This window comes from Acinetobacter sp. YH12249, from assembly GCF_013417475.1.
In the GTDB taxonomy this organism is placed as follows: domain Bacteria; phylum Pseudomonadota; class Gammaproteobacteria; order Pseudomonadales; family Moraxellaceae; genus Acinetobacter.
This window is the reverse complement of record NZ_VPDX01000001.1, coordinates 57,672-115,342: the sequence shown is the minus strand read 5'-3', so window position 1 is coordinate 115,342 and position 57,671 is coordinate 57,672. Positions and strand designations below refer to the sequence as shown.

The 57,671-nt window shown below is 44.1% G+C and carries 53 protein-coding genes and 1 riboswitch (2 of these 54 cut by a window edge); of the genes, 16 read left to right on the top strand and 37 right to left on the bottom strand.

The features are described 5' to 3' along the window. On the top strand, positions 1-817 hold the 3' portion of the coding sequence (locus FTV25_RS00560; RefSeq protein WP_180002604.1) for a deoxyribodipyrimidine photo-lyase. It extends 593 nt beyond the left edge of the window; only the last 817 of its 1,410 coding nucleotides appear in the window; the start codon falls outside the window, past its left edge; the stop codon is at positions 815-817. A 62-nt stretch (positions 818-879) separates the two neighbouring features. Here the strand turns inward: FTV25_RS00560 and FTV25_RS00555 are convergent, their stop codons facing one another. Further along, on the bottom strand, positions 880-2,061 hold the full coding sequence (locus tag FTV25_RS00555; protein ID WP_180002603.1) for an acyl-CoA dehydrogenase family protein: 1,182 nt from the start codon (positions 2,059-2,061) through the stop codon (positions 880-882). Positions 2,062-2,191: 130 nt separating this feature from the next. Further along, complete coding sequence (acs, locus tag FTV25_RS00550; protein WP_180002602.1) at positions 2,192-4,138, bottom strand: acetate--CoA ligase; 1,947 nt, start codon at positions 4,136-4,138, stop codon at positions 2,192-2,194. 261 nt (positions 4,139-4,399) lie between these two features. On the opposite strand from acs, the gene FTV25_RS00545 reads away from it, so the two are divergent. Further along, positions 4,400-4,975 carry a DUF805 domain-containing protein gene (locus tag FTV25_RS00545; protein ID WP_180002601.1) on the top strand — a complete coding sequence of 192 codons (576 nt, stop codon included), beginning with the start codon at positions 4,400-4,402 and terminating at the stop codon, positions 4,973-4,975. 107 nt (positions 4,976-5,082) lie between these two features. Then, the gene (locus FTV25_RS00540; protein ID WP_159123798.1) at positions 5,083-6,063 is read left to right on the top strand and encodes a mechanosensitive ion channel family protein; all 981 of its coding nucleotides are present in this window, start codon (positions 5,083-5,085) and stop codon (positions 6,061-6,063) included. On the opposite strand, the gene FTV25_RS00535 is transcribed toward FTV25_RS00540, so the two are convergent. The 5 genes from FTV25_RS00535 to prfB form a co-directional block, all read right to left on the bottom strand. Next, positions 6,037-6,750 (bottom strand): 16S rRNA (uracil(1498)-N(3))-methyltransferase, encoded by a 714-nt coding sequence (locus tag FTV25_RS00535; protein WP_180002600.1) that lies wholly within the window; start codon positions 6,748-6,750, stop codon positions 6,037-6,039. The genes FTV25_RS00540 and FTV25_RS00535 overlap by 27 nt on opposite strands. Positions 6,751-7,026: 276 nt before the next feature. Continuing rightward, positions 7,027-8,307, bottom strand: a complete 1,281-nt coding sequence (locus FTV25_RS00530) for a 3-deoxy-D-manno-octulosonic acid transferase (RefSeq protein WP_180002609.1) — start codon at positions 8,305-8,307, stop codon at positions 7,027-7,029. 81 nt (positions 8,308-8,388) lie between these two features. After that, on the bottom strand, positions 8,389-9,474 hold the full coding sequence (locus tag FTV25_RS00525; RefSeq protein ID WP_180002599.1) for an alkene reductase: 1,086 nt from the start codon (positions 9,472-9,474) through the stop codon (positions 8,389-8,391). Between the two features lie 15 nt (positions 9,475-9,489). Further along, a complete protein-coding gene (locus tag FTV25_RS00520; RefSeq protein ID WP_121979733.1) occupies positions 9,490-9,789 on the bottom strand; it encodes a helix-turn-helix transcriptional regulator in 300 nt (99 codons plus the stop codon). Between the two features lie 146 nt (positions 9,790-9,935). Continuing rightward, positions 9,936-11,031, bottom strand: a protein-coding gene (gene prfB, locus FTV25_RS00515) for a peptide chain release factor 2 (protein ID WP_104426741.1) whose coding sequence is annotated in 2 segments (ribosomal slippage) — positions 9,936-10,958 and positions 10,960-11,031 — 1,095 coding nt in all. Because the reading frame shifts where the segments join, the coding sequence is not laid out codon by codon here. Positions 11,032-11,535: 504 nt separating this feature from the next. On the opposite strand from prfB, the gene FTV25_RS00510 reads away from it, so the two are divergent. Further along, positions 11,536-12,321 (top strand): putative porin, encoded by a 786-nt coding sequence (locus FTV25_RS00510; RefSeq protein ID WP_034703585.1) that lies wholly within the window; start codon positions 11,536-11,538, stop codon positions 12,319-12,321. A gap of 172 nt (positions 12,322-12,493) precedes the next feature. Beyond that, a complete protein-coding gene (locus tag FTV25_RS00505) occupies positions 12,494-13,246 on the top strand; it encodes a putative porin (protein WP_180002598.1) in 753 nt (250 codons plus the stop codon). A gap of 61 nt (positions 13,247-13,307) precedes the next feature. Here FTV25_RS00505 and recJ read toward each other — a convergent pair whose 3' ends face one another. The 10 genes from recJ to FTV25_RS00455 form a co-directional block, all read right to left on the bottom strand. After that, positions 13,308-15,011: a single-stranded-DNA-specific exonuclease RecJ gene (gene recJ / locus FTV25_RS00500; RefSeq protein WP_166137452.1), complete on the bottom strand. Its 1,704-nt coding sequence runs from the start codon at positions 15,009-15,011 to the stop codon at positions 13,308-13,310. 2 nt (positions 15,012-15,013) lie between these two features. Beyond that, positions 15,014-15,670, bottom strand: a complete 657-nt coding sequence (gene pdxH, locus FTV25_RS00495) for a pyridoxamine 5'-phosphate oxidase (RefSeq protein ID WP_180002597.1) — start codon at positions 15,668-15,670, stop codon at positions 15,014-15,016. Between the two features lie 15 nt (positions 15,671-15,685). Next, positions 15,686-17,017 (bottom strand): phosphoglucosamine mutase, encoded by a 1,332-nt coding sequence (gene glmM, locus FTV25_RS00490; protein ID WP_180002596.1) that lies wholly within the window; start codon positions 17,015-17,017, stop codon positions 15,686-15,688. A 122-nt stretch (positions 17,018-17,139) separates the two neighbouring features. Next, entirely contained in the window at positions 17,140-18,606 is a 1,467-nt protein-coding gene (gene guaB / locus FTV25_RS00485; RefSeq protein ID WP_034170242.1) for an IMP dehydrogenase, read from the bottom strand. Between the two features lie 262 nt (positions 18,607-18,868). Further along, entirely contained in the window at positions 18,869-19,234 is a 366-nt protein-coding gene (locus tag FTV25_RS00480) for a YkgJ family cysteine cluster protein (RefSeq protein ID WP_180002595.1), read from the bottom strand. Positions 19,235-19,333: 99 nt separating this feature from the next. Beyond that, on the bottom strand, positions 19,334-20,131 hold the full coding sequence (locus FTV25_RS00475) for an MBL fold metallo-hydrolase (protein WP_159123793.1): 798 nt from the start codon (positions 20,129-20,131) through the stop codon (positions 19,334-19,336). Between the two features lie 186 nt (positions 20,132-20,317). Continuing rightward, on the bottom strand, positions 20,318-20,893 hold the full coding sequence (locus FTV25_RS00470; RefSeq protein ID WP_159123792.1) for a TMEM165/GDT1 family protein: 576 nt from the start codon (positions 20,891-20,893) through the stop codon (positions 20,318-20,320). Between the two features lie 73 nt (positions 20,894-20,966). Further along, positions 20,967-21,107: riboswitch (yybP-ykoY riboswitch) on the bottom strand. Positions 21,108-21,195: 88 nt separating this feature from the next. After that, complete coding sequence (locus tag FTV25_RS00465) at positions 21,196-23,223, bottom strand: 2-oxo acid dehydrogenase subunit E2 (protein WP_180002594.1); 2,028 nt, start codon at positions 23,221-23,223, stop codon at positions 21,196-21,198. 2 nt (positions 23,224-23,225) lie between these two features. Next, a complete protein-coding gene (gene aceE, locus FTV25_RS00460; protein ID WP_180002593.1) occupies positions 23,226-25,928 on the bottom strand; it encodes a pyruvate dehydrogenase (acetyl-transferring), homodimeric type in 2,703 nt (900 codons plus the stop codon). A 350-nt stretch (positions 25,929-26,278) separates the two neighbouring features. After that, entirely contained in the window at positions 26,279-26,968 is a 690-nt protein-coding gene (locus FTV25_RS00455) for a M23 family metallopeptidase (protein ID WP_180002608.1), read from the bottom strand. A 110-nt stretch (positions 26,969-27,078) separates the two neighbouring features. Between FTV25_RS00455 and FTV25_RS00450 the strand changes: the two genes are divergently transcribed. Further along, positions 27,079-27,519: a DciA family protein gene (locus FTV25_RS00450; protein ID WP_004781492.1), complete on the top strand. Its 441-nt coding sequence runs from the start codon at positions 27,079-27,081 to the stop codon at positions 27,517-27,519. Positions 27,520-27,618: 99 nt separating this feature from the next. On the opposite strand, the gene lpxC is transcribed toward FTV25_RS00450, so the two are convergent. The 7 genes from lpxC to murG form a co-directional block, all read right to left on the bottom strand. After that, the gene (gene lpxC / locus FTV25_RS00445) at positions 27,619-28,521 is read right to left on the bottom strand and encodes a UDP-3-O-acyl-N-acetylglucosamine deacetylase (protein ID WP_034170289.1); all 903 of its coding nucleotides are present in this window, start codon (positions 28,519-28,521) and stop codon (positions 27,619-27,621) included. A 126-nt stretch (positions 28,522-28,647) separates the two neighbouring features. Further along, positions 28,648-29,835 carry a cell division protein FtsZ gene (ftsZ, locus tag FTV25_RS00440; protein ID WP_179991920.1) on the bottom strand — a complete coding sequence of 396 codons (1,188 nt, stop codon included), beginning with the start codon at positions 29,833-29,835 and terminating at the stop codon, positions 28,648-28,650. 159 nt (positions 29,836-29,994) lie between these two features. Beyond that, entirely contained in the window at positions 29,995-31,257 is a 1,263-nt protein-coding gene (gene ftsA, locus FTV25_RS00435) for a cell division protein FtsA (RefSeq protein ID WP_159123790.1), read from the bottom strand. Between the two features lie 71 nt (positions 31,258-31,328). Beyond that, the gene (locus FTV25_RS00430) at positions 31,329-32,183 is read right to left on the bottom strand and encodes a cell division protein FtsQ/DivIB (RefSeq protein WP_180002592.1); all 855 of its coding nucleotides are present in this window, start codon (positions 32,181-32,183) and stop codon (positions 31,329-31,331) included. 3 nt (positions 32,184-32,186) lie between these two features. After that, on the bottom strand, positions 32,187-33,116 hold the full coding sequence (locus tag FTV25_RS00425; protein WP_180002591.1) for a D-alanine--D-alanine ligase: 930 nt from the start codon (positions 33,114-33,116) through the stop codon (positions 32,187-32,189). Between the two features lie 53 nt (positions 33,117-33,169). Further along, positions 33,170-34,618 (bottom strand): UDP-N-acetylmuramate--L-alanine ligase, encoded by a 1,449-nt coding sequence (gene murC / locus FTV25_RS00420; RefSeq protein ID WP_005232692.1) that lies wholly within the window; start codon positions 34,616-34,618, stop codon positions 33,170-33,172. Positions 34,619-34,630: 12 nt separating this feature from the next. Continuing rightward, the gene (gene murG, locus FTV25_RS00415) at positions 34,631-35,728 is read right to left on the bottom strand and encodes an undecaprenyldiphospho-muramoylpentapeptide beta-N-acetylglucosaminyltransferase (protein WP_159123787.1); all 1,098 of its coding nucleotides are present in this window, start codon (positions 35,726-35,728) and stop codon (positions 34,631-34,633) included. A 408-nt stretch (positions 35,729-36,136) separates the two neighbouring features. Here murG and FTV25_RS00410 point away from each other — a divergent pair, with 408 nt between their 5' ends. Then, positions 36,137-37,339, top strand: coding sequence for a CynX/NimT family MFS transporter (locus tag FTV25_RS00410; protein WP_180002590.1), 1,203 nt, complete (start codon positions 36,137-36,139; stop codon positions 37,337-37,339). 39 nt (positions 37,340-37,378) lie between these two features. On the opposite strand, the gene gshB is transcribed toward FTV25_RS00410, so the two are convergent. Continuing rightward, positions 37,379-38,326, bottom strand: a complete 948-nt coding sequence (gshB, locus tag FTV25_RS00405) for a glutathione synthase (RefSeq protein WP_180002589.1) — start codon at positions 38,324-38,326, stop codon at positions 37,379-37,381. A gap of 130 nt (positions 38,327-38,456) precedes the next feature. Here gshB and FTV25_RS00400 point away from each other — a divergent pair, with 130 nt between their 5' ends. Next, complete coding sequence (locus FTV25_RS00400; protein ID WP_004781474.1) at positions 38,457-38,651, top strand: DUF3565 domain-containing protein; 195 nt, start codon at positions 38,457-38,459, stop codon at positions 38,649-38,651. A gap of 141 nt (positions 38,652-38,792) precedes the next feature. Here the strand turns inward: FTV25_RS00400 and FTV25_RS00395 are convergent, their stop codons facing one another. Both FTV25_RS00395 and pyrE read right to left on the bottom strand, forming a co-directional pair. Continuing rightward, entirely contained in the window at positions 38,793-39,104 is a 312-nt protein-coding gene (locus FTV25_RS00395) for a hypothetical protein (protein ID WP_180002588.1), read from the bottom strand. A gap of 427 nt (positions 39,105-39,531) precedes the next feature. Further along, on the bottom strand, positions 39,532-40,182 hold the full coding sequence (gene pyrE, locus FTV25_RS00390) for an orotate phosphoribosyltransferase (protein WP_180002587.1): 651 nt from the start codon (positions 40,180-40,182) through the stop codon (positions 39,532-39,534). A 41-nt stretch (positions 40,183-40,223) separates the two neighbouring features. On the opposite strand from pyrE, the gene FTV25_RS00385 reads away from it, so the two are divergent. Then, entirely contained in the window at positions 40,224-41,042 is an 819-nt protein-coding gene (locus FTV25_RS00385; RefSeq protein WP_159124217.1) for an exodeoxyribonuclease III, read from the top strand. 469 nt (positions 41,043-41,511) lie between these two features. Beyond that, on the top strand, positions 41,512-41,862 hold the full coding sequence (locus FTV25_RS00380; protein WP_180002586.1) for a Spx/MgsR family RNA polymerase-binding regulatory protein: 351 nt from the start codon (positions 41,512-41,514) through the stop codon (positions 41,860-41,862). Positions 41,863-41,948: 86 nt separating this feature from the next. Here the strand turns inward: FTV25_RS00380 and FTV25_RS00375 are convergent, their stop codons facing one another. After that, positions 41,949-42,386: a DUF2147 domain-containing protein gene (locus tag FTV25_RS00375; protein WP_004781465.1), complete on the bottom strand. Its 438-nt coding sequence runs from the start codon at positions 42,384-42,386 to the stop codon at positions 41,949-41,951. Positions 42,387-42,541: 155 nt separating this feature from the next. Here FTV25_RS00375 and FTV25_RS00370 point away from each other — a divergent pair, with 155 nt between their 5' ends. Further along, positions 42,542-43,453, top strand: coding sequence for an alpha/beta hydrolase (locus FTV25_RS00370; RefSeq protein WP_180002585.1), 912 nt, complete (start codon positions 42,542-42,544; stop codon positions 43,451-43,453). Positions 43,454-43,525: 72 nt separating this feature from the next. Here FTV25_RS00370 and FTV25_RS00365 read toward each other — a convergent pair whose 3' ends face one another. Next, on the bottom strand, positions 43,526-44,095 hold the full coding sequence (locus FTV25_RS00365; protein WP_159124195.1) for an FMN-dependent NADH-azoreductase: 570 nt from the start codon (positions 44,093-44,095) through the stop codon (positions 43,526-43,528). A 264-nt stretch (positions 44,096-44,359) separates the two neighbouring features. Here FTV25_RS00365 and FTV25_RS00360 point away from each other — a divergent pair, with 264 nt between their 5' ends. Continuing rightward, positions 44,360-45,550 (top strand): GGDEF domain-containing protein, encoded by a 1,191-nt coding sequence (locus FTV25_RS00360; protein WP_180002584.1) that lies wholly within the window; start codon positions 44,360-44,362, stop codon positions 45,548-45,550. Positions 45,551-45,608: 58 nt separating this feature from the next. On the opposite strand, the gene dsbD is transcribed toward FTV25_RS00360, so the two are convergent. From dsbD to FTV25_RS00340, 4 genes are all read right to left on the bottom strand, one after another. Then, a complete protein-coding gene (gene dsbD / locus FTV25_RS00355; protein ID WP_180002583.1) occupies positions 45,609-47,453 on the bottom strand; it encodes a protein-disulfide reductase DsbD in 1,845 nt (614 codons plus the stop codon). Between the two features lie 17 nt (positions 47,454-47,470). Continuing rightward, positions 47,471-48,238: a transporter gene (locus tag FTV25_RS00350; protein ID WP_166137494.1), complete on the bottom strand. Its 768-nt coding sequence runs from the start codon at positions 48,236-48,238 to the stop codon at positions 47,471-47,473. 24 nt (positions 48,239-48,262) lie between these two features. After that, positions 48,263-48,805: an ankyrin repeat domain-containing protein gene (locus FTV25_RS00345; protein ID WP_004781453.1), complete on the bottom strand. Its 543-nt coding sequence runs from the start codon at positions 48,803-48,805 to the stop codon at positions 48,263-48,265. 128 nt (positions 48,806-48,933) lie between these two features. After that, positions 48,934-49,302: an HPF/RaiA family ribosome-associated protein gene (locus tag FTV25_RS00340; RefSeq protein ID WP_005232722.1), complete on the bottom strand. Its 369-nt coding sequence runs from the start codon at positions 49,300-49,302 to the stop codon at positions 48,934-48,936. A gap of 576 nt (positions 49,303-49,878) precedes the next feature. Between FTV25_RS00340 and FTV25_RS00335 the strand changes: the two genes are divergently transcribed. The 3 genes from FTV25_RS00335 (at position 49,879) to FTV25_RS00325 (ending at position 52,067) form a co-directional block, all read left to right on the top strand. Next, entirely contained in the window at positions 49,879-50,619 is a 741-nt protein-coding gene (locus FTV25_RS00335) for an outer membrane protein OmpK (RefSeq protein ID WP_180002582.1), read from the top strand. A 96-nt stretch (positions 50,620-50,715) separates the two neighbouring features. Beyond that, positions 50,716-51,219 carry a GNAT family N-acetyltransferase gene (locus FTV25_RS00330; protein WP_180002581.1) on the top strand — a complete coding sequence of 168 codons (504 nt, stop codon included), beginning with the start codon at positions 50,716-50,718 and terminating at the stop codon, positions 51,217-51,219. Positions 51,220-51,338: 119 nt separating this feature from the next. After that, complete coding sequence (locus tag FTV25_RS00325; RefSeq protein WP_180002580.1) at positions 51,339-52,067, top strand: hypothetical protein; 729 nt, start codon at positions 51,339-51,341, stop codon at positions 52,065-52,067. 59 nt (positions 52,068-52,126) lie between these two features. Here the strand turns inward: FTV25_RS00325 and parE are convergent, their stop codons facing one another. Together parE and FTV25_RS00315 are read right to left on the bottom strand one after the other, a co-directional pair. Beyond that, positions 52,127-54,007, bottom strand: a complete 1,881-nt coding sequence (gene parE, locus FTV25_RS00320) for a DNA topoisomerase IV subunit B (protein WP_180002579.1) — start codon at positions 54,005-54,007, stop codon at positions 52,127-52,129. Position 54,008: 1 nt separating this feature from the next. Beyond that, positions 54,009-54,602 carry a YqiA/YcfP family alpha/beta fold hydrolase gene (locus FTV25_RS00315; protein ID WP_180002578.1) on the bottom strand — a complete coding sequence of 198 codons (594 nt, stop codon included), beginning with the start codon at positions 54,600-54,602 and terminating at the stop codon, positions 54,009-54,011. Positions 54,603-54,844: 242 nt separating this feature from the next. Here FTV25_RS00315 and FTV25_RS00310 point away from each other — a divergent pair, with 242 nt between their 5' ends. Further along, positions 54,845-56,176, top strand: a complete 1,332-nt coding sequence (locus tag FTV25_RS00310; protein WP_166137513.1) for an alpha/beta hydrolase — start codon at positions 54,845-54,847, stop codon at positions 56,174-56,176. 88 nt (positions 56,177-56,264) lie between these two features. Here the strand turns inward: FTV25_RS00310 and FTV25_RS00305 are convergent, their stop codons facing one another. Both FTV25_RS00305 and gshA read right to left on the bottom strand, forming a co-directional pair. Beyond that, positions 56,265-56,792: a disulfide bond formation protein B gene (locus tag FTV25_RS00305; protein WP_180002577.1), complete on the bottom strand. Its 528-nt coding sequence runs from the start codon at positions 56,790-56,792 to the stop codon at positions 56,265-56,267. An 18-nt stretch (positions 56,793-56,810) separates the two neighbouring features. Then, positions 56,811-57,671, bottom strand: partial view of a glutamate--cysteine ligase gene (gene gshA, locus FTV25_RS00300; RefSeq protein WP_159124207.1) — the 3' portion only. 717 nt of this gene lie beyond the right edge of the window; the window shows 861 of its 1,578 coding nt (coding positions 718-1,578); its start codon lies off the right edge, out of view — the gene reads right to left on this strand; the stop codon is at positions 56,811-56,813.

Below are 57,671 nucleotides of genomic sequence, written 5' to 3'. Positions count from 1 at the left end.
GCATGCTGCCCAACTTTGGCCTGCGGAGGATCGAACTGCCTTGGATCTGCTCGATGATTTTATCGAGGACAAAATGGCTCATTATAAAACCGACCGTGATCTGCCAGCAGTTGATGGTACCAGCCGCCTCTCCCCTTATCTGAATATCGGTGTTCTTTCAGTTCGCCAATGTATGCAAGCTCTTTTTCAGGATGGCTATTTCCAGATTGAGGATGTGGGTCAGCAGACCTGGTTAGATGAACTCTTGTGGCGGGAATTCTATCTACAGACCCTGTTTGATTTTCCACGTGTCTCCAAACACCAACCATTTAAGCAAAATACCAATAAGATCCAGTGGCGCAATGCCCCCGAAGATCTAGCTGCCTGGCAGCAAGGCCAGACCGGAATTCCGATTGTGGATGCTGGCATGCGGCAAATGCTGACAACAGGTTGGATGCATAACCGGGTCAGGATGATCACTGCGATGTTCCTGTGTAAGAACTTGCTGATCGACTGGCGACTGGGTGAAAGCTGGTTTATGCAGCACCTGATTGACGGCGATCTGGCTGCGAATAATGGTGGCTGGCAATGGTGTGCGTCAACCGGCATGGATGCTGTGCCCTACTTCCGGATTTTTAATCCGGTCAGCCAGTCCCTGAAGTTTGATCCCAATGGAGACTATATCCGCCAGTGGGTGCCTGAACTGGCGCATCTGGATGCCAAATCCATTCATGAACCTTATGCCAAAAATCCTGATCTGGAACTGGATTATCCAAAACCGATTGTCGATTTAAAAGCCTCTCGTGTACGAGCCATAGAAGCCTTTAAGCAGATTTAGAAGAAACTATCACTTCATCTAATATGAAAAGCCTCCAATATTGGAGGCTTTTTATTTTCATATTAAGAATAAAAACTTGGATCAGGCACTTTCCCGGTCAATATCCATTCCCCAACTTCCTGATATTTATAATCTACCGGATCATGCAAGGTCTGGGTGCGAACATTACGCCAGAAACGGTCCAGATTCAGTTTGGCTGTGGTCGCACGCGCGCCCATCACCTGAAAAATATTCTGGGTGATATAGAGAGATGTATTGGTGGCCGCGATTTTGGCTGTAGCAATCGCCACTGAAACTTCACCACGCTGCTCGGCAGTGAGATCATTGCCCAGATCCCAAGCAGCTTGTAAGGTTTGAATCGCTTTATCAGCCAGCAGACGGACGCTTTCCAGCTGCACATAAAAATCGGCAAAATGCTTCTGGGTAAAAGGGTCATTCACAGCCTCTTCTACCAGTGATTTAGACCAGGCTTTTTGAGTCTGTACGGTTTGTTTGGCCACTTCAAACGCACCTTCTGCTACACCGAGGAACATGTGTACAAAGATCAGCTGGGCAATTAAAGGACGTAAGCTTGAATACGGCGTACTCAGTGGACCCGGATTTAACAGCAATTCATCTTCATGAATTTTAACCTGTTCAAAATGGCTGGTGCCGCTATCGGTCTGGCGTTGACCCATATTATTCCAGTCACCGAGAAAACTTACGCCCTTACGTGCTGTTGGAATTACCCCAATGAGTAATTTTCCAGCATCGTTATAGCCTGAGCACAGTAAAATATCGGAGTCAATGGAGCCCGAACAGAAGCTTTTATGTCCATCAAAAATATATTCTTTTTCAGCAACTTTTGTTGCGGTAGTACGACGATCCAGTGGATTTAAGGTATTACCCCAGAACAGGTTTTCCCGAGCGGTCTGTTCAAACCAAGGACCATATTGTTCCGGTTGGGAAAATAATTGAACCGTTGCAATCAGCAAATGATGAAACCCATAAACATGTGCTAATGAACTATCGACTCGGGCAATAATTTGAATGGTTTTAAAAATTGTCTGCCAGTCTGCTTCCTGACCGCCGTACTGTTTCGGAATGGACAGGCCCAGTAAACCGCTCTGGCGAATCAGATCACGCTCGGCTTTAGGATTACCGCCCTGCTTGTCACGAACTGCGGCCGTTTGGGCAAAAGTTTCTGCCAGTTGCTGGGCAATTTGCAGTGGAGATTGATCTAGATATTGTTGTCGTACATTCATTCTTTTGACCTAAGTTCAGCATGGTTTTAGCTTAGCAGATTGCAGCTTGGCACTATATTCGAAAGCATGCAGAGCTTATTCCTGAGACAAAAATACCGGCAAATAATGCCGGTATTTGAACGTCCTAAACTTATGCCTGATTACGCTGCACTTCAGCAATTAACTGATCCACGACTTGTGGCTCAGCCAGAGTCGAGGTATCGCCCAGACTGTCCAGTTCATTGGCAGCAATCTTTCTTAAAATCCGGCGCATAATTTTTCCTGAACGGGTTTTAGGTAAAGCGGGTGCCCAGTGCAAGGCATCTGGCGTTGCCACTGGCCCTAAAATTTTACGTACCCAAGCTACCAGTTCACCGCGCAGCTGTTCAGTACTTTCAGTCCCTGCCTGCAAGGTGACAAAGGCACAAATCCCCTGACCTTTGATGTCATGCGGCATACCCACTACGGCAGCTTCGGCAACTGCCTCATGTGCAACCAATGCACTTTCAATTTCTGCCGTACCCAGACGATGGCCTGAGACATTGAGTACGTCATCGACACGACCGGTAATCCAGTAATAGCCATCTTCATCACGACGTGCACCATCACCGGTAAAATAGGTACCTGGATAGGTCGAGAAATAAGCTTCAATAAAGCGATCTGGGTCACCCCAGATGGTGCGCATCTGACCTGGCCAGGAATCCTTAATTACTAGATTCCCTTCTGCCACCCCTTCAATTTCCTTGCCTTCTGCATCGACAATGGCGGGTTGCACACCAAAGAATGGCCGGGTTGCAGAACCCGGTTTCAGGTCGGTCGCACCTGGTAAAGGCGTAATCATGAAGCCACCAGTTTCGGTTTGCCACCAGGTATCAATTACCGGACAACGGCTTTCACCAACCACCGAGTAATACCAGTTCCAGGCTTCCGGGTTAATCGGTTCACCGACCGAACCTAAAATTCTCAGGCTGCTACGATCACTTTCCCGTACATAGGCATCACCTTCTCGCATCATGGCGCGAATGGCTGTCGGTGCGGTATAGAGAATGGTGACATTATGCTTGTCAACGATATGTCCGGTACGCGCCCAGCTCGGATATTGCGGTACACCCTCAAACATGACCGTAGTCGTACCATTAGAGAGCGGACCATACAGTACATAGGAATGCCCGGTAATCCAGCCGACATCAGCAGTACACCAGAACACATCATCCTGTTTGATGTCAAAAACTTCGCGGAAGGTGCAATTCACATAAGTCAGATAACCGCCTGTGGTATGCAGTACGCCCTTAGGCTTTCCGGTTGAACCCGAGGTATACAGGATAAACAGCGGATCTTCCGCATTCATCGGTTCAGGGGGACAGATCTCATTGACGGTCATGATTTCCATGTGATACCAGAGATCACGTCCCTGTTGCATTTCTACCGGATTGCCGGTGCGATGTACAACGATGACATGTTCAATCGATTCGGTACCGGCAATTTTCAGGGCTTCATCGACATTGGCTTTCAGTGGAATGGCTTTACCACCACGCATGCCCGAATCTGCGGTAATCACCATTTTGGCCTGACTGTCTTCGATCCGGCTGGCCAGAGAATCAGGTGAGAAACCACCAAACACCACACAATGCACTGCACCAATTCGGGCACAGGCCAGCATGGCAATTGCGGCTTCCGAGACCATTGGCATATACAGCACCACCCGGTCGCCCTTTTTAATTCCGTTCTTTTTCAGGACATTGGCGAAACGGCAGGTTTCATCATAAAGCTCATGAAAAGAAATAATCTTGTGACGGGATGGATGATCCCCTTCCCAGATAATCGCCGGTTTATAAGGATGTTCCTTAAGATGGCGATCCAGACAGTTGGCACTGACATTGAGCTGGCCATCTGCAAACCATTCAATTTTAAAATTGTCTTTATCAAAACTGGTATTTTTAACCTGGGTAAAAGGTTTGATCCAGTCCAGGCGCTGTGCCTGTTCAGCCCAGAACTGATCCGGTTGTTCAATGGATTGCTGATAACGCTCAAAATACTCTGTATCAGTGGTACGTGCGGTTTTCTTAAATTCTGCTGGTACTGGATAGATTTCTTTCATTGTTCGCTTCCTTGATCTTGTTCTATCTCATCACGAGAGCTTGATGGCATTTTGTTGATTGTTTTTTATGCATAATGGCAGTATGTACTGCATATTTCAAATCCGACAATCATGCTTTCGTCGTAGATTATTTATTCAAATTCAATCAGAATAACTTCGGATAATGCTCAGCTATGGCCAAAGTCAGCTAGATATTGCTATCGTCAAATAAAATGAGTCGCCCACTCTCGCTGTATTTTATACAGGCTTAGGATCTTGCCCATGAATTCAACTGAACCTTCCTATTTCCCTCCTCCTTTTCCTGCAGCAGATCATCCCTTATCGATCAGGGGCCGATTTGGACGTTTGAGTTTTATTGCCTGGTCCGCATTTTTACAGTTTATTTTCTTATGCAGCAGTATTGCGCTAGGTTTAAGTATTGATATTGTGAACATTGCCAGCCTATCGGTAGATTCAAACTGGCAAATTTCCCTGCACGGCCTGTCCAGCCTGTTTGCCTTGGGGATCATGCTGGTCTACCTGTATTTCGGTATTGTGATTACAGTACGGCGCTTACACGATCTGGACCGCAGTGGCTGGTGGATGCTGCTATTCTTCGTGCCTTTGATCAATCTGTTGGTCTGGATTTATATCCTGCTTTTTCCAGGAACAAGAGGTAGCAATCAGTATGGTCCGATACGTACAAGCCCCGTCTGGGAAAAGATTGTGGCCTGGCTGGTGATCATTTTTACCGTACTCAGCCTGTTGGCGACGACTGCATTATTCTCTTATATGAGTGAAGGTGAGCCTTCAAGAATCCCAAGCGAAGTGAAACAAAAAACGACTGAGTTCTTTTAAGGCAGTTGTGTCTGTTTTGCATAAATATATTGTGTATAAATTTCGCTGTTGTTAATTTTTTGCTGTAGTTGAGGCAAAATAAGCGAAATTTAAATTGTGGAGTTTTTGTGGCTGAGCAAGAGAATACTTTAAGCCAGGTAACTGAAGGGACGACTGAGCTCCTGCATCAGGCGACTGAAAAAACTGCCCAAACCGTGATCGAACATACCTCCAAGTACAATGATGCCTATAGCACCATTGACAAGATCATGGAGGGTTTCTGGGAGCGTGTGCCTTATTTCTGCATCGCACTGACAGTCATTGTCATTTTCTGGTTACTGTCAAAACTGTTTAAGTTTTTTGTCCGTAAGACTTTAGAAAACCGTACTTATACCCGACAGAATCTGGTACTGGTGCTGAACCGTGTCGGTAGTACGGTGATTGTTTTCTTTGGCGTATTAATCGGGCTGGTGATTGCGATTCCAGGTTTCACCCCAGGTCAGCTGATGAGTGCGCTTGGGATTGGTTCGGTGGCGATCGGTTTCGCATTTAAGGATATTTTCCAGAACCTGCTCTCAGGTGTACTAATTTTGCTGGGTGAACCTTTCAAGATTGGCGATGACATTATCGTGAATGGTCTGGAGGGTACCGTAGAAGATATCCAGATTCGTGCAACCTTTTTACGCTCGCCAGATGGTCGTCGTATCGTAATTCCAAATGCTACGGTCTATACCAGTGCAGTCACAGTGAATACTGCTTATACCCGTCGCCGCTGTGAATTTTCTGTCGGTATTGGTTATGAAGATGATATCCAGAAAGCCAAAGATATTATTACTGCAATTCTGGATAAAGATCCGACCATCCTGAGTCAACCTGCATTCAGCGTCAATGTGATTGCACTGGCAGACTTCTCGATTACCCTCAAAGCGTTATGGTGGGTTAATACCACTGAAACAGGCATAGGCACCTCAATCAGTGCCGTTCAGGAACGGGTGATTCAAGCCTTTGCTGAACATAACATTTCGATTCCATATCCGGTGCAGGAAGTGAAAGTCTATCGTGGTGATGGCCATGAAGATGCCTCAGCTCGCGCTAAACAGTCGACCTAAAACATATGAAATCGCCGTTTCAGTACGGAGAATACGGTTGCCAAGGCTCACTGCTTGGCAGCCGTTTTTTATGAGCAAATCAACTTCATACGGAATAAAGCCACCTTCCGGACCAATGACAATCGTGCAAGGATGCTGAAGTGCATATGGCATCGGCTGTTCGGCATAAGGATGTGCAACAAAGGCTGGACAGTCTGCTGTAATGAGTCCCGGCAAAATATCTTCAACAAAAGGTTTAAAGCGTTTATACAGCTCAATTTTCGGAGCAAGCGTATCTCCTGCCTGTTCTAGCCCAAGATCTACATAATGGTTTAATTGCTGCAAAAATGGGGTCTGCCAATAGCTTTTATCCACCCGATAGCTATGCAATAAAATGATTTTCTCTACGCCCATGGTGACAGCATCCATGATCAGACGGCGCAAAACTTTAGGGCGTGGCAAGGCCACAATCAAGGTAACAGGCAGCTTTGCAGGGACTGATTCTTCTTGAAGCGGTTTCAATACAACTGCTTTTTCAGAAATTTCGACAACTTCAGTTAAATACCGTTTCCCTTCCCGAATCCCGACTTTCAACGTATCGCCAACCTGAACCTCCAGGTGCTGTTGCAAATGTTCCAGCTGCCGCTTTGACGTAATTGACCACAGTTCAGATTCAGTTTGGCGGGGATCAAGCAGGACGATATTCATAAAAAATTAACTCAACAAATCCATCACGGGATACGCGGAAACGTCATCCACAACTGTCCGAGGCAGGACTCTTTTTGCCTGATATAGGTTCTGCGATATCTTTGCAAAAAGATGGTATATGACGATTTTTGTGGATGACAAATGGTTTTGTTACTTTTGCCGAAACAAAAGTAAAAGAAAGAAGAGCGCTAGCATTAAATCTATAAAGATAAGGCTTAGTTTTAACCTTATACAATCAATCCATGAAAATCAGCTTCTTCACAAATCAGAATATAATCAAAGATATTGATCAATCACCTGAATATGCCTTTCAAGTGAACCCTGATTTTGCTGCATAATCTTTTGTGCAGCAGTATTCAAGCTTTCAGCTTTAGCTGAATTATTCAGAATTTCTAGCAAAGTCTCAGCAGCCTGCTTAGCATCCTGCACCACTTCTACGGCATGCGCCTGGACAAACTCATCCACAATCGTCTGAAAGTTAAAATAGTTTTTACCCAGAATCGTTGGGACATTCAGCGCAACCGGCTCCAGAATATTATGTCCACCACCTGGTTCATTCAAAGAGCCGCCAACATAACAGGCTTGGCTCAAGGCATACCAGAGCCACATCTCGCCCATGGAATCCGCCAGATAAACCTGAGTATCTTCTTCGATACGTTGTTCCAGACTACGGCGTTGGGTTCTTAAACCTAAGGATAGTGCAGCTTGGAACACCTCATCAAAACGTTCCGGATGGCGTGGCACCACGATACAAACTAATGTCGAATCTGCATCCAGCGCAGATTTAAGTTCAGCCATTAATTGCTGTTCTTCAGGCGCATGCGTACTGGCGAGAGTAATGATCTTCCGACTTTGTAGAGACCATTCCTGTCTTAATTGAGCAGCATGATCAATAAATTGCTGCGGTGCCGTGATATCAAACTTAATATTGCCCAAGACCTGAGTTTTTTCTAAAACTATACCTAGATCAATATAACGCTGCTGGGTTGCTGTATCCTGAGCCAAAAGACCTGTTAAATTCTTAAGCATGCCACGGGTTAGGCCTTTGACTTTGCCATAGCCCTTGGCGGATTTTTCAGAAAGACGGGCATTCAGTAACAGACATGGCACATTAAAAGCAGGTGCTTGATCAATCAGATTTGGCCAGAGCTCGGTTTCCATCAATAACAGCAATTTAGGCTGATATTTTTGATAAAAATCACGAATCAGAGTTTTCTGGTCAGCTGGCAAATATACAGCCTGAAATAAGTCTAAATAAGGTTCTTTCAAGAAAAGTGATTTAGCACGTGCCTGCCCGGTCTTGGTGGTATTAGTCACTAGAACCGGATGCCCAAGTTTTAAATAATATTCAATTAAAGGTTGAGCAGCATTGGTTTCCCCTACGGATACCACATGAAACCAGATCGCCTGCAGGTTTTTAGGGGACTGGAAAGGACCAAAACGTTCCAGCAGCTCTTGTTGTAATTGTTCCGGACTGGTTGCACGTTTACGTATACGGGATTGATAAAGCGGTTTCGCTAGCGCCAAGGCTGCGTTATACCAGAATGGAGTAGCCACATTGCGCCCCAAAACAGATTCAATCGGCAAAATATAACAGAGCCACATCGACATGTTAATCGATGTGGCTCTTATTTCGAATTATTCTATGGTGCTTAATACTTTAACTTCTGCCAAAGTTGGATAATCAATATAACCTTCAGCCACCTGACTGCCGATCATATTTTCCATTTTCAGCTCATTAAGTGGTGCATTGTGAAGCAGACGTTCGTATAGATCAGGATTCGCAATATAGGCTTTACCAAATGCGACTGCATCTGCCTTTTCAGCTGCCAGTAGCTCAATCGCATCTTCACGACTCAGTTGCATATTGGCAATATAAGGCACTCCACCAGAACGCTCTTTCATATATTCGGAAATACTGTCTTCAGCCAGATATTCACGGGTAAAGAAGAAGGCAATCTTGCGCTTGCCCAGTTGCTCCATGGCATAGCCAAATGTTTCACGTGGATCATTGTCGCCCATGTCATGGTCATCACCACGCGGCGCAAAATGTACCCCTACTCGATCCGCACCCCATACTTCAATCAGTGCATCAGTTGCCTCTAGCAGGAAACGTGTACGGTTTTCGACTGAACCGCCGTATTCATCCTCACGCTGATTGGTTTTGCTTTGCAGGAACTGGTCAATCAGATAACCATTGGCAGCATGTAATTCAACACCGTCAAAACCGGCTTCTTTGGCACGAATCGCGGCTTGCTTGTATTGCTCGGTAATCGCGTGAATTTCAGAAACTTCCAAGGGGCGTGGCGTAACGTATGGACGCTTTGGACGTAATAAGCTGACATGACCCGCCTGTTGTACTGCACTTGCAGAGACTGGTGTTTCACCATTTAACAGATCCGGATGTGATACACGACCAACATGCCAAAGCTGGGCAACGATTAAACCGCCCTTCTCATGAACCGCTTGAGTGACCTTTTTCCAGCCTTCGACCTGAGCATCGGTAAACAGTCCTGGAGTATTTAAATAACCATTGGCTTCTTCGGAAATCACTGTAGCTTCAGAAATGATCAGACCAGCACTTGCACGTTGCGCATAGTACTCAACCATCATGGGGGTTGGAACACGATCAGCAGTTGCACGGCTACGGGTCAGCGGCGCCATGATGACACGGTTTTTAAGCTCTAACGCACCGAGCGTTAAAGGAGAATTTAATTCAGCCATCGTTACTCCCACCTGTTAAAGGTGTTGTTGTAGGTGTTCGATAAATTGCTGAATCAAAGTTTCATTGCGGGAGAAATATGACCACTGTCCATGCTTGGTCGCAGTGATCAGGCCAGCCTGCTGTAATACCGACAGGTGATTGGACATGGTGGACTGTGAAACCTGGCCTAAACGTTCAATTTGACCTGCACAGACCCCACGTTGAAAGCCACCACACTCTTCCGCAGACAGATATTGCTCCGGAGATTTTAACCATTCCAGAATTTGTCGACGGGTCGGATTGGCTAAGGCTTTAAAAATTAGATCAAGGTCCATAGGCACATCACAATCAGTGGCGCAACGAAACCTCATTCAGCATCTGCGACCATTATATCGTATTTTTTCGATTTATATATCGAATAATTTAGATATAAGAGTCACAGTCTGTTAAAGCTTTGTTACGCCAGCTTTTAAACGATTTCTTACAGGCCCTGTTTCAGGCTTGCTTCGATAAATTTGTCCAGATCACCGTCCAGAACTGCGCCAGTATTGGAATTTTCCACACCTGTACGCAAATCCTTGATACGTGAATCATCAAGGACATAAGAACGAATCTGGCTACCCCAGCCAATATCGGACTTGGAATCTTCCAATGCCTGTGCAGCTTCATTACGTTTATTCATTTCCAGCTCATACAGCTTGGCACGCAGCTGCTTCCAGGCATGGTCACGGTTGGCATGTTGTGAACGCTGGTTCTGACACGCCACCACAATACCGGTTGGAATGTGGGTTAAACGCACTGCAGAGTCAGTTTTGTTAATGTGCTGACCACCCGCGCCTGACGCACGGTAGGTATCGGTACGGACATCTGAAGGATTGATTTCAATTTCGATATTGTCATCTACTTCAGGTGAGACAAACACGGCAGAAAATGACGTATGACGACGGTTGCCCGAGTCAAATGGTGATTTACGCACTAAACGGTGTACACCAGATTCGGTACGCAACCAGCCATAAGCATACTCACCTTCGACACGAATCGTCGCAGATTTAATCCCGGCAACATCCCCATCAGATTCTTCCATCAGTTCAGCTTTAAAACCATGACGTTCGATCCAGCGCATGTACATACGTAGCAGCATAGATGCCCAGTCCTGTGCTTCGGTACCGCCGGAACCTGCCTGAATTTCCACATAGCAAGGGTTTGGATCCATCGGGTTGCTGAACATACGACGGAACTCAAGCTTCGCCAGTTCTTCTTCAGCCGCATTCAGCTCAGCCTGCACATCTTCCAGCATGGCCTCTTCATCTGCTTCAACCGCAAGGTCGAGCATCGCTTGAGCATCTTCGAGCTGGGTGGTTAAGCCGTCCAGTACATTAAGTACATTTTCAAGCTCACCTTTTTCTTTGGCCATGGCCTGAGCACGACTCTGGTCATTCCAGATCGCCGGGTCTTCTAATTCACGCAGGACTTCTTCTAAACGCTCTTTTTTCAGATCGTAGTCAAAGATACCCCCGTAGTGTTTGACCACGTTCGTTTAAGTCTTTTAATTGGTTTAGATACGGATTAATTTCCACGTGAATTACTCTCAATCAAAATTAGGTATAAATTCTTAGGTCAATATTATATCACAGTCTATTTCGCCAATTTATAGCGATAAATCCATCTTTAAAGCTAAGCAAGAAAATGTCACTAGCACATTTTTTAATTACAAAATTTGTCAGCCCGATAAAATAGCTAAATATTATTTTTAATACTTTCTCATTCTATTCTTAAATATATTTCGCTGTATTTTTATACTCAGTTTTTGATTCATTTTAAAACCCTAAAACCCCTACAAAATAAGATAAAAAATAGCATTTTCAATACATTCCACAATATCTACACACTTTTAATAAAACAAAACATTTCATTTTTAGTTTTTAAATTCAATTAGTTATTAAATGAAAATTACATAATATTACCTTACTCACAATGTAGTAACTTTCCTTTGATTGACGATTATTGGAATTGGTCTAGACTTAAAGTTGTAACAAAAAGTGTATTAATTTTAGCCATATTTTTCAGAGGGGAGTATCCGCATGAAAAAACTAGCAATCGCTTCAGCATTACTTTCAGCCGTAGCTCTTACAGGTACAGCAGCTCATGCTTATCAAGTAGAAGTGGGTGCATCTGCAGGCCTAACAGACCCGGATAATGGTAGCTCAAGCGGCTCTTTTGGTGTTGATGGCACATACTACTTTAATCCAGTTGAAACACGTAATGCACCATTAGCCGAAGCAGCTTTCCTTGATCGTGCAAGTAATGTGAAAGCTCAATATCAATATGATGATTACGACTCTTCAGAACGTCACCGTTATGGTGTAGGTGCTGAATACTTCGTACCAAACTCAGATTTTTATTTGAGTGGTAGCGTAGGTCGTGATGATTCTAAATACGACTATGCACCTGATTTTGACGAAACCGTTTATAGTGCTGAAGTCGGTTATTTACCTGCACCAGGTCTGTTAATTGCAGCAGGTGTGAAAGGTTATGACAATGACTATGATGACGGTGTAGATCCAACTTTACGTGCTAAATATGTGACTACTTTAAGTAATGGTAAAGACATTAACCTTGAAGCTGGCGCTGCCTTTGGCGACCTGGATGAGTACAACTTAAAAGCTGACTACTTCATCGACAAAACTTTAAGTGTTGGTGCTGATTATCAAAGCAAAGACAATGGCCCATATGACTCAAATGAATTTGGTGTAAGTGCACGTAAATTCTTTAATGAACAAGTGAGCTTGGAAGGTCGTGTAGGTTTTGGTGAAATTGGTAACCAAGACTACAACAAATTTGGTCTAGCTGCGAAATACCGCTTCTAATCCAAACTAAGAAATTTCATTATAAAAAACCCATCTTCGGATGGGTTTTTTATTGCACTTTAAACAAGCATTTAGGTAGTTTTTGCACATTGACGGGGCGATTATTATCTGTACAATTTGTTACAACTGTTAATAAAACAGCCATATTTTATAACAAAGAGAGAAAATCTAAATGTTTAAGAAACTTACTCTTGCTACAGTACTTATTGCTAGCCTAGGAACTGCTCACGCTTATCAAGCTGAAGTGGGCGGTACGATTGCTCTGGTTGATCCAGACAATGGGGATACTTCTACTGGTTTCGCAATTGATGGAACTTACTACTTCAATCCAGTCCAAGTTAAAAACTCGCCTCTTAATGAAGCAGCATTTTTAAATCGTGCAAGCAATATCAATGCAGCGGTTTCTTATATTGATTACGATTTATTTGATGTGACTACATTTAATGTAGGTGTTGAATATTTTGTTCCAAATTCAGATTTTTATGTAAGTGGTAATATTGGTCAATCATCTACTGATACACCAATTGGTGATGATGACACAACTATATACTCAGCAGAATTAGGTTATTTACCGGTTCCTGGTCTATTAGTTGCTGTTGGCCTAGCTGGTTATGACAATGACGCAGGCGATGATGTTGATCCAACCTTACGTGCCAAATATGTTACTCAAGTCGGTCAATATGACATGAACTTTGAAGGTGGCGCAAGCTTCGGTGATCTTGATGCTTATAGCCTCGGTGCAGATTTATATTTAGACAAAACTTTCAGTGTTGGTCTGGGCTATTCTGATTCCGATATTGATAATAGTGATGTTTTCACTATTCGCGCGAAGAAATTCTTCAATCAACAAGTTAGCCTAGAAGGTTCAATTGATTTTGCTGACGAAGGCAATATCTTTGGCGTACGTGGTGCATACCGCTTCTAATCTCCAAGATTAAAAGTCCAAAAAAAAACCGCTCAATTGAGCGGTTTTTTATTTGAATAATTTATTGTTCCAGATGAGCAATTCGCATTTGCAGGCTAACATTGCCATTAAAGACATTTTTATCCAGTTCATAGACCAGACGTACATGCTGTTTCATCGGATCAAACTTGTATTTATCGATGGCACTAAAAGCAATCGCATCCACAACCTGTCCATTCTCTAAGGCAACACGTAATTTCAGATGTACATCCTTGAGCCAGCGGTAATCCAGAATCTTAAAGATGCCTTCAAAAATCGGTTGAGGAAACTTTTGTCCCCATGGACTTAAGTTTTGCAGTAAATCGACCGTTTCAATTTGGAAAGCTGATGCCGGTAGTTCCCCATCAGTCCACAGCGTAGCGGTAAATAGGCTTTCATCCATCTCTGCAATCAGCTGTTCAAAGACCTGTTTAAATTCAGCAAAATGCTGCTTTTTAATGGTTAGTCCCGCTGCGGCCGCGTGCCCACCAAAATGGCTGACCAGATGCGGATACTGCTCTGCTATCCGTTCAATACTATCCCGGATATGAATCCCTTCAATGGAACGTGCTGAACCTTTGATATGAATCCCATCTTCATCTGCTGCGAACACAATACTTGGACGATGGAACTGTTCTTTTAAACGCCCCGCCACAATCCCGATCACACCCTGATGCCAGTGCTGTTCAAACATGATCAGCGCGGCTGGCAAAGTATTCTCATCCAGCTGGATTTTTTCCAGTTCAGTCAAAGCTTCTTGCTTGATTTTGCCTTCTACCTGACGACGTTCGACATTGAGTTTATTCAGCTGTTCTGCGAGTGGATAAGCGGTTGCCAGATCCGGAGCAAGCAAACACTCGATCCCGATATCCATGGTTTCCATACGACCCGCTGCATTAATGCGTGGGCCAAGCACAAAACCCAGATCCTGCGCTTTGAGCGTAGCTGCATCACGACCAGCAATCTCTAGCAAGGCACTGATGCCAGGTCGGCAAAGATGATGTTGAATCCGTTTTAAGCCGGCATCCACCAGAATACGGTTGTTATAGTCCAGGCTTGCGACATCTGCATAAGTACCTAAAGCGACCAGATCCAGATAATTGGTAATAACCGTTGAAGATTTACCCAACTTTTTACGATGAGTCGATAGATTTGCCAGAACATAAAAAGCTACCCCTACACCTGCCAAAGCCTTACTTGGAAAATCACAACCCAGCTGATTGGGATTGACCACAGCCTCTGCTGCAGGTGTAGGCTTGGTAGTTAAGTGGTGATCGGTAATAATCACCTGCATACCATGATCTTGCGCCTGTTTCACGCCTTCATGACTGGAAATCCCGTTATCCACTGTGATTAAAAGATCCGGCGTAAAATTAGCAAAAGCCAGATCCGCAATCGCAGGTGTCAGGCCATAACCATACTTAAACCGGTCAGGAACCAGATAGTCGACATGAGCACCCATATCACGCAGAGCAAGTACCATCAGTGTGGTACTGGTCGCCCCATCAGCATCATAGTCACCGACAATTACGATTTTCTGGCCGGCATCTATAGCCTGATCAATCAGCTGGACCGCTTCCGTTAAACCTTTCATGGTCGGAGCCAGCAGATGCTTGAGTTTCAGCTCCAGCTCCTGTTCAGATTCCACGCCACGGCGTGCCAGAATGTTAGCTACAAATGAAGGCACGCCCTGAAAAGATTCAGGGCGTGTCAGTAAAGGTCTTTGCTTGATTTCAAGTTTAGGCATTGTTATGGCATCAATCGTTGTAGTTTCCACGCCCCATCGATTTTTTCATAACTCAGGCGGTCATGTAAACGGTTGGGGCGCCCCTGCCAGAATTCATAATAGTCCGGCTGCAAACGATAGCCGCCCCAGAATCCCGGTTTATCCAGCTCTTCCTGATTGGCAACCTGCTGATGCAGATTCCAGAAACGTTGCTGTAGTTCTTCACGACTCGCAACCACACCACTTTGCGGAGTACTGATATGAGCAGCGATCTGACTTTCACGTGGACGTTTATGATAATAATCAGTCGATTCTTCTTCCGAAATTTTAACTACCTTACCGCTAATCCGGATCTGACGTTCCTGTTCCTGCCAGTAAAACAGCAATTCTGCATACGGGTTTTCGGCCAGATCCAGACCTTTTTGACTGTCATAATTGGTATAGAAATCATAACCCGCTTCAGTGGCACCACGCAGCAACACTGTACGCACATGCGGACGACCTTGTGCATTTGCAGTTGCCAATGACATGGCATAAGGTTCATGCAGCTGTGCAGCAAGGGCATGGTTAAACCACTGCAAAAACTGTATATGCGGATTGGGATTGACCTGATCTTCATGTAGCTCGCCTTTTTGGTAGTTCAGACGCAGTTCACTTAGATCCTTAATCAGATCGCTCATTCACTCTTCCCCCATTTAAGCGGCGTTGGCACGTACCGCATCAGCCAATGAATTTGCCAGTGTGGTTACCTCTGCAAGATCCTCGCCTTCCACCATGACACGGATCACCGGTTCAGTCCCTGACTTACGGATCAGTAAACGGCCACGGCCTTTGAGCTGCTCTTCAGCTTTGCTAAACTCTGCAGTCAAAGCAGGCACTGAGTACGGGTCAAACATGGTATTCAGACGTACATTCACCAAGACATTTGGCAATAATTTAAAGTCAGCCACTAACTCATGTAGCGCTTTCTTCTGCTCGACCATCACGGTTAAGACTTGTAGTGCAGCAATAATCGCATCGCCTGTGGTGCTCTTGTCTAAAGTCAGGATATGACCTGATGGCTCGCCACCAATCGACCAGCCTTTTTCTTCCAGACTTTGCAGTACATAACGGTCACCGACTTTGGCACGTAGCAGCTCTACCCCAGCTTTCTCGAGGGCCAGTTCCAGCGCCATATTGCTCATCAAGGTACCAACAATCCCAGCTGGCTTATTTTTTGCCTGAGTCGCAAGAATATACAGAATATGATCACCGGTAATTTGCTCACCGTTTTTATCGACCATAATCACGCGGTCAGCATCACCATCGAAGGCTATGCCTAAATCAGCACCATGCTCAACCACTGCTTTTTGCAGATTTTCCGGATGAGTTGAACCACAGTTCTCATTGATATTCAGACCGGTCGGTTCATCATAGATGGAAATAACCTTAGCACCCAGTTCACGGAAAACCGCAGGGCCAACGCTATAAGCTGCACCATTGGCACAGTCAACGACAATGGTTAAATCATTCAGGTCTAAATGGTATGGGAAAGTCGACTTACAGAATTCGATATAACGACCATTAGCATCTTTCACACGGAAACTTTTACCCAAGTTCGCGTTATCTTCAATTACTAGTTCTTTTTCCAGTTCCTGGTTGATCTCATCCTGCAAAGCATCAGGCAGTTTTTTACCTTCACTCGAGAAAAACTTAATGCCGTTATCGAAATACGGATTGTGTGATGCAGAAATGACAATACCGAGGCTGGCATGCAAAGCACGGGTCAAATGGGCAATGGCCGGGGTTGGCAAAGGTCCAAGCAGATGCACATAAACACCTGCCGCATTGAGTCCTGCCTGTAGCGCAGATTCTAGAATATAACCAGATAAACGGGTATCTTTCCCTAGTACCACCAATGGTTTGTTTTTTTTGCTATTTCGTTTTAATACTTTTCCTGCCGCAAAACCTAATTTCAGGGCAAATTCAGGTGTAATCGGTAACTCACCAAATTTTCCACGAATACCATCGGTACCAAAATAACTCATGCTTTGTCTCACTTCTTAGCGGGTGATTTACATCATCCTTTTTCATTGTGCAACACTGTACACCAAAACAAAAAAGCCGTCATGAGGATGACGGCTTTTTTAGAGTAAACAATCAGCGAAAGTTAGCCCATACGGTAGTTTGGCGCTTCTTTGGTGATGGTTACATCATGCACGTGAGACTCAGACATACCGGCAGATGTGATTTTCACAAACTTGGCATTTTGACGAAGATCATCAATCGTTGCAGAACCGGTATAGCCCATAGAAGAACGCAGACCGCCCATCATCTGATGCACGATATTGCCCATTGGGCCTTTGTACGGTACGCGACCTTCAATACCTTCAGGAACCAGTTTTTCAGCACCGGCTTTAGAATCCTGGAAGTAACGGTCAGCAGAACCAGTTGCACCGGCCATCGCACCCAAAGAACCCATACCACGGTAAGCCTTGTAGTAACGGCCCTGGAAGAATTCAACTTCGCCCGGTGCTTCTTCAGTACCGGCCATCAGTGAACCCACCATGATGGTACTTGCACCAGCGCCAATCGCTTTTGCCATATCTCCAGAGAAACGGATACCACCATCAGCAATCAATGGAATCTGTTCTTTCAATGCACGTGCAACAGAATCAATTGCAGAGATTTGTGGCATACCAATACCAGCCACAATACGAGTTGTACAGATTGAGCCAGGACCGATCCCTACTTTTACTGCGTCCGCACCCGCATCAAGCAATGCAAGCGCAGCATCACCAGTGGCGATGTTACCGCCAATCACTTGAACTTGCGGGTAGTTCTGTTTGACCCAGCGTACACGCTCGATCACACCCGCAGAGTGACCATGTGCAGTGTCCACAACGATCACATCTACACCAGCATCAACCAGTGCTTCTACACGGCTTGGTGTTTCAGCACCCGTACCGACTGCTGCACCTACACGTAGACGACCTAAATCATCTTTACAGCTATTTGGATAAAGTTCCGCTTTACGGAAATCAGTTACCGTGATCAAGCCTTTTAATTCGTTGTTTTCGCCGACAACGATCACTTTTTCAATACGGTTTTTTTGCAATAAGGCCTGAATGTTTTCTTTCGATTCGCCTTCACGCACAGTCACCAGACGGTCTTGGCCAGTCATGATATTGCTAACCGGCTGTTCCAGATTGGTTTCAAAACGTGTATCACGACCTGTCACGATACCAACCACTTTACCGTCTTTAACCACGGGTACGCCACTGATGTTATTCGCTTGAGTTACAGCGATCAGTTCACGTACTGTAGTTTCTGGGGTAACTGTGATCGGATCTTTCACCATACCGGCTTCAAATTTTTTCACACGGCGTACTTCTGCGGCCTGGGCAGCAATATCCATGTTCTTGTGCAGAATACCGATACCGCCATTTTGTGCCATCGCAATTGCCATACGTGACTCAGTCACAGTATCCATAGCTGCTGAAACAAGTGGGATATTCAGGTTAATGCCGCGAGTCAGGCGTGTCTTTAGAGAGACATCTTTTGGGAGAACAGTAGAGTAGGCAGGGAGTAATAGGACATCATCGAAGGTTAACGCGTCTTGAACGATGGTCAACATAACAGTCTCACTGGTAATTTCCGTGCGCTATTATAAACAAATTTAGCTCTAAATTTCATTGCAATTGCAAAATTTATTTTGTCTAAATCTGGACTTAGATTTAATCCGAATATCTAAACCTGTAAATTTGACTATTCAATCAACAATTTAAATATGCCAGAGTAGTCATCATATTTATTTGCTTTACAAAATCCCTTACTAATTTTTTCTCCCATAAAAAAAGCAGAGTCCATACCCTGCTTTTTAAATCTTGAGTTTGAATTTAGCTCACCCGTTCGAAATTATCATCATTTTCGGCTTCATCCGGCTCAATCTGGATGAATGGAATCATATTGTGTGCCATCCGTGCTTTATTGCACTGGGCATCAGCGATCTGCACTTCTTTACAGGATGAGCTACGTAGCTCGTACATGCCGCAACTCACCTGCTCGCCAATGCTACCTTCGAGCGCAACACAGCGCGGATTTTTCTGATTGGTTCCCGCCATGCATGAATAGACTGAGGTGACAGGCTCAGTATAGTGCTCAGGCATGGGAATCCCCTCTGCCCAATAAAATGAAACCCTGAAATAGGCGCAACATGCGCCACAACTTAAACATGCATCTTGTGTAGGAACTTGAGACAACATTTCTTATAAATTCTCGTCATCAAAAACAGTTTTTTTGCCGGCGGAAAATATAAAAAATGTTGTTTTTCTACTCAAGAAAAAATTTAAAATTTTCTTGAACTATTCAGGACAAGTAAAAACAGTTTCATCCATTAAATCAGTGCCACATTCCAGTGTTTCAATCCAGTCCAGAAACTGGTTAATCTGTTCTTTACCCACAAATGGTGTTCCATGTTGTGGCACAATCATGTCTACATCCATGGTACGTACCATCTGTACCCATAAACGAATCACCTTGTTATTGCACATATAGCGCTGGTGAAATCCTTTCATTTTCGGAATGTGCGCTGCAAAATTTTCCAGTGGCTTTGAAGCATCCTCGACCATTGACGCCCCCATATCACCAGAAAACAGGATCTTGGCAATCGGGTCATAAAACTGGAAATTACCGACTGAATGTAAAAAGTGCGCTGGAATAGCAATAATGCTGGATTGACCGAGTGGAATGATCTGACCATGATCCGGCAATTCAACCAGACGATCCAGCCAGTTACCTTTCATACGGTCACTCATAAAGGCTGAATTCAGATGCGGCAAGAAACGCGCCCAGAGCTTGGAAGCTACGACTTTGGCTTCGGTATAGACCAGCCAGCGCGGCATGGACGTAATAATGTCCGGATCCTGATGCGATGCCATCACATAATCCAGATTGCTTAACCGGGTATAGCGGTTCAGTTCCATGGTCAACGGTACATAAGTTAAATCACCGCCCGGATCAAGTACTGCAGCACGCTCATTGTCTAAAATCAGAAATTGGTTTGCCTGGACACCTTCACCTTTAACGAGACTGGTAAAACTAATACATTTATGTGTCCCATTATCAAACAAGACTTGCGATGTGGTGCGCTCGAAGGCCATCAGTAATCCCCAATTTTTTTCGTTTAGGATGGTTTTTCTATAGGCATATAACATATAGGGAATTAAATGAACTTACAATCAATAAAACTGGATATATCACTTTATTTATCAGTAAATTGAGCACAATTTCACAATAAAAAATCCCGAGTTTTTAGCTCAGGATTTATACGAAATTGATATTTATTTTTAAAATAAATAATGTTGTGCCAAGGTGCCGACACCGATGATCAAGAAAATACTGGCGCCAATTTTATGAATCAGACCAATTGGAAGTTTATTCGCCAGTTTATCACCGATAAATACCGCAGGTGCATTGGCAATCATCATTCCGACGGTGGTTCCCATCATCACCCAAAGCACACTGTCAAAACGTGCTGCCAGTGCCACTGTCGCAATCTGGGTTTTATCGCCAATTTCAGCCAGGAAGAACAGCACAAAAGTCGCACCAAACACGCCGTACTTTTGCCATTTATTGATACTGTCGTTTTCATCCCCTAATTCATCCGGAATCAGCATCCAGATTGCCATCCCAATAAAACCGACTGACACGATCCACAGCAAAATTTCTGGCCCAATAACGGTAGTGACCCATTGCCCCAGGGCTGCTGAAAGACCATGGTTAATCAGGGTTGCCAGTAAAATTGCAATTAAAATCGGTGTCGGTTTGCGGAAACGTGCTGCAAGAAGCAAAGCCAGTAACTGGGTTTTATCACCCATTTCGGCAAGTGCAACGATGGCCGTGGAAAGCAGGAATTCGTACATGCGGTCTTTCTCTGGCTGGCATTTTCTACCGATGATTCACCCTTCCCGCCAGCCAAAATCTGCAGAATGGTAAATCAAAGGTCTTGCCAACAAAAGAAAGCTTCGAGAAGCTTATTTGGTTCTTTGCTATGATGACCATGCCCTGTTGAGCAAATATGTTGACCATCACCCTTCTGCTTTGCGCAAAAGGCGGCTACTCCCCAATGAAGTGCGCCCATTATAGCCAACCGTGTTTATATTTACAAATTGTCATATAAAAAAACCCTGCCGGAGCAGGGTTTTTATTTTCATACATTCATGAATCAGATCAAGAGTGTACGAATATCCTTTAACAGCTTGGTCAGCTTATTGGTAAAGCGTGCAGCATCGGCACCATTAATTACGCGATGGTCATAAGACAGTGACAGTGGCAGCATCAAACGTGGATCAAAGCCCTCCCCATTCCATACCGGTTGCATGGTCGCAGGAGAAATACCCAAGATCGCCACTTGCGGCCAGTTCACCAACGGCGTAAATGCTGTACCGCCAATTGAGCCCAAGCTGGTGATGGTGAAGTTCGCACCTTGCAGATCTTTAGGTGATAATTTCTTATCACGCGCTTTCTGGCTTAACTCACCGAGCTCAATAGCGATCTTCTTGATCGACTTCTGGTCCGGGTTACGTAATACAGGAACAGTCAGACCATCTGGCGTCGCAACCGCAATGCCCATATGGATCTCATTCCGTAGCAATACCGATTTACCGTCATCAGACAGGTGACCGGCAAACTCACGCTCTTCTTTGAGCAGATAAGCTACAGCCTTGATAATGAAAGCCATGATGGTCAGGCCAATACCTTCTTTTTTGAAGTTGCCTTTCAGCTCATTACGCCAAGCTTCCAGCTCAGTGATATCGGCTGCATCAAACTGGGTCACTTGTGGGATGTAGTTATTTAACGATAACTGCGGAATCGAAACCTGTTGCAGACGCGTCAAGGCTTTCTCTTCTACCCCACCAAAAGCACTGAAATCAGGCAGTTTTGGCAAACCAGCAGGAGCTGTAACTGCCGCAGGTGCAACTGTTGTTTGCAGTGCAGTCAGACGATCTTTCACATACGCAAACAGGTCTTCTTTCATTAATCGTTCATGCGGACCAGAAGCTTTCACTTCTGCCAATACCACACCCAGTTCACGAGCCAGTTTACGCACAGCAGGACCAGCATAAACTTTGGCATTGGCAGCGTTCTGCTCTTTGGTGAGCTTGTCTGCACTATGCGTTTCAGGTGTCGCAGCAGGTTCAGCTTTTGGAGCTGTGGCTGGTGCAGGCGTAGCTTTGACTGCAGGTGCTTCTGATTTTTCCGCTGGAGCTGCAGCAGGTGATGCTTGTCCTTCAGCTTTAATCGTAATCAGTGCCACACCTTCAGAAACACTCTGGCCCAGCTCAACATGAATCGCCTTAATCACTCCGGCAGTCGTGCTCGGCACTTCTACTGTCGCTTTATCCGATTCGACCACGATGATGCTCTGGTCTTTCTCCACCGTATCACCGACCTGTACCAGAATTTCTGCTACAGCAGCCTTGTCTACACCCAAGTCAGGTACTTTTACTTCAATATCGCCTGCAGGGGATGCCACCTGTTGTGGTGCTGTTTCAGTTTTGGCTTCAGGTGTTGCTTGAGCTTTTGGCTTTTCTTCTGCTTGAGGCGCTGCTTGCTCAGCAGCTGGTGCTGAATCTGCAGTTTTCACTGTCAGAATCAGCACCCCCTCTTTGACTGAATCACCTTCCTGAATATGAATCGCTTCTACAGTACCTGCAACTGTACTTGGTACTTCAACTGTTGCTTTATCCGATTCAACCACGACCAGGCTTTGATCCACCTCAACTTCATCGCCAACCTGAACCAGAATTTCACCCACCAGGGCCTTTTCTACGCCAATATCCGGCAATTTCACTTCTACAGTAGATGTAGAAGCCGATTGAGAGGCCTGTTCACTTTGGCTAGAGGCTTTAGGCTGATGTGCCGCCACTTCCTGCAGGATTTCCTCATCAGGCAATTCAGTTGGAGTATTTTCCGAAGTTTTGTCAGCAGCATCAGCTTCCTGACTTTCTACCGTACTGGCATCATCTTCAGCCTGCAGTTCAATCAGGACAGTACCTTCAGATACTTCATCACCCTGATTAATCAGAATATTTTTGACCACACCTGCTGAAGTGCTTGGCACTTCAACAGAGGCTTTATCCGATTCCAGCAGCACAATACTCTCATCTACAGAAATGGTATCGCCCACCTTCACCAGGATTTCTGCCACAGTTGCCTTATCTACACCAATATCTGGAGTCGTAATTTGCATGATTAGTTCTCCTCTTTGTAGTCAGCAACAGCATGCAGTTCCGGGGTCGCCTGTGGCGCCCAAGCCACCGGACGATCAGTATCTAACTCAAAGCTAGAGATCGCATCTTTCACTAAACGTGCATCGACTTCACCTTCATCTGCCAGCTTCTTCAAGGTTGCTACGACAATATGTGCAGCATCGACACCAAAGTAGCTACGCAGGTTGCCACGGGTATCTGAACGGCCATAACCATCGGTACCCAAGGCTACGAATGGACGGCTATCTGGAAGATAGGCACGGATCTGTTCGCTATAGGCACGCATGTGATCGGTAGCCGATACCACAATACCGTCCTTGTCACGTAACTGCTGAGACACCCATGGCTCTTTCGCTTCTTCAGCCAGTGGATGCAGGCGGTTATATTCTTCACATGCCATACCATCGCGAGCGAGTTCGTTAAAGCTGGTCACGCTCCAGACATTGGCATGAATCTGATATTCCTCACGCAGGATTTTTGCAGCCTTGACAACTTCACGCAGAATCACACCTGAACCCATCAACTGAACCGTCGCTTTCTCGTCTTCTTCCAGCAGATACATACCACGTTTGATGCCTTCTTCTGCACCTTGCGGCATTGGTGGATGTTCGTAGTTTTCGTTCATCAGGGTCAGGTAATAGAACACACGTTCCTGATTCACATACATACGTTGCAGACCATCATGCACGATCACGGCAAGCTCATAGCCAAAGCATGGGTCATAAGAGACACAGTTTGGAATGGTGTTGGCCAGAATATGCGAATGACCATCCTGATGCTGCAAGCCCTCACCATTTAAGGTAGTACGGCCAGCGGTTGCACCCAGCAAGAAACCTTGCGCCTGTGCATCACCTGCTGCCCAGGCAATATCGCCGATACGCTGGAAGCCGAACATTGAGTAGTACATGTACATCGGGATCATTGGCAGGTTATTGGTTGAATAACTGGTCGCCAAGGCTGCCCATGCACTCATTGCACCGGCTTCGTTAATCCCTTCCTGTAACATATGACCGTCTTTGGCTTCACGGTAATGCATCAACTGTTCCTGATCTTCAGGGGTATATTGTTGACCATGCGCTGCATAGATCCCCAATTGACGGAACATCCCTTCCAGACCAAAGGTACGCGCTTCATCTGGCACGATCGGTACCACACGGTCCTTGATTGCTTTCTCTTTTAATAAGGCAGAGATGAGACGGACCATGACCATGGTGGTGGACTGTTCTTTACCGTTTGAACCTTTAAGCACAGCATCAAATACAGAAAGTTCAGGAATCGGTAAAGATTCGCTTTCTTTGCGACGTGCTGGCAGATAACCACCCAGTGCCTCACGGCGTGCCTTCATATATTTAATTTCAGGCGAATTTTCACTTGGGCGGTAGAATGGAATTTCTTCCAGTTGTTCATCAGTAAATGGCAAGTTGAAACGGTTACGTACATATTTCAATGATTCCAGCTGCATTTTCTTGATTTGGTGCGTCTTGTTCACCGCTTCAATTTCATCAGACAGACCATAACCTTTTACGGTTTTCGCCAGAATGACCGTTGGTTGACCTTTGGCCTTGGTCGCTTCTGCATAGGCAGCAAAGACTTTGTACGGGTCATGACCACCACGGTTCAGATTATCGATATCTTCATCGCTCAGGTCTTTGACCAAAGCTTCTGCTTCTGGATATTTACCAAAGAAATGTGCGCGTGCATAAGCACCACCTTTCACCTGATAGCGCTGATAATCACCATCTACTGCTTCTTCCATAATCGCTTTGAGTGCACCAGATTTGTCTTTATCCAGTAGCGGATCCCAATGACGACCCCAGACAACTTTAATCACGCGCCAGCCAGCACCACGGAACAATGATTCAAGTTCCTGAATGATCTTGCCATTACCACGTACCGGGCCATCCAGACGCTGCAAGTTACAGTTCACCACCCAGATCAGGTTGTCCAGCTTCTCACGACCCGCCAGTGAAATCGCGCCTAAGCTTTCCGGCTCATCCATTTCGCCATCGCCCAGATAAGCCCAGACTTTACGGTCTTCTTCCTTAATCAGGCCACGGTTCATCAGATACTTTTGAATATGCGCCTGATAGATCGACATGATTGGACCCAGGCCCATCGATACCGTCGGGAACTGCCAGTAGTCTGGCATCAAGTAAGGATGAGGATAAGAAGGCAGACCTTTGCCGCCGACTTCACGACGGAAATTATTCAGATGCTCTTCAGTTAAGCGGCCTTCTAGAAATGAGCGGGCATAAATCCCCGGGGCACAGTGACCTTGATAGTAGATCAGGTCGCCACCGAAGCTGTCATTATTGGCACGGAAGAAATGGTTAAAACCCACATCGTATAAAGTGGCAGATGAAGCAAAGCTGGCCAAGTGACCACCTAAGTCATCACCGGTTTTATTTGCGCGAAGCACCATTGCCAAAGCATTCCAGCGGATCAGCGCGCGAATACGGCGCTCCATGTCCTGGTCGCCCGGCATCGCAGGTTGTTCTTCTACAGAAATAGTGTTTAAGTAGGGAGTATTTAAACGCTGAATAGGAACATGTTTGGCAATTGCGCGTTGATAAAGTTTTTCAAGTAAAAAGGCGGCGCGCTCGGTTCCCATGTGCTGCAAAACGGAGTCAAAAGCGTCTTGCCATTCTTGGGTTTCTTGAGCGTCGGTATCTCCATAAAACGCCATAATCTACAGTTCCTGAAAGCCAAATTGATCACTTATATGTATCATATTTACGGCTTATGCAGGTATGGCTCTGGCTGAATGCGGTTCTGGAGTACTATTTATTATCTAAATATCCATTGACACTTTCTTACACAAAGTAACAAAAAGAAGTCAATAATGGCGATTTTTTATACGACAGTTATAATTCTCGGTGATAATATAATATCTAAAAGCAATTAGACCGAACTCCTTCTCTACTCCCTGGAAGAAATGTTCAGTCTAATTGCCTTAAAAGCGGTTTGATTGATTTTTTATGAGTATCAAGTATCAGACGTATTAAAGTATTTCAGTTATTTTGAGCAAAGCTACGCTTAAGGCAACATTGCTAAATAAGTTGAAGGATTTTTACGTTGACCGTCTTTTACTACTTCATAGTGTAGATGAGGACCAGTACAACGACCTGTACAACCTACATTCGCAATATGATCACCGGCTTGCACCTGATCTCCCACACGTGCAATCAAGTGTGAAGCATGGGCATAACGAGTAAGGTATCCATTACCATGGTTAATTTCGACATACTGACCATAACCTGTACCCCAACCCGATTTGGTTACGATACCAGGACCAGTTGCATAGATCGGTGTACCGCTTGTAGCAGCCAGATCTAGACCTGAGTGATTTTCAGCACGACCACCCATGGTACGGCCGCCAAAATTTGAGCTGACACGTTTCATGTCGGGTAATGGATGAGCCACTAACCACGAATAAGGATTATTTGAAGATGCAACTTTACTGGATGAAGAATTGCCATATTTTTGAGCAATGGTCTGATTATTCAGTTCAACCGGTTTTTCACGTAGCTGAACATTTAATTTAGTTTGTGCGGGAATATCAATATCTTCAGGATGGGTATAAGAACCCTGCGATAAAGTACGTGTTAACTGCTCAAGACGGTCAGGTGTAGCATCTTGTTGATTCAGATCCACTAAATCTGCAAAAGCTACTGAAGCAGCTGAAACCGAAATAGAAAATGCCAATAGGATACGTCGCATAGGCATATGCATAAAAAACCTCTCTAAACTGCTAATCGAGTTTCTTGAAGATCTCTTCCTTGATATCCACTTTAAGAAGCGCATAAGATTAAGACATAAACATGTAGGAATTATGTATGTCGGAACCTGTCAACGTCTTTCAAAAAACAAGAAAACAGATAAAAACAGGAAACTTTTCGTTTCTCTCATCACAAGTTTCTGCATGGCAGAAGCTTACGAAACTCGTACAACCGCTATTGCCTCAACCCGAACAATGGCAAGTTGCCTGCTATCAAAATGGTGTGTTAACGATTACTGGTGAAAACCAAGCCATGATTTCTCAATTGGCCTATCTTCAAAAGCAATACATCTCACAACTCTCTCAAATAAACGAATTAAAAGATCTCACTAAAATCCAGGTTTGCTTAAGGAATCCATCCCCTGTTCAACCGGTTCCAGAAAAATCTGAAAGAGCCTTGAGTCCAGAAACACAGGAATTACTTCGCGGTGCTGCTGACTTTATAAGCGACCCTAAGCTTAGCCAAGCTTTACTACGTTTGGCAAGCAATAAAAAGTAACATTGCAATGAGATGTAATAAATTCCAATGTTGTTTTTATGTGACAGGTGTCACATTAGATGCAGCTAAGTTATAACACAAAGACACAAAGACAAGGACTTATGTCACAGTTACATAACTAATTGGACATTGAGTTACGTCATCAAATGTTACAATTTCATAGCTGCTTGGGTCACTTTTCACGTTACGCAATAGTTGATTATTCAAAGCATGCCCTGATTTGTAACCATCAAATTTGGCAATAATCTGGTGGCCTAGCAGGTATAAATCACCAACTGCATCTAGAATTTTGTGACGTACAAACTCATCCGAGAAACGCAAACCTTCTTCATTGACCACGCCGGTTTCATCTACACCGATCGCATTTTCCAAGCTTGCACCCAAAGCCAGATTATTGGCTTTCAAGTAGTCAAGGTCTTTCATAAAGCCGAATGTACGCGCTTCACTGACTTCATAAACAAAGGTTTCTGTAGAAAAATCGATGCTGGCAGATTGATGTTCTTTTTTGAAGGCAGGATGATCAAAATCAATAGTGAAATTTAACTGAAAGCCGTCATGTGGGCTAAAAATCGCCCGTTTATCATCGATCAGGGCTTCAACAGGTTTAATAATTTTAATAAATTTCTTTGGTGCATCTAGTTCTTGCAAGCCGCCCTGCATGAGCAGATAAATGAAAGGTCCGGCACTGCCATCCATAATGGGAACTTCTGAAGCTGACACTTCAATAATCAGGTTATCGATACCTAATCCTGCAATGGCGCTCATCACATGCTCAATCGTACCCACTTTGGCATTTGACTGAACCAGGTTCGAACACATGAAGGCTTCCTGGATCAATAAGGCATCTGCAGGAATATCGACAGGTGGATCCAGATCAATACGACGAAACACAATGCCCCCATCGGCGTGGTGTGGTACAAAGTTAATCATAACCTTCTGCCCACTATGAAGACCGATTCCGCTCGCTTTCACGATACGTTGCAGGGTACGTTGTTTCAACATGCTTTTTATCATCTGTTCACCAATAAAACCGCTATACGTTAGCATATTTGGCCATTGATAAAAAACAAAAGGTGGCTCTAAAGCCACCTTTTCTGTGCAATCATCGTAAACACATGCTGTTACATATTATTTGCGCTGTTGATTTTTAAGATAATCTTGGATGCTCATTGGCGTTGGACGCGGACTAGAAACTGAAGCGGCAGGATTAGCTGCTGCACCTGCTTCATTTTGCTGACGCTGAATTGCCGGTACATCATCATCTTCAACTACTGCCTGTGATGATGATGGACGTACTGCCTGTACATTCGCGCGTTTAGTTGGCTCAACCGAATCTGCAGCATGGCGAGTCAAACCAGTCGCAATCACCGTTACACTGATTTCATCACGAGCATCAGGGTCAAATACTGTGCCGTAGAAGACCTGACCTTCGTCCAGATCCACGATCTGGTTTACAACATCAGTAATTTCTTCGATTTCACCGAAGGTTACGTCATCACCACCCGTCACGTTAATCAGAATACCTTTGGCATTCATGATGGTGACGTTATCCAGTAATGGGCTGCGAATCGCCTGTTCTGCTGCCTGACGTGCACGGTTTTCACCACGACCCAAGCCTACACCCATCATAGCATAACCACGTGTACTCATTGCAGTTTTCAGATCGGCGAAGTCAAGGTTAATGTGACCAGGACGTACCACCAGGTCAAAGATACTACGTACCGCATTCAACAGTACATCATCCGCTTTTTTATATGCATCCTTCATTGAAATATCACGGAAGACTTTCAATAGACGCTGGTTTGGAATGATGATCAGAGAATCTACGTGCTGTTCTAACGCTTCAATCCCCTTCTCGGCAGATTGCAGACGGCGTTTACCTTCAAAGTTGAATGGTGTAGTTACGACACCAACAGTGAGGATACCCATTTCTTTAGCAATTTCAGCAACGACTGGCGCAGCACCAGTACCTGTACCACCACCCATACCGGCAGTAACGAATACCATATCGGTACCTTCAAGCTGCTGGCGGATCAGTTCACGGCTTTCTTCTGCTGCCGCTTGACCGACCTGTGGATTTGCTCCAGCACCCAGACCACGTGTACTTTGCTCACCCAGCTGAATTTTAAATTCGGCTTCCATGCGATCCAGTGCCTGTTTGTCTGTATTGGCACAGACGAACTTTACGCCCTGGATATCGGACTGCAACATATGCTGTACAGCATTACCACCCGCACCACCTACACCAAATACAGTGAAACGGGCTTGACCATTGCTATCGCTATGATCTTCTTCGAAAAATTCAAATGAGGCCATGACCTATAAAATTCCTAATTCATAATTGGCAGTCACTAAGCCCGTATACTGCCTTAATCTTGATAAAAATTGTTTTTAAGAATGCTGCTCAAGCAGGCACTTGTCAAGTACAAGCCCGATTAACTACAACTTCCCAACAATATTCACAATAAAAATCGCTTAAAAGATCGCTTTTAACGTTTCGTTAAAACCTGACCATGCCCGTTTAATGCGCTGTGTCACCGATAACTTGTCCCCGTCTTCGGTTTCAACGAGGGTTTCCTGGGTATCACTCTGGCTAAACATCAGCAAACCAGCCACTGTTGCGTACTGGGAACGACGTAAAGCCGCCTGGTGCTGTTCATCCGCATAGACCTGTACCGGCGGATTGCCCAGATGTGCAGATACACCCAAGGTACGGCGTACAAAGCTGACCATACCTTCAATCTGACTGGCATCACCAGTCAGCACCACACCATGATACAGTCCCTGCATCGCGCCATGGTTCACCAGTTCATCACGCACCAGACCCATGATTTCTTCATAACGCGCCATGATAATTTCAGTCAGTTCAATCCGGCTAATGGTTTGTGGTCCATCAATGCCCTGGAACTGAATCATATGCTCTGGTTTAACAACTTTCAGGTCAACACAGCCATAGAGCAATTTCAGACGTTCTGCTTCTTCTGTCGTGGTCTGTAAAACTGCTGCAATATCACGGGTCACATGTTCACCGCCACGCTGAATAGTATGGGTTAACGCCAAACGGCCATCCAAATAAACAGCAATATTGGTGGTTCCCGCACCGATATCTACCAGACACACGCCATATTCTTTTTCATCTTTCAGCAGGCTGGCTTCAGCAGTAGCCAGACAGGACACCACCATTTTCTCCACACCGATATTGGCCCCTTTTAAAGCGCGGTCAATATTCTGCATGGTGCTGATCGGTAACATCATCAAATGATAATGCCCGGTCATGCTATGTGCCGACATACGGATCGGGTTGAGTACCCACTCAGGTGCATCATCCAGCTCGAAGCCCAAAGGCACCGCACTCACCAGATAATGATCTGAGGTGACATGACTGGCTTTGGCCAGCTCAAGTGCCCGCACCACTTCACTGGTCGTAATTGAATGTTCACTATTATCAATGGTGGTACGACCCGAGGCATAAAAGCTTTTTAATTCAGCACTTGGGATCGAAATCCACGCAGAATGCACACGACATTCAGCCATATCTTCCGCTTCTTGTACGGCGTTTTTAATGGCGGTAATGACTTTATCGAGACTGACAATTTTTCCTTTATTCATGCCTCGGTTACGAGCGGTCGCCATCCCAATCACTTGGATATTGTCTGGCGCGTGTACCTTACCAATCAAAACTGAAACTTTGTGTGTCCCAATGTCAATCGCCACAACCGAGGGAACAGCTTCACTCATTATTAACTACTACCATTACGTGTTTGTTAGATTTATGGCTTTATAAGGCCTCTAGTTTTTAAAGCCGGTCATTATGGCTTTACTGTTACATTATTCTCAACGCCCGTGTCATTAATGGTTACAATAAATTGACCATTTACAATTTTAGGCGGAATTGAATTTTTCCATTGAATCGCCAATCCATTGCGATAACGCAGGTCGATCGCTGAAATTTTCGACCATACCGGTTTTAGTTCGCTATAGGACAGATGACTCAAACGTTGCAACTTGCTCATGGTTTGGTCTTTATCGACAATCACACGCAAACCTGAATCAAACTGCATAAACCAGGTCATTCGTTCAGTTAAATATAATTCTTTTAAACGAATACCTTGTGGTAAAAATAACTGATTGATTTCATTATAACGTCGCATCATGGTTTCTGCATGGCTCGCCGGCCCATGTAGTAACGGTAATGCCTGATAATTCTTGGGTGTGACTTCCGTAAAAATCACACCACTGTCACTTAGTAAACGCCCTGTTCCCCAACGTGCAATGGCATGATGCGGCATTACCCGGACATGAATTTTGTCTGGCCAGGCACGAGATACCACGACACGATCCACCCAAGACAATTCCAGTGCACGGTCACGAATCGATTCCAGGTCCGAAGTAAAATAGTTTTCAGTCACAATCGGTGAAACGTACTGCATGACCTGGCGCTCTTCAGCTGCTGAACGCGTTCCTGCCACTTTCAGCTCTGCTACCTGAGCATCAGTCATCACCTTGTACAGGCCAAAAATCCCAAAAGCCAGCACCACCAGCGCGACACACAACAAGGCCCAACCACCCAGGTTGGTTAGTTTCTCTTTGCGTGTCGGCGGCTTGTCGTGAATTGAGGTAATCGCAGCACGTTTACGGCGCATGGTTGCTGGGAGTTGAGCCATAACTTAGTGTGCCGCACCGTTTAATGTTTGTTCCAGAATCGCTACACAGAGCGCATCAAAACTATAGCCGACGGCTGCTGCCGCTTTTGGTACCAGAGAGTGACTGGTCATCCCCGGAACTGTATTCACTTCCAGCAACCAGAAATTACCCTGTTCATCCTGCATTGCATCAATACGGCCCCAGCCACTTGCACCCACTGCCTGGAAGGCACGTAGAGCCAAAGCTTGCAATTCTTTCTCTTCAGACTCGCTCAAGCCACATGGAATGCCATATTCCACATCATTACGCTGATATTTAGCTTCATAGTCATAGAAAGCCACATCTTCTGGCGGTTGCAGACGAATGACAGGTAGGGCCTGACCATTCAGAATTACAATGGTAAATTCACGGCCTGTGATCCATTTCTCTGCCATAACCACGGCATCATGTTCAGTGGCTTTGGCAATCGCATCAGCAAAGTCTTCTACTTTTTCAACTTTACTCATGCCAATACTCGAACCTTCGTGTACAGGCTTAATGATCAGCGGCAAATCTAGAGTAGATACAATTTCTTGCGCATTCGAGTTCTTGGTCACGATACGATATGGCGCAGTAGGTAATTCTGAACCCTGCCAAACCTGTTTGGTTTTGACTTTATCCATACCAATGGCAGAACCCTGTACGCCTGTACCGGTATATGGAATATTCAACCATTCCAGCGCACCCTGAATCTGACCGTCTTCACCGCCACGACCATGCAATACCACAAACGCACGATCATAATTTACCAACTCGGTAACACTACGCTCTTGTGGATCAAACGCTTCTGCATTGACCCCAGAACGCATTAATGCCTCAAGTACGGCGGTTCCACTATCTAGCGAAACCTCACGCTCTGCAGATTTACCACCCAGCAATACGGCAACTTTTCCGAATTTTGAAGCATTTGACACGTTTATATCCTTAAACTTTTTGAATCTGTTCAATCAGTCATAACATGACTATTTTACTTTACATATAAATGATTTTGAGCAAGTTCGATTGAGATTGCTCCAACATTACCTGCGCCTTGGGTTAATAACAAGTCATTTGCTTGCAATACCTTTTTCATCACCTGGCTCAGGTTCCCCTCAACCGGATCAATCAGGATTGGTTCAACTTCCCCACGTAAACGGATACTACGTGCCAATGCGCGGCTATCCGCACCTACAATTGGCTTTTCCCCTGCCGGATACACTTCAAGTAAGAGCAGCTGATCAACTTGTGAAAGCACTTCTACGAAGTCATCAAAACAGTCACGGGTACGGCTGAAACGGTGCGGCTGGAACATCATCACCAGACGGCGATCTGGATGGCTGGCACGAGCCGCTTTAATAGTGGCTTCTACTTCTTTTGGATGGTGACCATAGTCATCGACCAGTTTCACATCGCCGCCTTCAAGTTCGAATTGACCTTGTACTTGGAAGCGACGACCTACACCACTGAAGCCTTCCAGTGCACGGCAAATAGCTGCATCGGATACGCCTTCATCCGTTGCAATCCCAATTGCAGCCAAGGCATTGAGTACATTGTGCAGACCCGGCTGATTCACAGTCACGCGTAGCGGCTCACGATCTTTACGTAATACGGTAAAGTGGCTGCGCATACCTTCCTGTACGACATCGACGGCACGAATGTCATTATCTTCATTAAAACCATAAGTCAGTAATGGACGACCAATACGTGGCATGATTTCACGGATATTGGCATCGTCACCACACACAACCGCTAAACCATAGAATGGCAGTTTTTGCAGAAACTGGATAAAGGTATCTTTTAAAACATCGAAGCTACCGCCATAAGTATCCATATGGTCAGCATCGATATTGGTCACCACGGCAGCCATTGGTTCTAGATACAGGAATGAGGCATCTGATTCATCGGCTTCTGCCACGATATAACGACTTGCACCCAAAGCGGCATTCACACCGGTACGGTTTAGCAAACCGCCGATCACATAAGTTGGATCCAGATTTTCTTCTGCCAGCATACAGGTGATCAGGCTGGTGGTTGTGGTTTTACCGTGAGTGCCTGCAACCGCGATCCCGTGACGGTAACGCATCAGCTCACCCAGCATTTCTGCACGGCGGACTACCGGTGTACGGGTTTCAAGAGCCGCCTTGATTTCCGGGTTTTCCTTATCAATCGCGGTAGATACCACGATGACATTGGCACCCTTAATATTGCTGGCTGCATGGCCGATATAGACCTTGATACCATTTTCTTCTAATTGAGCCGTAGTTTTAGAGGCCTTGATGTCTGAACCAGAAACTTTATACCCCTGGTTTTTCAGTACTTCCGCGATCCCGCACATCCCTGCACCACCAATCCCTACAAAATGGATATGCTTGATCCGGCGCATTTCCGGGACTTTAATTAATTTCTTTGCTTGGTCTGCTGGGGTTACTGGAGACATAATTTACTCGGATTACAATTCTTGAATTAAACGGACCACATGCTGGGTCGCATCGGGTTGAGCCTGACGGCGTGCTTTGATCGCCATTTCCATCAATACCTGACGGTCAAGCATCGGCTCTAATAAGGTTTTTAAACTGTCTGGCGTCAAAGTAGCCTGCGGGCAGATTTTGGCTGCCTGCTGATTGGCCAGGAATTTGGCATTCGCAGTTTGGTGATCATCAACCGCACTTGGTAGCGGTACAAAAATCGCAGCTACACCAGCAGTTGCAATTTCAGTAACTGTCAGTGCACCGGCACGGCAAATGACCAGATCGGCGTCGCTATAAGCTTGGGCCATATCTTCAATAAACGGCTGAACTTCAACCTGCAAGGAGGCGGGTTTGTCTGCATAACGTGCGCGCGTTGCTTCAGCATGATTTTGACCACACTGATGATAGACATTTAACGGCACATTCAACTGTTTCAAGGCTTCCGGCACACGTTCATTTAAGGCTTGTGCCCCAAGTGAACCACCAACAATCAGAATTCGTAGCGGCTGGCCAGCTTTTTCCCGCTCCTGATAACGCCAGGACGGATTTAAAATTTCTGTAATTTCTTTACGTACCGGATTACCGGTGGTTACTACTTTATCTTGTGCCGGGAAAGTATCAGGAAAAGCCTGACATACCGTTTTAGCGACCCGTGACAACTGGGTATTGGTAAAACCCGCGACTGCATTTTGCTCGTGAATAATTACAGGAATACCTAGGATCCGCGCTGCCAGACCACCCGGTCCTGCCACATAACCGCCAAAGCCTGCAACAGCTTCGACTTTGAGCTGTTTCATATGCTTCATAGCACTAAGAGTGGCTTTTAAAATTTTAAACGGGGCCAAGACTTTACGCACAAAACCATTGCCACGCACACCTTGAATATCGATTTGATAAATTGGAATATTATGGTTTTTTAATAATCGGTTTTCCATGCCCGCTGGTGTTGCCAACCAGGACACTTCAATTCCTTGTTGTTGTAGATCTTTTGCAACGGCTAACGCTGGAAACACATGTCCACCCGTACCTGCGGCCATCATCATGACATGTTTAGGCTGTTTTTGCTGAGCGTCGGTCACGGTCTAATTCTTCAATTAAAAAATGAAACAGGAGGTCTAATTTAAGCCATCAATTGTAATCACAAACGCTTGCCCTTGAAAGTTTATTTACCTTATTTCAACAAGCGTTTCATTGTTTTTTTCATACTAATTTGAAGTTTAAACTAGTTTTATTATAAGGTCTGCATTTTTCCTTAGACTTAAGTGAAATATAAGCATAATTTTTAAATATTTTTCATTTAATCTTTTTATAGTCATTTCCTAAATCTATACATTTTTCACTAATTACTGCTATTTTTCCATTTAATTCATCCTATTAACTTATGCCTAAATCATATAAATCTGAATAAAATTTTATGTTATCCCTATATCTATATAAATTTTTTTAAATTGATCCGCCTATTCCTTAACTGGACTCAAGCATTATAGATGTCAAAAATATCAATTCGTGATCTATGGATTATTTTAGCCGGTTATCTGGCGGCCATGCATGTCGGCAAACTGTCTGCTATTATTCCTATTCTGCAACAGGATTTAGGCTTAAGTTTTACGCAAGCCGGGTTTTCCCTATCTTTAGTACAAGGGGCCGGGATGCTATTCGCCCTTTGTATTGGTGCTTTTTCGGAAAAAGTGGGTTTAAAGCGCTGCATGATTTTGGCGTTAATCATTTTAGGACTGAGCAGTATCGCTGGCCTTTGGATTCAGCATGCCACAGCCTTATATTTCTTCCGCTTTACCGAAGGGATTGGATTTTTAACTATTTCCTTGTGCGCGCCTGCAATTTTAAAACGGATCAGTCGGCCTGAAACACTGAATTTTAAAATGGGACTCTGGAGTTCCTATATGGGTGTCGGTGTCAGTCTTGCTGTTTTTAGTATTCCTGTTTTACTCGAATACCTGAACTGGCAGAATATTTGGGCTATTCTCGGCAGTCTATGCTTGATTATTGCAGGCATCATTAAACGATACCTGCGAATAGATTCAATGGCATTTGCATCTAACACAATTCCTCAACCAGTACCGTCAAATACTTCATTCTGGCAGATTGTCAAAGTTACCCTTACCCATCCACCCATTCTGTGTTTAGCTATTATTTTTGCCTGTTATACCAGTCAGTGGATTACCGTGACCGGGTTCCTGCCCAGCATGTATGTCGAACATGGTATTGATTTAAAAGTTGCAGGCGTTCTGGTTTCAATCGTGGTACTTGCCAATCTGGGCGGCACTTTTGGTGCAGGTATGTTGTTACAACGTGGCTGGAAACCCAAGACGCTATTCAGTACCGGATTTACAGCCATGCTGTGCAGCAGCTTTCTGGCTTTTGCAGCCAGTTCATGGCTCATGTTCGACTTACAGTTTATAAGTGCTGTACTGTTTTCACTGATTGGTGGAATTATCCCGACCACTGTTTTTGCCATTACTTTGCAGCATGCCCCGCGTGCCAATGCCGCAGCAGCCAGTGTGGGTCTGGTTTTACAGCTTTCAGCCTGTGCTCAATTTTTTGTGCCGCCTTTGAGCGCAGCACTGGTTTCGACTACACAGAATTGGGCTTATATCGCGGCAGTTACCGCCAGCCTCTCTATATTAGGAATCTTAATGACCCTGCTTTTATTCAAGCATTATGGCCAATAAAAAGAGCCTCAGACGAGGCTCTTTTTTATTATTGAAAGCTTAGGCTTGACCCAGACCGGCTTCCAGTACATCAAACAGGTCATCTGCAATGGAGGTACCAAACTGAGTATCAATTTCACGGATACAGGTTGGACTGGTGACGTTAATTTCAGTGACATAATTGCCAATCACATCCAGACCGACAAATACCAAACCTTTTTCTCTGAGATAAGGCCCCACTTGCGCTGCAATGGCTCTATCATTCTCAGTTAATGGACGTGCTTGACCTAAACCACCTGCTGCCAGATTGCCACGCACTTCACCATTTTGCGGAATACGGGCCAGACAATACGGTACTGGTTCGCCATTGATCATCAGGATACGCTTATCCCCTTCTACAATTTCAGGAATATAACGCTGTGCCATAATCGGCTGGTTACCATTGTTGGTCAGAATCTCAATGGTTGAGCCAATATTGATACCATCCTGATAGAGACGGAAAATTCCGGTGCCGCCCATACCATCCAATGGTTTTACAATCACATCAACATGCTCTTTTAAAAATTCACGGAGCAGGCTTTGTTGCGACGTTACCAAAGTCGGAACTTGCAGGTGCGGGAACTGAGTAGCAAACAGCTTTTCATTGCAGTCACGCAGGCTTTGCGGTTTGTTGATAATCCATGCTCCTTCACGTTCTGCCTGTTCCAGAATATAAGTGGTATAGACAAAGTTCATGTCGAATGGCGGATCTTTACGCATCAGCACCACATCATAAGCCGCAATCGATTCTTTTTTCTTTTCACCCAGTTCGTAGTAATGGTTATAGTCTTCAAATACCTGCAAAGGCGAGATCAGACCAAAGGCCTTACCTTGGTCGATATATAAATCTTGCTGTAATGCATAACCCAGTTCATGTCCACGGCGTGCAGCTGCCCATAACATGGCCATGGTTGAATCTTTTTTCAGGTTTACATTTTCGATGGGATCCATCACAACAAGTACGCGCATGTCTCTGTGCTCTTTCTTAAAAATACATTAGCAAGGAGTATAGCCTGTGCAGTTTCTTTTGTTTATGGTGATTTTGCATGACTAATTTTGTATAAATGCTTAAATACTTTAATCAACAAGAGCATTTATCATGCAGCAGGCAATTGTCGGCTTTCATCTGGATGAAGAAAATCATTGGGTCGCTGAACTGGCCTGTGGTCATGGTCAGCATGTGCGGCATGATCCACCTTGGCAAAACCGTCCTTGGGTCATGACCGAACAAGGCCGTAAAGAAAAACTGGGCGTCTTATTGGACTGCAAAAAATGTGAAATACACGAGGATTAATATCTTCTAAATCAAATCAGTATATATACTCACCCTGAGTATTTTATCTCGTTTAGAAAATTGATTAAAACCTGAATAAAAATAATAATACCTTGCTTATAAATGCATTATCTTTCAACTAAATACATCTAATTTTATGATTTAACGATTATTTTTCGAAATCATGGTTCCCAGCATAATAATAAAGGTACTGACCCCGCCAATCAGTAAGCTCATCAGAGCAATTTCCAAAGTGATCTTATGATGCCAGCTCTGATCAGGAATCCAGGGCAAATTCAGATTTTCCCCAAAGATAAAGTTAATAGTACATATAATCAGAAAGCCAATCGTTGTCGAGATCAGTAAAGTCACCACCAGGTTTTTCCACATCTTGCAGCCCACCAGCATGACAATAATGGCTAAACCTACCACCGTTATAATCGATATAAATAAAACACTGTTCCAGTAATCCATTCCTAGTACTCTTATTTTAAATCAATTAAAATTATGAAATTCTTATAATTAATTACGTAATGTTTATTTTAATATAGGCAGATTACAATTTGTAAACAATGACCATAACTACCTTATTCATTTTATTTGTAAAGGGACTTTATGGGGGGGGTAATTCATTCTTTAATGAGTTTCTTTTAAAAATATTGTTCTTTTTAGATAAAATAATTTTGATCAAGATTTATATATTGAGAAGAATATTTAGATAGAATTTAATTTTGAAGAAGATAATATAATTTATCGAATTCAAGGTTTATTTAGATCAAAATTTCTATCTTATTATTTATATTTCTTTTAAATACAGTCGCCTGAACAGAACTTCTCTTCCCATAAAAAGTAAAGCCCTAGATTACTAGGGCTTATACATCTTCATGTGGTGAATTGGATTTTAGATTCCGTATTTCACACGATAAGCTTCCATTTTCGCCAATGCTTCGCTATCGCCTTTTGCATCTAGGTAATTCATTAAATCTTTCATAGTAATCAGTGCATGTACTGGAATTTCCAGCTCTTTTTGTACTTCCTGAATAGCAGATAATTCACCTTGGCCTTTTTCCTGACGGTCAAGAGCAACCAGTACACCAGCAATTTGCGCACCGGCACTTTTCAGGATAGTGACCACTTCACGAATCGCAGTACCGGCTGTAATCACATCATCAATGATCCAGACTTTTTTCCCTTCCACTGAAGCACCGACCAGCACACCACCTTCACCGTGATCTTTGGCTTCTTTACGGTTAAAGCCCCATGGCACGCTGACGCCATGATTTTGCGATAGTGCCACTGCTGTAGCTGCTACAAAAGGAATGCCTTTGTATGCTGGTCCAAAAATCACTTCAACATTGTCACATTCAGTTAATTTTGCAGCATAGCCAGAAGCCAGTAGTGACAAGGCTTCACCATCATTGAGCAAGCCAGCATTAAAAAAATAAGGACTCACACGTCCTGATTTTAAAGTAAACTCACCAAATTTAAGCACACCACGTGATAATGCGAGTTCGATAAAAGCTTGCGGGTTAAACTGAGCTGGCGTTGACATGAGGTGCTCCTAAATCCATTAATTAAGGGTAAGACTTGCGCATGATACCAAAGAGTAGCTATCCAGGTGATCAAAAAATTCTTCGTGTCGTTTCAATTAATGTCAACGGTTTACGTTCCTCTGTCAGCAAGGGCTTGCTAGAGTGGATCGAACAGTCTGATGCCGATGTGATCTGCATGCAGGAAAGCCGGATTACCCATGCGCAGTGGACTGATAAATTTAAGCCTGAAGGCTGGTATACCCACCTGTTCCCTGCCGAGCGTCCAGGTTACGCGGGTACAGCGATTTACAGCCGTCTGCCTTTCGTTTCGATTACCGATGGTTTGGGTTTTGAACTGGCCGATTCTCAAGGTCGCTTTATCTCGGCAGAATTTGACTTGGGTCTGGAAAAAACAGCGCATATCTGTTCGCTGTATTTACCTTCAGGTTCTTCGGGCGATGAAGCGCAGGCACGTAAAGATCACTTTCTGGAAGAGTATAAAAAGATCCTGAAACAATGGCGCGATGAAGACAAATCCATCATTGTCTGTGGTGATTACAATATCGTGCATAAACGTATCGATATTAAAAACTGGTCTGGTAACCAGAAAGCATCGGGCTGCTTGCCGCATGAACGTGCATGGTTGGATCATATCTATGATGAACTGGGTTATGTCGATACGTTCCGCGAAGTCCGTAAAGAAGCCGAGCTATATTCCTGGTGGTCGAATCGTGGTCAAGCCCGCGCCAAGAACGTGGGCTGGCGGATTGACTATCAGGCCTGCTCACCGGACTGGAAAGACCGTACTGTAAATGCCTGGGTCTATAAAGATGAATGGTTTAGTGACCATGCACCCGTGATTATTGACTATAAAATCTAAAACTGACCGAAAGATTGAGTGAACATTCGTTCACTCAATTAAGGTTTATTACCTACACTACATGACGTATTTTCAGGTTTATCTTCAGACCCTAACAGCGCATGATACTCACACGGCACAGGGATATGTCAGGATGACACTATAAGGACAGGACGCCGTAGGAAGAAAATAAAACAAACTATCAGATTTAGCTTGTTTTTCATGGATGTGACAACGGACGTTGTATTGAGACCCGCATAATCAGGATGATTAGATGCGGGTTTTCTCATTTCAGTACCTTCATTTTTTTCTTATTCTTAAACTTTACCATTTACTTTTTAATACCCATTCTGCTCTTAAACGATGTCAATCGAATGACATGTCTTTTAAATATTGCTTAAAAACAAGCTTCTTGGAAGCACATAGGCGATCGGCATAAATTCAGCTAAGCTAAGCCATCAATAAATAAACTGTTTGGGATACAGCGAGCATGCTCAAGATTTATGGCATTAAAAACTGCAATTCGATGAAAAAAGCTTTTGATTTACTTGATGAACTGGGATTGGCTTACGAATTTCATGATTATAAAAAACAGGGAATTGACGCGGATACTGTTAAAACCTGGCTAGATGCTTTAGGCCACGATGTGGTACTGAACAAGAAAGGTACTACCTGGCGTAAACTCACTGCAGAAGAACAGGAAAATGCGCTTGCCAGTGAAGATAATCTGATTACCGCCTTAACTACTCATACCAGCCTGATCAAACGTCCGGTATTACAGACTGCAACTGGTTTTATCGCTGGTTTTGACGAAGCCGCTTATCAAAAGCTAAAAGACTAATCATCCCAGATGAGCTGGAAGAATAAAAAAAGCCTGACTTCTGTCAGGCTTTTTTATGGTAGTTTTTAGAGAACGGTCATGATCTATTATTTGGCACGAATCCAGGTTTGGTTACGACCTAAAGCAGACACGCCGATATAACCGCGCAGCTCAAGCTTCTTGCCACCATCTGTCAGGTTGCCTTTCAGCTTATAAGTTTTACCAGATTTTGGATCTAGGATCGAACCACTGTCATAGCTGGTTCCGCCTGTATTTTTCAGGCCTTTCACAATCGTTAAACCTTTCAGCGATTTATTGTGATACGGACCTTCACATTTTGTACAAGCATTTTCTTCACCCGGTGTTAATACCGATTGGATGCTTGCAGATAATGTCCCATTTTTTTGCTCAGTAAATTTTACTATAGCCTTTGGTTGTTTGGTTTCGTCGTCAATCGTTTTCCAAACGGTACCATTTAAAGGATCTGCAGCATTGGCCAGCGCAGATAAGCCGAGTAGTCCTAACATTAGCGTAATTTTTTTCATTTTTCTTCATTTCCCTAGTCTGAGATAGACCGATGTAGTATTAAAAAGTCACAACATTTTTGCAATTTTTACCTGTGACTATTTAGTGTAACCTTGTAAATATTGTTGGTAAATAATCTACATAATCAATAAAAGCAGAAAAAGATGGAAAGAAGATGAAGATGAGCCCCGTGACGAAACAATTAATTACAGAAAGTCTTTTAAAAGCGACCATCCGCGCGCCTAGTCGGTTCAATCTTCCTCCAAGCTCCTTACGGGTCGCACTGGAGCAGATGTGCAAGATTTTTCCGCAAGATAAGTCCGTACAAATCCGTTCGCTCCGGCTGGCAGGTGTACATGCCGAGGAAATCAAACCACAGCAGGAATCCAGCCAGCTGATTTTCCATATTCATGGTGGTGCTTTTTATCTCGGTTCCTTAAATACCCATCGTGCCTTTATGACCCAGATTGCCGCTCGCACCCAGATGCAGGTACTGCATATTGATTATCCTCTGGCTCCTGAATCTGCTTATCCTGAACCTTTGGAAGCTGTGTTTGATGTCTATAACCTGTTATTAGATCAGGGCATTCAGGCTAAGGACATTGTTCTGTCCGGAGATTCGTGTGGCGCTAATCTGGCGTTGGCGTTGGCACTCAAATTACAGCAGGAAGGCCTGCCACAGGTGAGTGGACTGATTCTACTTTCCCCTTTCCTTGATCTGACCCTGACCAGTGAATCACTACGCTATAATCAGAAACATGATGCCCTACTGTCGATTGAAACCCTGAAAACCGGGATTCAGTATTATGTACCGAGTACAATGGATCGTGGCGATCCGGAAATTTCCCCATTTTTTGCCGATCTCAGTGGTTTGCCACCGATGCATATACAGGTGGGATCTAAAGAAATTCTGCTGGATGATGCCACACGCTTCAAGGAAAAAGCGGAACAGGCTGGTGTCGAGGTTGAATTCAAGATATATACCGGGATGTGGCATAATTTTCAGATGTTTAGTGCCTGGTTTGAAGAGGCCCGACAAGCGCTAGCGGATCTTTCAGAATTTGCTCATCGTCTGGATCAAGACTAGAAATTTAAAAGAAGCCATAAAAAAGGTCAGCGATTGCTGACCTTTTTTTGTTCATTCATTTTCTATCGAATTTTAGATCTGGCTTACCTGCGCCATCGCAGTTTCAATTGCCTGCTGTTTCGCTACATCACCCATATTGACGCCTTCAGCGCGAATTACGTGCACATCAGTTACGCCAGTAAAGTTAAATACAGTTTTCAGGAAAGCTTCCTGGAAATCGACTGGGCTTTGTTCGCCATAAACACCACCGCGGCTACTGGCAATATAGACTTTCTTTTCACCTGCCAGACCCACTGGGCCATTTTCTGTATATTTAAAAGTACGCCCTGCCACACTAATGCGGTCAATCCAGGCTTTTAAGGTAGAAGGTAGACCGAAGTTATACATAGCGGCCCCAACCACCACGATATCCGCCTGTAAGTACTGCTGTAAAATCTGTTCTCCTAAAGCCGCCTGCTCAAGATTTTGACCCATCAAAATTTCGGCAGTTAAATGTGGAATCGGCTGTGCAGCCAAGTCCAGATATTCAAGCTCAACAGCCTCACCATGTTTCTGTTGAAGCTGTCCCACAATAGCTTGAGTCAACTGACGGGAAATAGAGGCATCACCTAAAATACTGGAATCAATCTGTAAAATTTTCATTGCTTAATCTGGTCCGTTCATTGTTCGGGAATGGACATAGCTTAATAAACTTTAAATAATGAAATAATGGGTTTAAATAAAACACTTCATTGCGTATTTAGAACAATAAATTTCCAGCTTAATTTTTCTCCTTTTTTTTAATTTTTGATAAATATTACTGATTATCAATGAATTAATTTTATGTTATATTTCTGTAAATAATTAAAGCAATATTTTTCCATCTTTTAAAAACTTAGCAATAACAATAAAGGTCAGACCTGTTGTATGAAGCGAATGTCAGCAGTATTACAAAAATTCCAGAATCATCGACTCAAGAAATATCTGATCGAAGATGAAGTAGTGATGAACTGGGGGATTTTGAAAAAGTGTATCCTGATGCTGGCACTTGGCTGTGGCATACATATCAGCTGGCTAAGCTGGGACCTGTTTGTCCTGTCACATCCGCAATACTGGCAGCATGTCCATATTGATGTCGTTCGTTCAGAGATTCACATGAATGGCCTATTTTTACTGGCGCTGGTTCTTCTGATTTATCCCTGTTATAAATTTCAGGGCAATGCACTGATAGAACGATATTTTCCCTATCTGGCAGTGGGCATCTTTGTGGTGTCCCTGTGTCGGGATGCATATATCGTAGGCGTGATTAGCCCGGTAGCCACAATTGCCTATGTTTGCCTGATGACGGTAGGTCTAGTCCTGTTTCACCGGAGACTGGTCTATAGCATGCTGATTCCGGCCTCACTGTTTCTGGTAACTTGTGCCTATCTAAGCTTTAACCAACAACTGCCTTATTCACCACTTTTTAATATTCAGGACCAGTTTTTCCATAATAGCTTCTGGCTGTTATCAATGCTGTATTTTATCCTGCCGATTCTTGCTGTCTGCATGATTTTATTTGAGATTTTACTCAGTCAATGGCGCTATCGCGAACAGCTAATTAACCATCTCAGCCAGATTGATCCTCTGACCAATCTGTTTAATCGCCGTAGCATTAATCAATGTCTGGATCAGTTAAATAGTACTGCGACTTTTAACTATGCCCTGGTGCTGCTGGATCTGGATCATTTCAAAAAGATCAATGATTACTATGGACATCACAAGGGCGATGAAACACTGGTACAAGTTAGTGCGGTACTGAACCAGCAATTGCGTGAAAGTGATGTCGTCGGACGGTTCGGCGGTGAGGAATTTATTCTGGTTTTGAATAATTCCAGCCTGGAAAAAGCTCAGCAGGTTGCAGAGCGTTGCCGAAGCGCGATCCAGCAGCTACAGATTTTTAGTGATGAAGGACAATTGATCCCAGTGACGGCCAGCTTTGGCATTGCTATTTCAAAACCAGAATTACGCCCGCAACAACTTTTAAGCCAAGCCGATCAGGCCCTTTATCAGGCCAAAGCCGGTGGACGGAATCAGGTGAAATCTTATCTGGAACCTCTAAAAGTTCAACCAGCCTAATCTTTTCACCAGCTTTATTCACTTTAAAGCGTGTACCAGAAAAGCCTTAAAGTGAATGCTAGAGCTGCTCTAAACGCTGTAGCTGTGCCAATAACTCTGCTTCACTAAATGCACCTGTCAAACGTAAGCTGCGAAGCTCCTGCTGCTTAGTATCGAGAAATAAATAAGTCGGTGGTCCCAGAATTTCCCATCGGTTAAGCAAAGCCTGATGCGTAGCATCATACTGACTAAGATCAAGCTTGATCAGAAAATAAGGAGCTAAGGCCTGCTGGACAGCAGCTGCCTTTAATACTTTATGTTCAATCGGCTGACAGGCCACACACCAATCAGCATAGACATCAATAATGACCTTCTGCCCTTTCGGTACTGTAGCCAGTAACTGTTCAAATTCAGTGGCTGTTTTTGCTATATGCCAACTCGCCTGTTGTTGGGCAGTTTCAACAAAAAAACGCTGACTATGCTGATACTGACTATATGTAATATAAGGCACAGCGATAGCCAAACAGATGATATAAAGCCAGCGCAGTCCGGTATTTTTCCAGAATAATCGTGCCAGAACATAAACAACAAAGCTTAAGCCCAGCCCTAGCGACAGCCACTGCAATGCCGCTTCTGAAATCAGCGGACGAATAAAATACAAGGCCAAAGCTAGCATAATGAAAGCAAAGAGCACTTTCACCTGATTCATCCAGTGCCCGGCTCGAGGTAGAATACGTGCCCCCATAATACTGGCCAGCAGCAACGGGGTGCCCATACCGAAACCCAACGTAAACAACAGCACTGCGCCTTGCCACTGGTTCTGAGTCTGGGAAATAAATAATAAAGCACCGGCTAATGGTGCCGTCATACAAGGCCCAACCAGCAAGGCAGAAACAGATCCCATGATCGCAGCGCTAACCAGAGTTCCCCCTTGCTGCATCGCCTGAACCCGGTCCAGACGTTGCGTCAGACGCTGTGGCATTTTAATTTCAAACAGGCCAAACAAGTTGAGGGCAAATACCACAAATAATGCACTAAATGCCATCAGGGTGGCAGGTTGCTGTAACCAGCGCTGAAAGTTGAGTCCGGCTGAAGACGCGATCAAGCCTAATACCGCATAGACTGCGGCCATACTGCTTACAAAGCTTAGGGCAATCATCCAGGCCTTGATGCCTTTGCTATCACGAACAATTAATGAAGTCAGAATTGGCAGCATCGGCAAAGAGCATGGCGTAAATGCCAGCAAAATGCCCAAGCCGAAAAATAACAGCAATCCATAAGCCAGCGAACTTTCAGCCAGACGTGTAGACCATTGCTGGTCTTGTGCCGAGTCGCTGTTGGATCGTGTAGAAATGACTTCAACGATTTTACTGTCTGTATTTCCTGATTCTAGATCATCAGCAGAATTTTCCAGAATTCGGTTGTGCTGTGAGGAGGAGCTACTTAGATCCAGTAACCGTTTATTACCCGAGCCAGTAGATTCATATTGCACCAGACCAGATAGGTCAGTCTTGAATTTAATGGTTTGGGGTGGGTAACAAAGCCGGTCTTTGGCACAGCCTTGCCAGCTAACCTGATAAGTTTGACCCGCCTGTGTCGGAATCTGAACTTTTAATTGCTGATAATAAACCTGGGTATGACCATAGTTTTCATCATATAGATCTTCAGCGGGTGGTAATTGCAAGGTCATCGGCTGACTTCCCTGCTTTAGCTCTACCTTATGCTGATAAAGATAATAGTTTTGCGGAATTTCCCAGCTAAGTTCAGCCTGTTGCTGAGTGACTGAACTGATACTCAGAGGAAAAGCCTGCTCAGGCGAAAGCAAAGGCGCTTCTGCCTGAGCAATATTACTAAGCAACACTGTGCCCAATAAGACTGGAGAAAAAACTTTTCTCCCGATCTTAAACTGTAGTGCTTTGGTCATATCGGAATAAGAGCAGCTTAGAATAGGAATGATACGCCCAAGCCTGAGAAGTAACCTTTATTCTGACCTTCCAGATCTACCCCAACACTGGCATCAAGTTGTACCTGATCATTCAATGCATACATGACGCCAGTCCCTAGTGCATATTCATTATTCTGACTTTCGGCTTTACGATAAATCAGTTCCGAATAACCTGACCAGCGCTCAGTAATCTGATAGCCTAAAGCTGGAATCGCAGTAATTGCCCAGTTGCTATCCTGCCATTCATAACGCATGGTCAGTGCAGTATTCACCAAATCATTATATTGATAAGCAACTGCTGAGCTCAGGCTATAAATATCTTCTTCATTACTAAAATTAGCATTACCTGTGGCAATAATAGCTTCAGCCATCAGCGCCATACTGAGTTTTTCATCATCCAGATCAATGGCTTTTTTCAGGCCAATACTGACATCGCCTAAACCATCATCCTCTTCAGTCTGACCATTGAACTTGGTTTGTGACCAGGCCGGACCAGCCCAGCCTAAACGTAATTCCAGATCATCAGTCAAACCGGTACGCAACAAGACGTCGGCATTTAAAGTGGTTTGTTTCAGCTTGCTTCCATCCACAGTCGCTTCGCTATAAGAGAAACTCGGTAAACCCTGTTCCCAAGCTAACTGACCCACTGGTACGGTACTGGTACCCAAACCTTCACCTGGTCGGTCAAATTCAACTGCAGCACAAAGCTGTGCACTGACACCCGTCAGTGCCATCAAACCCAATATTCTTAAAGTTGTCTTCATCTTGTTGGAGCTCTTTCTTAAAATTTAATGTAATTCCTTGGTCATTTTTGCGCCATGACTACGCAATAATTCTAGGGTTTGTTTTTCTTCTTCCAGTGCTTCTGCCCAGTTAATTTCATCAAAATCACAATCAAAGAATAAATCACTAATCGATGACAGAATGGTTAATCCTTCTTCATCCTTGCTGTTCGGATTGACTTTTTCTTCTAATAGGCGCTGCACTGCAGGTACACAGGCTGCACTGGCCGCATCCCAAAGCGGGCCATAAACTTCTTCAGCATCCCAAAGATGCAAATTGACTTTAGCCTGGATCAGCGCTTCCAGAATCTGTAAATGTACATCCAGACGTTGCTGTTTTTCTTCAGCAGTTAAGGGACTGCCCGCTTCATAAGCTTCACACACTTCTTCCCACCATTTGAACAGGCCATCTGACCAGATGGAAATAACTGGGCCTTTTTCCAGATCAATAAAATTCGGGTTAAGTCCATCTGCCAAAAGCTGTTTGACCTGACCCAGATTGAGTTCTTCGAGTGCTTGCACAAAAAGCTGTTGTTGCGCAGTTAACATGATGGAGCTCACTTTAAATTCGTTTTTCACTATTATGCCGAATAAAGCGGGATTTGTTTTGTTCTCATTCGTTTATTTTATCTAAAATTGAAAAAAGCCCCGTAGGGCCTTTTTCATCTGCGAATTATTTATTGTTCTAGATCTGTACCTGTATCTTCTTCCGCAAGTTTTAGCGGAGTGCTACGTACGTTATCTTTTTTCTCAATCACATGTTCCAGACTGCGTTTTAAACGGTCAATGGCACCATGAATGGCAGTATCAACATTATGACCATGATGGTTCACAACAATTGGCTTCAAGCCGGCAGGACGTGCTTCGATCATGCAGCGAATATCGTCATCGCCTCCTTTGGCGGCATTTTCATCGCTAAGATGCACTGAGAAATGGGTAATACGCTCACTGTGGCGCTGGAATTCCTGATTTAATTCGGTACGAACGTAAGTAATTAGACGATCACTATTGCGAATGTTTTTATCGGTACGGAGTTCAATGTTCATAAAATACCATCCTCAAATCATTTTAACTTTTTAGTGCAGAATTTTTATCTTGGCACGTGTATAGCTTGCTGTTTTATATTGCATTTCACATCTTCAAATCGCTTTGGATAAAACCCTCCAGATTGAATGATGAACACATTTTTGAGTCTGCAGAACCGTGTTCCTATACTTCGAATATCGGTCCTCTGTTGAAAATATGCAAGTGATATTTTGATTTTTTTAGCAAAAGAACAACCGATCGTGACAACTGCTTACCGGATCGTGATTGACCTTCCAGATTTGGAACGATCGAAATACTATTCACATGACCTTTCCAAAATTAAATCAGTCTTTGCCCTGTTCATAGAAGATCTATGTCTTTACTTGACTCAGCTTCAAAATTGATTCTCTATTCTTAAAATTAATTTAAATATAAAAACTTAACTCGCTTCAATTATCCTATAAACCTTCTTCTCCCAATATCTCAAATTATCATCAGCTCAAGACGATGAAATATTTCCGTCAGCGATCAATTTTGACTTTATTTTTACTTATTAATCTGTATCCTTAAGCTGCTTTCTCGGGGGAGATATTTAAATGAAATTTACACAAATCGCGGCACTTTGTGCATTGGCTTCAACAGCAGCTTTCACTCAGGCAGCAGTTTGGCAGGATTTTAGTTTGACAGGCCTATATGGCGAAAATTATGCACATCCTGTAGGTATGGTTGATGATTTAGAACAATCCACTATTACAGCTGAATATGCAGCTGGTTTAAAATATGGTGATTTCTTCGCCTTTGCTGACCGTACTAATAATGATATTAGTGGTAATGAAACTTACTTTGAAGTTTCACCACGTTTAAGTTTAGGTGCTGTCACTGGTCAAAAGCTTGAGCTTGGTCCAATTAAAGACGTACTTATTGCGACTACTTGGGAAGGAAATAGCGGCAGTCTTGACTTCAATAATTACCTATATGGTATTGGATTTGCTCTAGATGTTCCTTATACCAGCTATACAAATATCAACTTCTATAAAGCTGATAATGATAAAGGGTCAGAAGATGACTATCAGATGACCATTACTTATGCCGTTCCATTTAAAATTGGTGGTGAAGAGTTCCTGGCAGATGCTTTCCTGGATTGGTCAACAGCTGAGAAAAATGGTCATGCAAGTGAATTAAACTGGACTTCTCAATACAAATGGAATGCAGGTAAACATATTTCACCTGAAACCAAATTATACTTCGGTATTGAGCATTCAGTTTGGAACAATAAATATGCAATCAAAGGTTTAGACGAACATAATGTCAGCGCATTGGTGAAATACCACTTCTAAGTTTTTAGAATGAATAAAGCAGAACCTTGGTTCTGCTTTTTTATTGCCTAAATTCAGGTTATGGTTAGATATTCTCTTTCTTTTTGGCATCTGCTTATGAGCTTTGTTATTCGTCCTGCTCAAATTCAAGATCTGGAACATCTACTCCCGATCTACAATGCTGAAATCTTATACGGAACCTCAACCTGGAATAGCACGCCAAAGACAATTCAGGATTTTCAGAACATGCTGAATGAATTAAATGCTCAGCAATTTCCTTTATTGGTGGCTGAGCATTCAGCGTCCAAGCAAATTGCAGGTTATGCGGATTATTCTACTTTTCGACCCATTCAGGGCTTTAAACACACTGTTGAACATTCTGTCTTTCTTCATGCAGACTTTATTGGGCAAGGTCTGGGCAAAGCCTTGATGCTCAAGCTGATTGAACATGCGCGGCAAAATGCTATCCATGTTATGGTTGGTGCCATTGACCATGAAAATCAGGCATCAATTGCCTTACATGAGAAATTAGGCTTTAAACAAACCGGTTATATGCCGGAAGTTGGACAGAAATTTGGACAATGGCGTGATCTGGTATTGATGCAACTCAACCTGAATTAAACCAAAATATTTTATTTTTTATGTAAAACTTAATCTAATTAGATCAATAATCTGTTAGAAAAATTGCGTAGAGATAAAATTTTCTATTAAAACCAGAATAATGTCAGTTGAGTAAAATTATGAATAAATGGTTTATCTTTATCAGTATTCTCCCCCTGAGTAGTTTCAGTTTCGCCAATTCAGACTTTGAAGCTGAACTCCGATCCGAATGTGCCAAGGTGAAAAGCTATGCCAACTCGGGAAGAAAATTTTATGATCAGAAACAGTATCAAAATGCGCTAGGACAATTTCAACAGCAAGCTTCCTGGTCTGCTTTTTGTGAGATGCATAGTGAAAACAGTGGTGTATCTTTTTCCGAAAATGCCATTGCCACTGCTTTTAATAATATTGGCTTAAGCTATTTTAAATCAGGAAAGCCACAATGGGCACGGGCCTGGTTCTCAGTCTTTCCTCAAGCCAAAAGCAGTCAATTTAATTTAAAACAGCTTCCTTCCCCGCAAAAAACTCAAAACTTGGCTGGCATCTATATACAGCATGCTGGCTTCGGTCACTGGAATACCATTCAAGTCAAACGGATTAAAAATTCTTATCAGATTCATTTTAATGGCCTCTATATGGGACTAAATAGCATGATTTATGGTCCAAATATAGGTGAATTTGAAACCACAATGCCTGTTAATAAAACCCAAACGACCTATCGATCAGATGACTGCAAAATTAATCTCAATTTTGCTTTTGATCCTAAACAGGGGCAGCAGGTAATTTTAAAACAGGACAGTGGCAGTTCAGGTTGTGGCTTTGGACATAATGTCTATGCAGATGGACACTATTTAAAAGTTGAGTCCTAAATTGAGTTGTTAAAAAAGCCCGCGATTACGGACTTTTTAAATGCATATTAGAAATATACTTAAACAACGATATCCGCCAGGTTACCTTTCTGTTCCAGCCAGTCTTTACGGTCACTGGCCCGTTTTTTGGCCAACAGTTTATCCAGTAAGCCTGAAGTCAGGTGTACATCATCCAGATCCAGTTGCACCAGACGGCGAGTATTTGGATCCAAAGTGGTCTCACGGAGCTGGCTGGCATTCATCTCACCCAAACCTTTGAATCGGGTGATTTGCGGGTTCTTGGTTTTGCATTTTTTCAGGATGCTTTCCAGTTCATCCTCATCCAGCGCATAGTGCACATCTTTAGCATCATCGATACGGAATAAGGGTGGCATTGCCACAAACAGATGCCCTTCTTCGACCAGAATCGGAAAGTGTTTTACGAACAGCGCACATAACAAAGTCGCGATATGCAAGCCATCCGAGTCGGCATCGGCAAGAATACAGATCTTGCCATAACGCAGTTCAGACAGGTCATCTGAACCTGGATCGACCCCAATCGCGATTGCAATGTTATGCACTTCCTGAGAGGCCAGCACTTCATCCGAAGAGACTTCCCAGGTATTTAAAATTTTCCCGCGAATCGGCATGATCGCCTGGAAATTCTTGTCACGTGCCTGCTTGGCCGAGCCGCCCGCAGAGTCCCCTTCCACAATAAACAGTTCAGACTGATCCAGATCATGTCCCACACAATCTGACAGTTTCCCAGGTAAAGTCGGACCAGCGACAATTTTCTTACGTTCAACTTTCTTGGCCGCTTTTAGACGGCGACCCGCTTTGGAAATGGCCATTTCCGCCAGTTGCATAGCGATGTCTGAATTCTGGTTTAACCATAGCGCAAACGCATCTTTGGCAATATTCTGCACAATGCCGGAGGCTTCACGGCTAGATAAACGTTCCTTGGTCTGACCAGAGAATTGTGGCTCCTGGAATTTCAGTGACAGGATATAGTTCACCCCATCCCAGACATCTTCTGCAGACAGTTTCATATTCCGTGGCAACAGGTTACGCAGCTCACAGAACTCACGCATGGCATCGGTCACACCTGAACGTAAGCCATTCACGTGAGTACCGCCTTGTGCGGTTGGAATCAGGTTGACGTAGGATTCCTGAATACTTTCTCCACCTTCCACGTTCCAGCAGATGGCAAATTCTGCACTGGCACGCTCAGCATCACCTGTCGCCACAAAAGCAGGAGCCGGAATGATTTCACGGTCTTCCAGCTCGTCCATCAAATAGTCGACCAGACCATTTTCAAACTGCCAGGTGATCTTTTCATCATTGATCTGGTCGATATAGTTAATTTGCAGACCAGCAGCCAATACCGCTTTGGCTTTTAAGTTATGTTTTAAGGCTTTAAGCGCGAATTTTGGAGAATCGAAATATTTGGTTTCCGGCCAGAAATGAACAGTTGTCCCTGTGGCACGTTTCGGTGCCTTACCTTCTAGCACTTCTAGTGGTGCAGTCGGTTCGCCATTTTCAAAGGCCATTTTATACAGGTTACCGTGACGCTGAACTTCAACTTCTACGCGGCTAGAAAGCGCGTTGACGACCGAGATCCCCACCCCGTGCAGACCGCCAGAAAATTGATAGTTATCAGTACTGAACTTACCACCGGCATGCAATTTGGTCAGGATAATTTCAATCCCGCTCTGACCATATTCCGGATGAATATCGACGGGCATACCACGGCCATTATCTTCAACCGATAATGAACCATCCTTATACACCGTGACCGTGACTTTATTGGCATGTCCCGCCAGTGCCTCATCGACCGCATTATCAATCACTTCCTGCGCCAAGTGGTTTGGACGAGAGGTATCGGTATACATGCCCGGACGACGACGGACCGGATCTAGACCAGATAAAACTTCAAGAGATTGAGCCGTATATTGAGACACGTTATTCGGTTTCCTTTTTTATGCAGTCGGATAAAAACTGTAAGAGCAGCGGAATTTTCTCCGCAAAATCATCCATGCCATGGCTGCCATTGGCCTCGGTCATCAGCAGTGCAGGTGGACGAGCTGAACTATAATAGCGATGTGCTTCACGATAATCCAAAACTTCATCGCCTTGTTGTAACAGCACTAACATTTTGTCTGCATCTTGTGCAGTTGGTAGCGCCATGGCTTCGAGCTGGCCAAGATCTGCGTCATTCAGGCACCAGTTCGGATGAACCTGCAGGGGCAATTCATCATCAAACAGTTCACGAAACAGCTGCCATGGTCGCATTGCCGGATTGATCAGTACAGCCGGCACATGCGCTTGAGCGACCAGATATGTCGCATAAAATCCCCCGAGACTACTGCCGACCAATGCCACCTGATCCATCGACTGGATCAATTTAGCAATCTTCTGAATTGCAGCCATCGGCGGCATGTTTAAATCCGGTAAATGCACCTGAATATCCGGGTACTTGGCACAGTATTGTTCCAATAACTGGCCTTTAATTGAGCTGCTACTACTCTTGAACCCATGCAGGTAAATGATATTCATCGGCAATCAATAAAAACAAACAAAATGTCAAAATTTAATTTAAAAGTGTGAAATACACTTCATTTTATAACCACTTAATTGCTTAAATTGTCTGACAAAAAAGCCTTTAATGTTATGCAATTCTCGCTATTTTAAGAGTATTCCGAATAAATTGAGAATCAAGAATACTGAAAAAAAGAATTTATACCGCGAAGTGCTCAAAAAAGAAAGATGTCTACGGCTCATATAAAGGATAGGATCAAATGCCAAGTTTAACGCCATTGCATGAAACCTATTGTCGATGGGATCGAACTCCGCTTAGCCAGGCAGATGTCCTGGAAGGCCTGGCACAATTGGTCACCATGCGCTTTAGTGATGTAGTACAGGAGCTGATTAAATCGATTCAGCGTGAAATTTTAATGAGCGTATTCGGGCTGAGTGAAAAAAATTCCAAAACTTTCCAGAATATTCCTTATATCGTACGTCTGTATCAAATGTCTTATGACATGATCTTTCATTATGGCAATACCCTGATTGCGCCTGGACTGCGCCGTATTATTGAAAGATTTCCAAAATTACATAATAAACCTCTGACCCCGACCATGCATTTTATGGTCAGTGCCCTGAACGGGATTATTGGCGATTATCTGCTGAAATATCAGAATCCTCTCGCCCTGCCGATGCTCATTTACGATCATTATGGTTCTCTGCAACAAGGTGAGCTAACCGGACGCATTACCCTATTTGTGCATGGTCTGTGCATGAACCATCTGGACTGGTCAACCCGCAAATATCCGGGCATTGGAGAAAAATTACTGGCACAGCGTGACCATAACACCATGCTGTACCTGAACTACAATACCGGACGCCGCATTTCAGCCAATGGCCGCAGTCTGGCCAATGCCTTGCAGGATCTGGTCAAACGTAATCCAGGAATTACCAGTATTGATCTGATCGGACACAGTATGGGCGGTCTGGTGTCACGCAGCGCCTTGTTCTATGGCAAACAAAATGTCTATGACTGGATTCCGATGGTAGAAAATCTGGTCTGTCTGGGCTCACCGCATCATGGTGCGGTACTGGAACGTTTTGGTTTTAGTTTGCAGGAAAAGCTCGGACATTTTCCTTTAGTGAAAATTGTGGGACATGTGGTGAATATTCGCAGTAACGGAATTCTAGACTTACGTCATGGCAGCGTCCGGGATGATGACTGGGAACATAATCCGGTACGGATTGGCTTTATGGACGACAACCGTAAACCAGCCCCGATTCCTGCGCATATTGATGCCTATCTGGTGGCAGGTACGATCGAGTTTGAACACCATACCAACAAAACGCTTAATGTGATCGGTGATTATCTGGTCAGTGTCAAAAGTGCCTTGGGCGAACATCCCCATCCGCGTTTTGATCTGAAAGTACCCGACGCACATAAGGCGATTTTCTATGGACTGAATCATTTTGAAATTCAGTATCATCCACTGGTGGCCGAACAGATTGTGCGCTGGTTCTATCCAAGTGTGGAAGATGAAACCTATACGCAAATTCATGAATACGTGACCGATCTGGACAGTATTGAAGGCATTGCCCTAACCTGATTGAAGGTGAAAAATTTGGTTCGCCTCTAAGAGAGTGATAAAAAAAAGCCAGTCTGTAGACTGGCTTTTTTGATTCCAATTTTGAAAATCAGTATTTATCTCTTAGGCGTTTGACGGGCGCAGTCTGATATTTGCGGAATAACTGCCACAGGCTAATCAGCAATAAGATACTGAAGAACACCAATGACCAGACTGGTAAAGATTGCCCCAAGAAAGTCCAGTCAATAGCGGCACATTCACCTGAACCATTGAGCACCTGCTGTAATACCGATTTCATCGGCAAAGTTTCCAGCCAGTAATCCAGACCTGGGCCACAGCTCGGCACTTGATCTGGGGGCAGGTTCTGTAGCCAGACATGCCGTGCAGCGACACCGACTGACCATAAGATACTCAGCGAGCCTAAGAAAGCATATACGCGCTTCATGGCATTGGATTTCGGATTATGCAGCAACGCAATCAGGGAAATAATCCCTAGTCCGATCAATCCGATTCGTTGAAACACACACAATGGGCAAGGGTTCAGGCCCTGTCCATGCTCAAGATATAAAGCAAATGCCATCCCGGCAATAGATGCCAAAAACAACACACCACTCACGAAGCGATAACCCCATTGCATGGTTAATCCTCTTATTTATTATCGATATTGGGCTAAATATTCAGTAAAACTGATCGTGTTATCTTGCTCGAGCTGCTGTTGTTGCTGCAATGACTTTTGTGACAATTCATTGAAATATTTAAGTGTTTCTTTGCTTAATCGATGTGATTCATAGAGATTGCTATGCTGATGGGCCAAATGCTGACCAAACTGCCACATGCTGCTGTGGCTACGAATATCTCCGACAATCAGGGCTGACAAGGTCGCATCAACTTCATCGACACGGATCTGCATGGCTTGCATAGCATTGCTATATAGATCAGTTTCATAAGCCTGATCGAGCAATTGAGCCAGTGGCTGCATACGTTGCAAATGTAAATTACACCAGTCTTCAATCATATAGCGCTGGCCATTTTCCATAATCGCAGCGTTATAGGCGCGGCCACGATTGACCACTTCAGCCTGATTCTGGTCAATGATTTCCTGTTCGGCATCCAGCAATGCCGGGCTGTCTTGCAATAAGCAGTACAGTGCCACTACTTCCAGGAAGCCGGCAGTATCTTCATTGATCCCGATCGCGCTATACGGATTGACATCTACAGCACGCAGCTCAACATAGCCGATCCCGCGATTTTGCAAGGCTTGCGATGGAGTTTCACCTTCTTTAGGTACCTGCTTTGGACGCACCAGACTGTAGTATTCATTTTCAATCTGTAGCACATGGTCATTGATCTGAATTGGCTGACCATTGGCATCATCCAGACCCAGACGGGTAAACTGTTTGTACGGTGTTCTGACCGCTTTTTGCAGACCTTCCAGATAATCCTGCAGATTATTGTAGTGAATACCCAGCTGTTTCTGCGCTGAATTCTGGTAGCCAAAGCGTCCCATTCGTAATGC

What these genes read in the sequence shown, in the direction of transcription:
- FTV25_RS00335 (WP_180002582.1), top strand. Translation starts at nt 49,879, where the DNA reads ATGAAATTTACACAAATCGCGGCACTTTGTGCATTGGCTTCAACAGCA.
- FTV25_RS00350 (WP_166137494.1), bottom strand. Translation starts at nt 48,238, where the DNA reads ATGAAGACAACTTTAAGAATATTGGGTTTGATGGCACTGACGGGTGTC.
- FTV25_RS00480 (WP_180002595.1), bottom strand. Translation starts at nt 19,234, where the DNA reads ATGTTGTCTCAAGTTCCTACACAAGATGCATGTTTAAGTTGTGGCGCA.
- lpxC (WP_034170289.1), bottom strand. Translation starts at nt 28,521, where the DNA reads ATGTTGAAACAACGTACCCTGCAACGTATCGTGAAAGCGAGCGGAATC.
- ftsA (WP_159123790.1), bottom strand. Translation starts at nt 31,257, where the DNA reads ATGAGTGAAGCTGTTCCCTCGGTTGTGGCGATTGACATTGGGACACAC.
- FTV25_RS00360 (WP_180002584.1), top strand. Translation starts at nt 44,360, where the DNA reads ATGAAGCGAATGTCAGCAGTATTACAAAAATTCCAGAATCATCGACTC.
- aceE (WP_180002593.1), bottom strand. Translation starts at nt 25,928, where the DNA reads ATGGCGTTTTATGGAGATACCGACGCTCAAGAAACCCAAGAATGGCAA.
- recJ (WP_166137452.1), bottom strand. Translation starts at nt 15,011, where the DNA reads ATGCCTAAACTTGAAATCAAGCAAAGACCTTTACTGACACGCCCTGAA.
- gshB (WP_180002589.1), bottom strand. Translation starts at nt 38,326, where the DNA reads ATGCGCGTACTTGTTGTGATGGATCCCATCGAAAATGTAAACCTGAAA.
- FTV25_RS00525 (WP_180002599.1), bottom strand. Translation starts at nt 9,474, where the DNA reads ATGGCTGAATTAAATTCTCCTTTAACGCTCGGTGCGTTAGAGCTTAAA.
- murC (WP_005232692.1), bottom strand. Translation starts at nt 34,618, where the DNA reads ATGTCTCCAGTAACCCCAGCAGACCAAGCAAAGAAATTAATTAAAGTC.
- acs (WP_180002602.1), bottom strand. Translation starts at nt 4,138, where the DNA reads ATGAAAGAAATCTATCCAGTACCAGCAGAATTTAAGAAAACCGCACGT.
- FTV25_RS00325 (WP_180002580.1), top strand. Translation starts at nt 51,339, where the DNA reads ATGAATAAATGGTTTATCTTTATCAGTATTCTCCCCCTGAGTAGTTTC.
- FTV25_RS00365 (WP_159124195.1), bottom strand. Translation starts at nt 44,095, where the DNA reads ATGAAAATTTTACAGATTGATTCCAGTATTTTAGGTGATGCCTCTATT.
- FTV25_RS00385 (WP_159124217.1), top strand. Translation starts at nt 40,224, where the DNA reads ATGATACCAAAGAGTAGCTATCCAGGTGATCAAAAAATTCTTCGTGTC.
- FTV25_RS00505 (WP_180002598.1), top strand. Translation starts at nt 12,494, where the DNA reads ATGTTTAAGAAACTTACTCTTGCTACAGTACTTATTGCTAGCCTAGGA.
- FTV25_RS00535 (WP_180002600.1), bottom strand. Translation starts at nt 6,750, where the DNA reads ATGAATATCGTCCTGCTTGATCCCCGCCAAACTGAATCTGAACTGTGG.
- FTV25_RS00330 (WP_180002581.1), top strand. Translation starts at nt 50,716, where the DNA reads ATGAGCTTTGTTATTCGTCCTGCTCAAATTCAAGATCTGGAACATCTA.
- pyrE (WP_180002587.1), bottom strand. Translation starts at nt 40,182, where the DNA reads ATGTCAACGCCAGCTCAGTTTAACCCGCAAGCTTTTATCGAACTCGCA.
- FTV25_RS00470 (WP_159123792.1), bottom strand. Translation starts at nt 20,893, where the DNA reads ATGTACGAATTCCTGCTTTCCACGGCCATCGTTGCACTTGCCGAAATG.
- FTV25_RS00375 (WP_004781465.1), bottom strand. Translation starts at nt 42,386, where the DNA reads ATGAAAAAAATTACGCTAATGTTAGGACTACTCGGCTTATCTGCGCTG.
- FTV25_RS00475 (WP_159123793.1), bottom strand. Translation starts at nt 20,131, where the DNA reads ATGGCCTTCGAGCGCACCACATCGCAAGTCTTGTTTGATAATGGGACA.
- FTV25_RS00465 (WP_180002594.1), bottom strand. Translation starts at nt 23,223, where the DNA reads ATGCAAATTACGACTCCAGATATTGGTGTAGATAAGGCAACTGTGGCA.
- FTV25_RS00345 (WP_004781453.1), bottom strand. Translation starts at nt 48,805, where the DNA reads ATGTTAACTGCGCAACAACAGCTTTTTGTGCAAGCACTCGAAGAACTC.
- FTV25_RS00315 (WP_180002578.1), bottom strand. Translation starts at nt 54,602, where the DNA reads ATGAATATCATTTACCTGCATGGGTTCAAGAGTAGTAGCAGCTCAATT.
- glmM (WP_180002596.1), bottom strand. Translation starts at nt 17,017, where the DNA reads ATGAGTTATTTTGGTACCGATGGTATTCGTGGAAAATTTGGTGAGTTA.
- dsbD (WP_180002583.1), bottom strand. Translation starts at nt 47,453, where the DNA reads ATGACCAAAGCACTACAGTTTAAGATCGGGAGAAAAGTTTTTTCTCCA.
- FTV25_RS00510 (WP_034703585.1), top strand. Translation starts at nt 11,536, where the DNA reads ATGAAAAAACTAGCAATCGCTTCAGCATTACTTTCAGCCGTAGCTCTT.
- FTV25_RS00305 (WP_180002577.1), bottom strand. Translation starts at nt 56,792, where the DNA reads ATGCAATGGGGTTATCGCTTCGTGAGTGGTGTGTTGTTTTTGGCATCT.
- FTV25_RS00310 (WP_166137513.1), top strand. Translation starts at nt 54,845, where the DNA reads ATGCCAAGTTTAACGCCATTGCATGAAACCTATTGTCGATGGGATCGA.
- FTV25_RS00455 (WP_180002608.1), bottom strand. Translation starts at nt 26,968, where the DNA reads ATGCCTATGCGACGTATCCTATTGGCATTTTCTATTTCGGTTTCAGCT.
- guaB (WP_034170242.1), bottom strand. Translation starts at nt 18,606, where the DNA reads ATGTTGACCATCGTTCAAGACGCGTTAACCTTCGATGATGTCCTATTA.
- FTV25_RS00450 (WP_004781492.1), top strand. Translation starts at nt 27,079, where the DNA reads ATGTCGGAACCTGTCAACGTCTTTCAAAAAACAAGAAAACAGATAAAA.
- FTV25_RS00545 (WP_180002601.1), top strand. Translation starts at nt 4,400, where the DNA reads ATGAATTCAACTGAACCTTCCTATTTCCCTCCTCCTTTTCCTGCAGCA.
- pdxH (WP_180002597.1), bottom strand. Translation starts at nt 15,670, where the DNA reads ATGAGCGATCTGATTAAGGATCTAAGTGAACTGCGTCTGAACTACCAA.
- FTV25_RS00410 (WP_180002590.1), top strand. Translation starts at nt 36,137, where the DNA reads ATGTCAAAAATATCAATTCGTGATCTATGGATTATTTTAGCCGGTTAT.
- FTV25_RS00430 (WP_180002592.1), bottom strand. Translation starts at nt 32,183, where the DNA reads ATGGCTCAACTCCCAGCAACCATGCGCCGTAAACGTGCTGCGATTACC.
- FTV25_RS00340 (WP_005232722.1), bottom strand. Translation starts at nt 49,302, where the DNA reads ATGAACATTGAACTCCGTACCGATAAAAACATTCGCAATAGTGATCGT.
- FTV25_RS00380 (WP_180002586.1), top strand. Translation starts at nt 41,512, where the DNA reads ATGCTCAAGATTTATGGCATTAAAAACTGCAATTCGATGAAAAAAGCT.
- FTV25_RS00400 (WP_004781474.1), top strand. Translation starts at nt 38,457, where the DNA reads ATGCAGCAGGCAATTGTCGGCTTTCATCTGGATGAAGAAAATCATTGG.
- FTV25_RS00395 (WP_180002588.1), bottom strand. Translation starts at nt 39,104, where the DNA reads ATGGATTACTGGAACAGTGTTTTATTTATATCGATTATAACGGTGGTA.
- FTV25_RS00555 (WP_180002603.1), bottom strand. Translation starts at nt 2,061, where the DNA reads ATGAATGTACGACAACAATATCTAGATCAATCTCCACTGCAAATTGCC.
- ftsZ (WP_179991920.1), bottom strand. Translation starts at nt 29,835, where the DNA reads ATGGCCTCATTTGAATTTTTCGAAGAAGATCATAGCGATAGCAATGGT.
- FTV25_RS00520 (WP_121979733.1), bottom strand. Translation starts at nt 9,789, where the DNA reads ATGGACCTTGATCTAATTTTTAAAGCCTTAGCCAATCCGACCCGTCGA.
- FTV25_RS00370 (WP_180002585.1), top strand. Translation starts at nt 42,542, where the DNA reads ATGAAGATGAGCCCCGTGACGAAACAATTAATTACAGAAAGTCTTTTA.